The organism is Streptomyces sp. NPDC050263 (assembly GCF_040655955.1).
In the GTDB taxonomy this organism is placed as follows: Bacteria; Actinomycetota; Actinomycetes; order Streptomycetales; family Streptomycetaceae; genus Streptomyces.
Genome location: NZ_JBFAKW010000037.1, coordinates 1 through 57,671 on the forward strand (window position 1 = coordinate 1; position 57,671 = coordinate 57,671).

Here is a 57,671-nt window from a genome sequence, read left to right on the forward strand (position 1 = left end):
CGACGGCCCAAACCGCAGACGGACAGAGGCGATGTGACGCCCTCGGCCCTGAACCGGCAACTCGGAGAAGCCCGCTTAACACCAGTCACCTAGAGCGCGAAGTCGGTTGCCTGGAGGCATCGTTGCGCTCCAGGCAACCGTACACAGTAGCCACCCTCTGCAATCAATTGGATCCCTAGGGTAACTATCTGGCATCCGAGGGAGTTCCTCCCGGACCAGTCGCGGACCTAACGGCGCCGAAGGACATCACCCCACGAGCCGCCCGCTCATGAGCGCGGCGACACGCCGAATACCCGTAAGCAGGGCCCGAATCGCCAGCAACACCGGGAGAGGTCTTCGACCTCATGGCCCCCGCGGGGAAGACCACCGACCGGTGGCGCTGTCGCTGCAGGTGCAGCACGGACAGAACGAGTAGCTCCGCGGGCTCGGTGAACAGCCGGTCGATTTGGTCGCCGTTCTTGCCCAGGGCCCTGCCGTCCATGGCGCGAGGGTAGCCGGGTCCCTTGAACAGCCAGGCGGCCGAAACCTGGCGCCCACGGACGAACACTCGTGATGTGTACAGATCGCAGCGCTCGCCACCCCCGTCTTTCGGAACGCATGACTCGCCAATCAGCCCGGCGAAGGCGCGTTTCACCACATCCTCCGGCACGCGCAGGACCGCGTCACTCTCGGCCTCAGTGATGGGGGACGCGAAGCCGATCCCGCTGAACTGGCTGATATCGCCGGGGTACACCCGCGCTCCCGGCGGCGGGGTCGTCATCGACGAACGACCCAATTCCGATGAAGACCGGCGTGAGCTCAATGCGCGCTGCGCTGAGATTGGTGACCGTTCCGATCAGGTAGGCCCGCCTGTTCCCGGCGAGGCTGTCGGTCGCGGACGAGCCGGCGGTTCTTGCCGAGTTGAATGTGCCGGTGACACGCATCGGCTCGTCCGCGTCGAGCACCGCCGTAAAGCTGACCGGCTTGAAGCCTGGGGCGTCGTGGTCCCGGTCCCGCTGGAACGCAAGATCCAACTCAGCGCCGACGACCTGCCCTGTGCGCAGGTCCTGCTCCAGGACGCACCTCGCCAACTCGCCAACTCCCAGCGAGGAGAGCGCATCGGCGAGTTCCGTGGCGAGCACGTAGGGCAACGCTGCCTCGGGCTCGCTCCTGCGGGCAGCCCGCGCCCGCGCGGACTCCGTCCGCTGCTCGCCAAGGAGCGACTATGCGACCCAACTGGGCGCGCAGGTCCGGCGCGGTGCTGCGGTGGCCGGTTTCGAGCAGGACGACGAGGGGGTGACCGTCGAGCTGGCCGACGGGGAACAGCTGCGTTCGCGCTACCTCGTCGGCTGTGACGGCGCGCGCAGTACGGTGTGCAAACTGCTGGGCGTCGGCTTCCCCGGCGAGCCCTCGCGGACGGAGACGCTGATGGGCGAGATGGAAGTGGGCGTGCCGCACGGGGAGGTCACCGCGAAGGTGACCGAGATCCGCGAGACCCATCAGCGCTTCTGGCTCCGGCCCTTCGGTGCAGGGGTCTACAGCGTCGTAGTACCCGCCGCGGGAGTCGGCGATCGCGCGGAACCGCCCACCCTCGAGGATTTCAAACAGCAACTGCGCGCCATCGCCGGCACGGATTTCGGCGTGCACTCCCCGCGCTGGTTGTCCCGCTTCGGGGATGCCACCCGGGCTGGCCGAACGTTTCCGGGTCGGGTGGGTGCTGCTGGCCGGCGATGCGGCACACGTCCATCCCCCACCGGCGGACAGGGCCTCAACCTGGGCGTTCAGGACGCGTTCAACCTCGGCTGGAAGCTGGCCGCACAGAGCCCGGTCGTTGCTGACCACAGCAGCCAGGCCAAGGCCGGTTCGGGCTTCGGCAAGGCAACCTTCACCATCGAATGGGACAACGAGCAGGCGATCTGTCCACGCGGGGCCACGAGTGTGTCCTGGACGGAGCTGAGGATGAGGGGGAACACCTTTCTGCAGGCCCGGTTCGCCGAGGCGGACTGCCGGTCCTGCCCGGATCGCACACGGTGCACGTCCTTCGACCCGGCCCCGCTCGGTAGCAGTGCTGCCCCGGCCGCTGCATGAGATCCAGACGCGTAACCGGCTCGATCAGCAGAGCGAGGAATGGCAGGGCCGTTACGCGATCCGCGCCGGCACCGAGGCCACCCTCTCGCAGAACGTCCGGGCCCACGGGCTGCGACGTTCCCGCTACCACGGCCTGGCCCGCACCCACGTCCGACACGTCCTCACCGCGATGGCCTGCAACGTCACCCGAATCGCCGACTGGATCGACACCACACCCAGAACACGACGCCGGACCACGCACTTCCGCACTCTGTGCTCAGCCACCGCATGACCTGCCCGACATCGCCAACAGAGTCACGGCATTGCCTCTGAGGCAACCCTAGGTGATCGTGCGCTTCTGGGTTCTCGCAGAACGGTGAGGGCCGCGTCGAGTGCGGTAGGGGTGGTGGTGGCGTGGATGCTGAAACGTATGCGGTCGTCCCCGTGCACGGTCGCGGTCACCCCCGCCGCCTCGAGCCGTTCGTGGACGGCCGGGGTGTCGCCGCGCGGAATGCCCACCACGACAAGACCCGCGCGTTGATGCGGTGAGACGGGCGACAGCACCGGCACGCCCGCGGCGAGGAGCCGGTCGATGAAGGCGGTCGCCGTGTGCTCGATGCGACGCTGGACGGTGGCGACCCCGACCGATTCCAGTTGGGCGAGCGCCGTCGCGAGTGCCCCGGACGCGAACGGTGATCCGTTGGTCGTGGAGAATCGCTGTGCGCCGGGGAGCGGCTCGTGGGGCACGCCGTCGTAGTGCGAGGGCCTTTCGACACCGGTCCAGCCGCCAAGAGTTGGCCGCAGGCGCGCGAGGCCCCGGGGGGACAGTGCCACGAAGCCCGTGCCCCACCCCGCTCTGAGCCACTTCTGACCGCCGACGACGAGCGCGTCGGCCAGGGTCCAGTCGGCGTCGACGACACCGAATCCCTGGATGCCGTCCACCACGAGGAGGCGGTCACCGATCACGGAACGGATGCCGGCCAGGTCGGCGCGGACCCCGGTGCGGAAGTCCACCGCGCTGACCGCCACCGAGACGGTGTCCGGCGTGAGGGAGGCTGCCACACGTTCGGGCGTCACCGGCGCGAGCTCGTCCCCGGGCACGGCACGCAGAGTACGCACGGTGGTGAGCCCCGCCTCCTGTGCCCGCCACCACGCGTACAAGTTCGAGGGAAACTCCGCAGCGCTGACGAGCACCGCGCCCCGCGGCAGCCCGAAGGCGATCTGGAGAAGGCCGAACGACGTGCTGGGCGTCAGCGCCACCGCGCCGCGGTCGAAACCGGTGAGGCGCGAGACCGCGGCGAGAGCGTTCTCGTCCTCCGCGTGCAGTCCCGCTGAGGGAACACCGGCGCTCGCGTCGGCCGTGAGCCGGCCGATCGTCTCCACGACGGCGCGCGACGGTGGTCCGTAGCTGCCGAAGTCGAGGTATCCGGCCGGCTCGGCGAAGGAGGCGAGGTAGTCGTCGAGTTCTGCCGTCATGCTGTGTGCATTCACTCCGAGTCCGAGTTCAGGTCCGTAAAAGGGTTGCGGATTTTCACCGCAGGGGCGGCAACGTCACCCGCTGGACCGGTGTGATGTTTCCGGCGCGGTCGGTGGCGGTGAACTCAAGGGTCTGTGGCTCGTCGCGCAGCGCCCTGGTGAACGGCTCCTGGTAGATGCCCCAGAACGTCTCCGGGGTACGCCATTGAACGTGGTCCACACCGGACACATCGTCGACGGCGTGGAGGGTCACCTCGACGTTGCTCGGTCCGAGCGGACGGACTTCGGCACGCACCGACGGGGGCCGTGTGTCCACGGAGACCTCGCGAGTGGCGTGGACGACCCGGCCGCAAGCGTCGGTGGCCCTGCCCCGGAGCACATACCGGCCCTCGCCGTCCAGCGCGATCACGCCGGTCGCGGGCTGCCATGTGCCCTCGCCCACCGCGGCCTCCAGGGTGGCGGGCGAGGCCGAGGTCACCGCGAAGCCCGGCTCGCGGGTGTACCACCCGGACGGGGCACGGTCGCCGGTCACCTCCACCCGGACCACCGGCAGCGGGTCCCCCACGCCGACGTCCGCCGGGAGCGACCACTCGACGACGTCCTCGACCGGCTGCCCGTCCGCGGAGGTCACCCGGGACACGCGCGGTACGTCCGCCGAGTCCGGGCCGACCACACCGCGTCGGGGCACGGCAGGGCTGTCGAGGGTGCTCGCGGCGGCCGCCATGAGCACCGCGACCGCTTCGTCCCGGCTCAGCAGCCCGGACCGGGCCGACCGCACCACCTCCCGGTGGACCGCGGTGAAGAACGCGGCGACGTCGTCGTATCCGCCGTCCGCCCACAGCCCGGTGAGGAACGACCGGCCCTCGGCGTCATGGCGGTCGGGCACCCCGGGCGCGCTGCCCAGGAAGGCGATCTCCGGGTCGGCCAGGCGCAGGTACATGTGACAGCGGTGGTCGCCGCCGGACCAGGCCGGTTCGAAGGTCCGGCCGAACACCGAGACCAGGTCGCCGTCGGTGGTGTGCCCGGCGATGCTGCCGTCGAGACGCCGATGGGCGGCCGCCGCGACCGGCAGGGTGGTCGTGGCGTCGTCGCGCGCCAGCAGCACGGTGGGGCCCAGTTCCAGGCTGACCAGCGTGGGGTCGTCGGGGGTGGGCACCAGCCGCAGCGGCATCGGCAGGTCGAGCTCCACGATGTCGCCGGGGCGGAAATCGCGCCGCAGCGTCACGAATCCGGTGTCGGGCACAGGCACCTCCACGCCGTCGACCCGGGCGCCGGCGGCCCAGGGCGGGATGCGCAGGTGCAGCTCGCCCGAGAAGGCGAGGCCGAACTCGAGTGCCACCTTCCCGTCGCGGGGGTACCGGGTCCGCAGCATCACCTCCCCGCCGGCGTGGCGCAGCCGCGACGGTACATACTGCGTCACGTACAGCTGCCCCGGTGCGTGGAACCACACCGATTCCTGGTGCTTGACGTGGCTCTCCAGGCCGGTGCCGCCGCAGCAGGTGCCGACGTTGTCGTACTCGCGGACGGCGCCCGGGTCCACCGGGTACATGTACAGGACCTCGGGGCTGGTGTCCGAGGTGACGTCCGCGCGGGAGCCGACGATGTGGTTGAGCGAGGCGCGCTCGGCGTAATCGGCGTACCGGCCGTTGAGGGTGTGTCCGAACAGCGAACGGGCGATCTTCAGCAGGTTGTAGGTGGCGCAGGTCTCGGCGTTGCGCCGCTTGACGAACCCGGCCACGGTGTCCGCGGGGCCCCACAGTTCGCCCTCGCCGGTGCCGCCGTGCGCGAAGGTCCGGCCGGGCACGATCTGGTCCCAGAGGGCGACCACCGCGTCGAGGTAGCGGCGCTCGCCGGTGTCGTCGTACTGGTCGAGGTGCCCGACGAGCATCGGGAGATGCTGGTTGGCGTGCATGCCGTCGAGCACGTCACGGCCCTCGACCGCGGCGTCGAGCATGCTGTCGACCTCGAATGCCCCGGCGGTGCGCAGAAACAACGGCTGGCCGGTGATCCGGTGCAGTTTCACCATGGTCTCGTTCATGCCGCCGAATTCGCCGGCGATGTAGAGCGACCACATGCGCTGCAGTTGTGCCCGCTCCAGCCGCAGAACCCGGCCCGCCACCCAGTGACCCATGCCGGTGACGATCTCCAGCGCCTGCCGGCAGCCCGTCAGCTCGTACGCGTCGAGCAAGCCGGCCATGATCTTGTGGCAGGTGTAGTACGGCGCCCAGATCTCCCCGTACGGAGCCAGTTGCTCCAGCCGCGAGAACTGCCACTCGCCGTACGCCGCCAGAAATCCCGGATGGCTGTAGCGTCCGGTCGCCGCCAGCGCGTCGCGCACCTCGGCCAGGCCCGCGACCGTCTCGTGGGCCCTGCTCAGGAGGGCTTCCTCGCCAGTGGACGCGTATGCCAGCGACAGCATGGACAGGAAGTGGCCCGCGTAGTGTCCGCGCAGCAGACTCGCCGTGGGTGCGACGCCCGGTCCGGGGTAGTCGGCCTCGGACCACGCTCGTTCGTCGGGATGGCCGAAGTCCTCCCAGGTGCCGGGTGGCAGCGCTCCGCGGGTGTCGAGCCCCGCGTTGGCCCGGAAGACCGCGAGCACCCGGTCCACCGGGAACACCCTGGCGAGATGCAGCATCTGGTCCCGGGTGCGGGAGTGCACGCCGTCGAGCAGGTCCACGTCCCGCAGGGCGAAGGGACGTACGCGGGTCATCGGACCGCCCATTTCTCGAGTCCGGCGGCGTCGATCGGCAGCGCTTCCGACAGCACCTCGTGCCCGGTCCCGGTGACCAGGAGGTCGTCCTCCAGGCGGACGCCGATCCCGCGCAGTTCCGGAGGGAGGGTCTCGTCGTGGGCATGGAAGTACAGGCCGGGCTCGACCGTCAGCACCATGCCGGGCCGCAGCGGCGCGCCCTGGTACCGCTCGTACGACGACGAGCCGCAGTCGTGCACGTCCAGGCCCAGGTGGTGGCCGATACCGCAGACGATGTAGCGGCGGTGCTGCTGGCCCTCGGGTGCGAGGGCCTCGTCGACCGAGACCGGCAGCAGCCCCCAGTCGTGCAGTCCGCGGGCCAGAACCTCCATGGCGGCGAAGTGGAAGTCGGTGTACGTGGCGCCGGGGCGTACCTGGTCCATGCCCGCGCGGTACGATGCCTCGACCAGGTCGTGCACCCGGCGCTGGACCGGGGTGAAGGTGCCGCCCACCGGTATCGTCCGGGTCACGTCCGCGGTGTAGAGGGAGTTCGCTTCGACGCCCATGTCGAGCAGCAGGGTCTCGCCGGGCCGGACCGGGCCGTCGCAGCGGACCCAGTGCAGGATCGGCGCGTGCTCGCCGGAGCCGACGATGGTGCTGTAGCCGGGCCCGTTGCCGAAGGTGCGGGCGTGCCGGTCGAAGGTGCCTTGCAGCCAGCGCTCCCCCAAGCCGTCGGCGACGGCCCGCGGGACCTCGTCGGCGACGGCGGCGAATCCGGTGACCGTGTGGTCCACGGCCTCACGCAGCTGTGCGATCTCCCACTCGTCCTTGATCATGCGGAGGTCGGAGAGCACGGTGCGCAGTTCGTCCGGCCCGCCGCCGTGCCGCTCGCCGAGCTCGCCGATCGGCCGCACCGGCAGATCCAGCGCGGCCGACCACGCCGCGAGCCCCGCCGACGGGCCGACCCACAGTTCCCCGTACGCCGCGCTGGCGTGGAAGTCGCGTTCGCCGGGCCGGGCCGGAGCGGGCATGTACAGCACCGCGTCGTGGCCGCCCGGCCGCGGGGTCATCACCAGGACCGCGCCCTCGACCTGGCACGAGGTGGCCCAGACGAAATCGCTGTCCACCCGGAAGGGGTGGTCCGCGTCGCCGTTGCGGTGGCGGGCGCGGCCCGCCGCCAGGACCAGGGTCCGGTCCGGCAGGCAGGTGCTGAGCCGGGCCCGGTGCTCGGCCGCCGCCCGTGCCGCGGCCGGACTCACCGGCGCCGGGACGTCGCGTTCGGCCCAGCCGTGCCCGATGCGGGCCAGGAAGCCGGGGCTTTCGTCGGCCAGACGCGGCGGCTTCGTTCCCGCGTACGGCGGGGTGGTGATCTCGGTCAACGCTTTTCGCCTCCTCGGTCGCGGACCATCTCCCGCAGCCGGGGGAATACCCGGCCGTCGCCGATGCCGTCGTGTTCGTATTCGTTGGTCACCCAGGTCTGCGCGTTGCCGACCCGGGTCAGGGTGTCGCGCTGCAGATCGGCGTCGACGAACACGTCGTCGGCGTACACGGCGGCGGCCAGCGGGACGTCGTTGGCGGCGAGCCGGGCGAGGTCGTAGAGCGGGTTCCAGATCTTCTGCTCGGCGAGCTCGGCCATGGCGGGCGCGAACGGCCGCAGCGCCCGGATCTCCTCGAACATCCACGGAAACGTCATCTCCGAGGTGAACAGCAGCGGTCGGCGGTCCTCGGCGAACTCCGGCCGCCGGTCGCGTTCGCGCTGTGCCGCCCAGCGGAACGGACCGTTCGCGCCGTCGCCGTAGATCGACTCCTGGAGGGTCCAGAACAGCGGGTTCCCCGCGTTCGACGTCTTGACCAGCACCGTCTCCAGGAACTTGCCGTCGACCCTGCCGTCTTCGCGGATCGCTTCGGAAACCAGCCAGTGCAGGCGCTGGTGGCCTGCTCCGAAGCCGAGCTCCCCGCCCAGGGTCTGGAACCGGCGCACCGACAGCGGCGAGCCGTCGGGCAGCGTCACGTCACCGGCGGCGAGCCGGTCGGCGATCGCGGTCACCGCGGCGACGTCCTGGGGGTAACGCCGGTAGAAGTCGGCGGTCTTGCCTGCCACCCGGTCGAACGTGCGCCGGTAGACCTCCTGAGGATCGGGCGGTGTGCCGGGGATCCCGCCGCAGACGTAGCAGGCGGTCAGTGCCTCGGGTGCGTGCGACAGGTAGGTCAGGGTGATCCACCCGCCGAAGCTCTGCCCGAGGGTGGCCCACCGTTTGCCGTCGTAGGCCCGGGTCCTGACGTGTTCGAGATCGCGCACGATCGAGTCGGCCCGGAAGTGCAGCAGGTGGTCCGCGGCCGCACGGGCGTCGGGGAAAGCGGCGATGTCGGTTCCGTCGACCGGGGTGCTGCGCCCGGTGCCGCGCTGGTCGACCAGGACGACCCGGTAGTGCGGCAGGGCCTCGGTCAGCCAGCCTCCCACCGGGGCGGGCCGGGGGTTCGCGCCGCCGGGGCCGCCCTGCAGATAGGTCAGCAGCGGCAGTTCGTCGTGGCGGCGTTCGGGGTCGGTGAGCTCCCGGACGAACAGCTCGATGCTCTCGCCGCCGGGATCGGACCAGTCCAGTGGCACGGCGACGGTGAACTCGCGGACCCAGGCGCCGGGCAGGGGGTATTCCACGGGGTTCATGCGGTGGCTCCGGTCGAGTTGCGTCGGCGTGCGTCCCACTCGGGGCGGATCCGCGGTACGGCGGCCAGCAGTGTGCGGGTGTACTCGTGCTGCGGATCGTCGAAGACCGCGTCCCGCTCGCCGACCTCCACCACGCGGCCGGCCGTCATCACCGCGACGCTGGTGGCGATCTGCCGTACCACGGCGAGGTCATGGGCGATGAACAGGCAGCCGAAGCCCTCCTCGCGCTGCAGTTCGCGCAGCAGGTTGATGATCTGCGCCTGCACCGAGACGTCGAGCGCCGAGACGGCCTCGTCGCAGACCAGTACGCGCGGGCTCACGGCGAGCGCGCGGGCGATACCGATGCGCTGGGCCTGCCCGCCGGAGAACTGCGCGGGGTAGCGGTCGACGTGATCGGGGTCGAGCCCCACCCGTTCCATGAGCGCTCGGGCGACCGTCCGGGCGCCTCCGGGTATCGGCCGTTTCTGGTAGCGCAGGGGCGCGGTGACGATCCGCTCGACGGTGTGCCGGGGGTTGAGCGACGAGAACGGATCCTGGAACACGACCTGTACCTGGCGGCGTACCTCCAGCAGGTCGGGCCCCTGCAGTGCGGTGATGTCACGGCCGTCGAGGTGGACGGTGCCCGACGTGACGTCGATCAGCCGGGCGGCGAGCCGCGCGGTGGTCGACTTGCCCGACCCGGACTCCCCCACCAGCGCGAGGGTCCTGCCCGCGTGCAGGTCGAAGGAGACGGTGTCGACCGCGGTGAACCTGCGCGCGGGGCGCAGCAGGCCGGTTGTACCCGCGACGGGGAATTCCTTGACCAGGTCCCGGGCCCGCAGCAGTGGTTCGGAGCTCATGTGTCGCCTCCCAGGGTCTGCAGTTCACCGATCTCGTCGTCGATCCGCGGGACCGCTTCGATCAGCGCCCGCGTGTACGGGTGCCGCGGGTCGCAGAAGATCTGCTCGGCGGTGCCGGACTCGACGACCTTGCCGTGCCGCATGACGATCAGCGTGTCGGCGACCTCGCTGACCACGGCGAGGTCGTGGGTGATGAGGATGAGCGCGGCACCGGTGTCGCGGCGTACCTCGGCGAGCAGTTCGAGAATCTGGGCCTGGACGGTGACGTCGAGCGCGGTGGTCGGCTCGTCGGCGATGATCAGGTCGGGCTCGGTGCTGAGCGCCATCGCGATCATCACGCGCTGGCGCATGCCGCCGGAGAACTGGTGCGGGTACTCGTCGACCCGGCGGGCCGCGTCGCGGATGTGCACGCGTTCCATCGCCTCGATCGCCGCTTTGCGGGCTGCCCGGCGGCTGACGCCGGAGCGGTGCGACCGGTAGGCCTCGGCGATCTGCGTACCCACCGTGTAGTAGGGATTCAGCGAGGAGAGCGGGTCCTGGAAGACCATCGCGATCCGGTCGCCGCGAACGGCTCGCATGCGGCGCTCGTTCAGCGTGGTGAGCTCGCCGCCGTCGAACTCGATGCTGCCGGCCCGGGTGGCGCCCTTCGGGAGCAGCCCCATGATCGCGAGACTGGTCATCGACTTGCCCGAGCCGGACTCGCCGACGATGCCGAGGGCCCCGCCGGGCGGTACGGCGAAGTCGACGGCGTCGACCACCGGCACGCCGTGGAAGGCGACGGTCAGGCCGCGCACGCGCAGCAGGTCGCTCATGACGCCGCTCCCACTGCGACCCGCGGGTCGATCGCCGAGTACACCAGGTCGACGGCCATGTTGCCGACCACGACGAAGAACGCCGCGAGCAGAGTCACCGCCATGATCACCGGCTGGTCGTTCTTGGTGATGGAGTCCGCCGCGAGTTTGCCGACGCCGTTGAGCCCGAAGACCGTCTCGGTGATCAGCGCGCCGCCGAGCAGGCCGGCGAAGTCCATGCCGGCGATCGTGACGATCGGGGTCAGCGCGGGCCGCAGCGCGTGCCGCCGCCACACCAGGTCCGGTCGCAGGCCCTTGGCTCGCGCGGTCCGCACGAAGTTCTCGTCCAGGGTGTCGATGACGTTGGCCCGGGTCAGTCGGGTGTACGACGAGGCGTAGCCGATCGCAAGGACCGTCCAGGGCATGATGAAGTTGAGGAACCACTGCCCCGGGTCGTCGGCGAACTGCACGGCCTGCGGGAACGGCAGCCACCGCAGCCACACCACGAGCACGTACTGCAGCGCGAGGGCGAGCACGTAGTTCGGGATCGACATGCCGCCCAGGGTGAGTCCGGCGATGAACCGGTCGGCGAACCTCCCTTCGCGCACGGCGCTGAGCAGCCCGCCGAGCACGCCCATGACCAGCCAGAGCACGGCCGCGCCGACGGCGACCACCACGGTCACCGACAGCCGCTGCACGATCATGTCGGTGACGGGCTGCGAGGTCTGGAAGGAGTAGCCGAGGCAGGGTGCCGGGCAGTGCACCGTGGACGTGCCGCCGCCGTAGTCACGGCCTGCGAACAGCCCTTGCAGGAAGTGCAGGAACTGGGTGGGGAACGGGTCGGTCAGGCCGAGGTTGGCGCGGATCTGGTCGATGCGCTCCGGGGTGCAGTTCTTGCCGCAGATCTGCACGGCCGGGTCCGGCGACAGGGCGAAGAAGATGATGTAGGTGAAAAGGCAGACCAGGAACAGCACCAGCAGCATGCCCAGCACGCGGTGCACGACGTAGCGGGTCATGAGCGGCCCCCCGGCTCGACGGCGGCCCGGATGTGGTCGCCGAGGACCATGAAGGACAGCACCAGCAGCGCCAGGAAGACGCCCGGCACCAGGAAGTACGTGGGGACCACCGCGTACCAGCTCACCGAACTGGCGATCATCTGCCCCCAGGACGGGGTGGGCGGTACCAGGCCGACGCCGAGGAAGGACAGCCCGGCCTCGGTACCGATGTAGCCGGGTACCGCCAGGGTCACCATGACCAGGATGGTCGAGCGCAGGTTGGGCAGGATCTCGGTGAACACGATGGCGGTGCGGGAGGCCCCGGACGCCCGGGCGGCCTCGACGAACTCGCGCTCCTTGAGCGACATGGTCTGTCCTCGCACGATCCGGGCCAGGTAGGGCCAGCCGAACAGCGAGATCACCGCGACCAGCAGGTACTGCCGGGCGTCCGCGGACAGTGCGGACAGCACGGCGATCATGAAGATGAGCGCGGGGAACGCCATCAGGAACTCCATGACCCGCGAGATCAGCATGTCCGTCCGGCCGCCGAAGTATCCGGCCAGCAGGCCGAACACCATGCCGAGCACCGTGGTGAGCAGCGTCGCGGCGAGGGCGATGAGCAGCGAGGAGCGGGCGCCGTACACGATCCGGGCGAAGATGTCCCGGCCGCTGCCGGGCTCGACACCGAGCCAGTGCGACCCGGAGATGCCGCCCCAGGACCCGGCGGGTGTGCCGCCGAGGTCGGGGTCGATGGCGCTCTGGTCGAACTCGTAGGGGTCCCAGCCGCTGACCCGGACGATGAGCGGTGCGAACACCGCCATGAGCACGATCAGTGCGATGTAGCCGAGGCAGGCCACGGCCGCCGGGTCGCGGAGCAGGGCGCGGGCCACGCTCCGGCGGGGGGCGGGGGCGGTGCCGGTAGTGCCCGGTACGGACACCTCCGGCGCCTGTGGGCCGGTTGACGAGATCGTCATGTCAGCCCTTCGCCGGGTCCTTGAGACCCATGATCCCGTAGTCGACGTCGCCGCTGGGAGCGATCGCCCCCGCCACGTTGGCGCCCGGCAGATAGATGCGGTTCGCGACGTTCAGCGGAACGAAGGGAGCCAACGTCATGATCTTCTTGTCCAGCTCGCCCCAGGCCTTGTTCGCGGCGGTCAGGTCGGTCAGCGCGGTGATCCGGTCGATCTCGGCGTTGACAGCGTTGTCGTCGAGGTGGGAGAGGTTCTGGTTGCCCTTGGGGGTGATGCGCCGGCCGTCGAACAGCGGCGGCAGGAACGTCGACGCGCTCGAGGCCCAGTCCGGGCACCAGCCGGTGATCGCCGCGTCGTGCTGCTGCGACGGTGTGCCAATCGTCTCGTAGTAGGTGGACGCGTCGATCACGTTCAGCTTGACCTCGATGCCGACCCGCTTCAGCGCCTGCTGGATCGCCTCGGCCTGGCGCTGGTCGAGCTCCTTCGCGCGTACGTCGAGGGTCATCGTGAAGCCGTTCGGGTGGCCCGCCTCGGTGAGCAGTTGCTTGGCCTTGGCCACGTCACCGGCGTTGTCCGCGCTCGGATAGGGGTTGTGGTCGAGGTGCCCGGAGACCGTCGGCGGAAGAAGGCTGTTGGAGATCGTCGCGAGCTGCCGGCCGCCGCTGGCGTTGAGCACCGAGCCTTTGTCCACCGCGTAGTTGACGGCCTGGCGCACCTTCACGTCGTTGAGCGGCTTCTTCGTCGTGTTGAGACCCATGTACGTGAGACAGGTCGACGGCGCCTTGACCGTCCGTGCCTTGAGCTGCGGCGTCTGCAGGCGGGCGAGGGTGGCGGTCTGCACGCTGCCGGAGATCACGTTGATGTCGGCGCCCTGGCCGGCGATGAGACGTTCGTCGATGGTGGCGCCCTCGACGCCGATGGTGAAGCGCCATGCGTCGGGGTAGGCCTTGCGGACGGTGTCGCCCTTCGCGTCCCAGTGCGGGTTGCGCTTGAGCTGGATCAGGCTGCCCGGGGTCAGTTTCTCCAGGTCGTAGGGCCCGGAGGCGATGACGTCCTTGATGAACGAGTCGCCCGCACCGGTGCCGACCGGGAACGGGGTGCCGCTCGGCATGGACAACACCGCGTCGAACTCGGGGAACGGGGCCTTGAGGTGGAAGACGATCGTCCGGTCGTCGGGTGTCTCGATCGTCCGCAACTCGCCCGAGCGGTACGGCCCCTGATAGCCCTTCGGCGCATCGATCAGCTGCTTCAGGTACGGCGCGCCGATGCCGATCTCCGGGTCCCAGCCGCGGCTGATGCCGAACTTGACGTCCTTGGACGTGATCGGCGCACCGGTGTCGAACTTGATCCCGGCCTTGAGTTTGTAGGTCCAGGTCAGACCGTCGGCGGAGACCTTGCCGAGGCTCTCCGCGAGGTCGGGGACCATCGCGTTGGGGTCCTTGGCGTCGTTGGGTGCCTTGGTGACCAGCTGGCGGTACAGCAGCCGGTAAAACGCGTTGACGCCGCCGTCGAAGCCGCGGGACGGGTCGAGATAGGAGAAGTCGGTGGACTGCAGGACCTGCACGGTCCCGCCCTTGGCCGCGGTCCCGCCGCTCCCCCCACTGGCGCCGGTGGGCGAGGAGCCGCCACCGGTGCATGCCGAAAGGGCGAGTAAGCCGGCCGCCAGCCCAGCGAGTGCCGCTGAAGACGAGGTTCTCTTCAAGGGGTCCTACCTTCCGGTCGGGTGCGGGCAGCCCGGCCGTCCGGACGAGCGGGACGGGTGACGGGCCGGCGGACCAGCGACTGTGTACGGAAATGGTGAGCAGACGCGCTTCGAGCCCGGTGCGCCGGCGAACGCAGCAGCCACGACCGGTCCCACGGAGCGATCGGGATCTCTGCGACCCCGGCCACTTGAGGAGACAGTAGTATGTGACACCTCTCTGGAGAAGGGCTCGCGCCAGAATTTACTGCGCCGAAATCGGGGTTCACGGGCACGCGCCGACAGCCCGCCCGGCTCGGCCGGGCGGGCTCGTCACATCAAGCGCCTCAGTCCTCCGAGCGGCCGTTCCACCAGCCGAGGACGTGTCCGATGTGGGCGGTGAGCAGGGCTTCCGCGCCCCGGCCGTCACGCGCCTCCAGCAGGTCCACCAGGCTGTGGTGCTCGGCGGCCGAACGGGCCAGCTCCGTGGTGCCGATCATGCCGGCCAGGCCCACCATGCGGGTCTGCTGGCGCAGGTCCTTCACCATCGCGACCAGCCGGCGGTTGCCGTGCAGCTCCAGAAGTCGCAGGTGGAAGGCCATGTCGGCGGCGAGATAGGCCGCCAGATCGGCCGCTGCGGCCGCGTCGACGATCGTCTGAGCCCTGCGCCGCAGGTCGGCGGCGGCCTCCGGTTGCAGTGCCCGCGCGATCTCCCGCATCGGCGGGGCCTCCAGCAGCTGGCGCAGCCGCACGATCTCCCAGAGGTCCTGCTCGCTGACCTCGGTGATCCGGAAACCCTTGTTGCGCACCACGTCGACGAACCCGCGTCCCTGCAGGTTGAGCAGGGCTTCACGGACCGGCGTGGCGGAGATCCCGAAACGTGTGGCCAGCGTCGGCGCGGTGACCAGGGTGCCCGGGGCGAGTTCGCCCGAGACGATTGCCGCGGCCACCGCGTCCTCCACCGCGCCGCGCAGGCTCGCCCCCACCGACACCGGGCCGATGATTGATGAACTCATCCGCGCGTCCTCCCACAACTGACATGTCACACCTCGCGACCATCGTCGGCCGAGACAGTGCTGAGTATCCCATTCGCCGGTCGCCGCAGGTGCGGGGGTCACGTCGGCGGTGGTGTCCCCTGCCATGTCACCGGCCGCCGACGGCCCACCGCTTCTCCTCAGAACTCGAAACCCGACGGGTAGGGGTCGGTGGGGTCCAGCAGGTACTGGCCGATCCCGGTCACCCAGGCCCGGCCGGTGATGGTCGGCAGCACGGCGGGCAGGCCCCCGACCGTGGTCTCTCCCACCAGGCGGCCGGTGAAGCGGCTGCCGATGAAGGACTCGTTGACGAAATCGCGGTGCAGCGCCAGCTCACCGCGGGCGTGCAGCTCGGCCATCCGCGCCGACGTGCCGGTTCCGCAGGGCGACCGGTCGAACCATCCCGGATGTATGGCCATGGCGTGCCGCGAGTGCGCGGCGTTCGAACCGGGCGCGATGAACTCCACATGGTGGCAGTGGCCGACACCGTCGATCTCCGGGTGCTCGGGCGGCGCCGACGTGTTGATCGCGTCCATGATGGCCAGCCCCGCGGCCAGAATCTCGTCCTTGCGTGCACGGTCGAACGGCAGCCGTACGTCGTCGAGGTCCACCATGGCGTAGAAGTTCCCGCCGAACGCCAGGCTGTACCTGATCCCGCCGAGGCCGGGCACCTCGATGATCTCGTCGAGCCGGTCGCAGTACGCGGGCACGTTCTCCAGCGTGACACTTTCGGCATGCCCGTCCCTGACCGCGATGTTGGCCACCACCAGCCCGGCCGGGGTGTCAAGGCGGACGGTGGTCACCGGCTCGACGACCTCGACCATCCCGGTCTCGACCAGTACCGTGGCCACCCCGATAGTGCCGTGCCCGCACATCGGCAGGCACCCGGACACCTCGATGTACAGCACACCGAAATCCGCGTCGGGGCGGGTCGGCGGCTGCAGAATCGCGCCGCTCATCGCCGAGTGGCCGCGCGGCTCGTTCACCAGCAACCGCCGTATGTGGTCGAGGTGTTCGACGAAGTGCAGCCGCCGTTCGTTCATGGTGGCACCGGGGATCACCCCGACGCCACCGGTCACGACCCGGGTCGGCATGCCCTCGGTGTGCGAGTCGACGGCGGAGAACAGCCGCGACGACCGCATCTCAGACCCCCACCGCGCGGCGCGCCTCGAGCGCCGCGATGGCCCGCCGCATGTCGGCGCGCACCTGGGCGTCGTGCGCGGCGCTGAGCGGGCCGCGCGGCGGGCGGCACGGGCCGCCGTACCGGCCGACCATCTCCATGCCGAGCTTGATGGCCTGCACGAACTCGGTGCGCGAGTCCCACCGGAACACCGCGACGAGGTGCTTGTAGAGCTCCCGGGCCTGCTCGAACCGCCCGGCGAGCATGTGCTCGTAGATCGCCACCGACTCGGCGGGGAAGGTGTTGGGGAAACCGGCGAACCAGCCGACCGCCCCATCGGCCATCAACTCGAACAGCACGTCGTCGGCGCCGGCCACGACGTCGATGTCGCACCGCTCGGTGATCTCGAACAGCCGCCGCACGTCCCCGCTGAATTCCTTGATCGCGGTGACGTTGGGGAGTTCGGCGATCTCGGCCACCAGGTCGGGGACGAGGTCGACCCTGGTGTCGACCGGGTTGTTGTAGATCATGATCGGCAACCCGACCTCGTCGATCTTCGTGTAGTGCTCGAGGACCTGCTCGCTGCTGGCCCGGTACATCGTCGGCGGCAGCGCCAGCACGCCGTCGGCGCCGTCCTCCGCGGCCAGTTCGGCCCAGTGCCGGGCCTGGTGCCAGCCGGGCCCGTGCACTCCGGCGACCACGACGCCGCGCCCGCCGACCGCTTCGACGGCCACCTGGACGACCTTGCGCCGCTCCTCGTCGGTCAGCGCGGAGTACTCGCCGAGCGATCCGTTCGGACCGACGCCGTGGCAGCCCTCGTTGATGAGCCAGTCGCAGTGCTCCGCGTAACGGTCGTAGTCGACCTCCAGCCCGGCAGGGGCCGAGGGGTTCTCCTTGAAGGGCAACGCGGTGGCGACGATCACTCCGCGCAGATCGGTCGGTGCGGAACTCATGGGACGTCCTCTCGGTTACTGGTCCTGGTCGAAACGGAGAGTTCGCCCAGGCGTACGGGGATGGCGATCGGCCGGTGGGCGGTACGGCCCGCGTCGAGCAGGCCGGGCTCGTTCGCACCGGCGAGCATCTCCTCGACCGTGCGGCCGCAGGTACGGCCCTGACACAGACCCAGGCCGGCCCGGGTGGTCAGCTTGAGCGAGCGCAGCCCACGGGATCCGGTCAGCTCCGCGGCCCGGCGCAGGGCGCCCGCGGTGACGTCCTCGCAGCGGCACACCACGGTGTCGTCGTCCACCCAGGCGCGCCAGCCCGGGCGGATGCCGTGCGCGGCGGCGAGCCGCGCGGCGAACTGCCGGAAGACCGCCCGCCGGCGGACCGCGCCCGGTGCGGGCACGCCGCCGGCGGCGACGGTCCCGGCGATCTCGCCCTCGGCCAGGGCCAGGTCGACGCCGCCGATGCCGGTCAGCTCACCGGCGGTCAGAACCCCGGGCACCGACGTACGCTGCCGCTCGTCGACACTGACCGCACCGTCCGCATCCACCGCGCAGCCGGCCGCCGTGGCCAGCTCGGTGCGCGGGACGAAGCCATGGCTCACGCAGACGGCGTCGGCCTCGATCCGTCGTTCGGTACCGGGGACCGGCGTCCAGTCCCGGGTCAGGCGCGCCACGGTCACCGCCTCCACGCGCTCACCGCCATGCGCCGCGACGACGGCCGCCCCGGTCCGGTAGGGAATGCGGCGGGCGGCCAACTGGCGGGCGTACCCGGCCAGTTCGACGGCCTTGTGCCGAGCCGCGAGCAGCTGCCACGGCCGGGCCGCCCAGCCCCCGGCGAGCTGCGCCGGACCCGCCGCCTCGACGACACCCACGACCTCGGCGCCGATCCGCAGCAGGCTGGAGACGACGGGCAGCAGGAACGGCCCGGCACCGGCCACCAGGACGCGGCGACCGACAGCCACCCGCTCACCCTTGGCCAGTGCCTGCGCCGCCCCGGCGGTGAAGACGCCGGGCAGGTCCCAGCCCGGGAAGGGAAGAGTGCGCTCGTACGCCCCGGTCGCGAGCACCAGGGCCGCCGGATCGTAGGTACGCGGCTCGCGCCCCTGCCCGTCCGGCTCGCCGACGAACACATGCACCAGCGGCGGGGCGCCGTCACGCCGGTCGACGGACCAGACGTGCGCGCCGGTCACGACCTCGCAGCCCTCGTCGGCCAGCAGCTCGTCCCGCATCGCGACGAAGCGGTCCCAGCCGTGATGCCACCGCCGCTCGCCAGGACCGCCGCGTCCGCCCGGCAGATGCCGCCAGTACTGCCCGCCGACGTCGTCACCGGCTTCCAGCAGCACGACACGGGCGCCGTGGCGGCGGGCGGCCAGCGCCGCGGCCATCCCGGCCGGTCCGCCGCCCACGACGAGTACCTCAGTCACGATCGTCCTCCTGCAGCTCGACCTTGTCGCCGTCCACGGCCCGCCGCTGGCAGGCCCGCACGTCGCGCAGGCCGTTGACGGTCACCAGACAGTCGAAGCAGGCGCCGATCCCGCAGAAGACACCGCGGGGGCGGCCGGTGCGGGTACGCCGCCAGGCCACCCGCCCGTCGGCCAGCAGCAGCCCGGCGATGCTCTGCCCGGCCAGGCCGGCGATGCGGTCCCCGTCGACCTCGATATGAATCCCCGTCATCGGGCGGCCCCTTCGAGATGCGGCAGCAGGGTGGGACGGTCCAGTCGGAACTCGGCGGCCAGCGGATCGGCGGCACCGTCGGCATCGTCGAGGAGTTGGTCGCGCAGCAGCTCGGCGGTGGCCAGGCTCAGGCCGATCCCGGCGCCCTCGTGCCCGGTCGCGTGCCACAGACCGGGCAGCCGCGGGTCGGCACCGATCACCGGCAGGTGGTCGGGGACGAACGGCCGGAACCCTCCGTACGCGCGCATCACCTGCGTGTCGGCCAGGAAGGGGAACAGCAGCAGTGCCTTGGCGGCCAGCGCGGCGAGCACCCGTGCCTCGATACGATCGTCGAAGCCGCGGCGCTCCCGGGAGGAGCCGATCAGGACGGTCCCGCCGACGGTCGACTCGACCACGCTGGAGACCTGCAGGTCGGCCGAGCCCGAGCCGACCGCGCCCACGTAGTCGGCGTCGTACACCTTGTGCCGAATACGCACCGGCATCCGTGAGGTGACCAGCACCGTGCCGCGACGCGGACGCACCGGGAGAAGAACACCGAGCCGCTCGGCGACCAGACCGGACCAGGGTCCGGCGGCGAGCACCACGGCGTCGGCGGGCAGGGTTTCGGAAGCGACCTGTACGCCGACGAGCCGGCCCGACGACAGCACCGGCCCGGTCACCTCGACGCCCTGGCGCACACGCGCGCCGTGGCGGCGGGCCGCGGCGAGCAGCGCCTCGGTCACGGCCACCGGCTGCACCTGCAGATCCTCGGGGTAGAACACGGTGGCGGTGCTGTGCGGTGTCAGGTCGGGCTCGAGCTCATGAGCCCGGGCGTCGTCCACCGTCTCGGCCGACACCCCGGCACCCCGCTGGGCGTTCGCGAACGCCAGCAGAGCCTGTGCGCCGGCCTCGGTCGTGGCGACCACCAGGCCCCCCTTGCGTTCCAGTTCCAAGCCGGGGAATCCGGCGGGGAGTTCGTCGCGCAACTCGTCCTCGATCCGCGCCCAGGCCGCGAGCGAACGCTGCGCCAGCCGCAGCTCAGGGCCTGGCCCCTTGTCGGACACGAGCAGATTGCCCTCACCGGCCGCGGAGGTTCCCCCGGCTGTGGGGCCGCGATCGACGACGGTCACGTCGCAGCCGGCGCGGGCCAGGGCACGGGCGATCGCCGCGCCGACGATACCGGCGCCCACGACGACGATCCGAAGAGGAGTGGACACGTCAGTACTATGTCACATGTCCCATTGCGGCGGGAGTCCCTCGGTCTCGCTGCGCCGCACCTGTCGGCCCCGAGCCAGGACCTGGGAATCAGCCGGGAGGCGCTACGCAACTGGGTGCGGCCGAGCGGGCCCGCCGCTGCCAGAGCGGCACGACGAACACGGTCGAGGAAGCTCTTCGAGCATTTCAGGTGGGCGAATGCGCGGTCCACGACCCAGCGTTGCGTGCCCAGGCCGGAGCCGTGCTCCTCGCCGCGGCGGGCGATCATCGGCTTCAGTCGTAGCCGCGGTCGGCCGGCGCCACGTCCGGCCAGCACCACGTCCGGGCGGCGCCACGTCCGGGCGGCGCCTGGGCCGGCCCCGCTTCCGCGCCCGGATGACACGGCTTGGAGCCCCTCGACCAGGGCATGGGTATAGCCCTACCTGGCACAACGCTGGGCCGAACCGACGGAAAGGTGACCGTCCTCGACCTCCGCCGCGAGATCACGGCCCGCGGCTTCCGCGGCCACTACTCCACCGTCCACGGCTGGGACCGGCGCGACCTGCCCCGGCGGAAGGCTTCGCGCCCGCCCCGCCACCACCGTCGGTGCGGCAGGTGACCGGCCGGCTCACCCGGCACCCGGCCACCCGGCAACACGCGCCGAGGAGGAGAAACTGCACCGTAATGCCCTGCTCGACCGAGGCCCCGAGCTGGCGTCCCCAGCCGAGCTGACCAGCTCGTGCGCGCAGCTGCTCACCACACTCAGCGGTACCCGTCTGCCCCAGTGGATCAGCGACGCCGTGACCGCGGCAGATGTTCGGCCGCGCCGGTTTCACGTGGTTACGCACACGGGTGTCGCTCGCGTGAACCGACCGGATGAGTCTGCGCTACTTCAGAAGCCGGAAACCGGGATGTGCACTCCACGCTCTGAGGAACTCCGCCGAGCCGTACACGGCGGGCCACGCATCGGACGTCGTTGCGACGATGCCCGGTAGGCCGGCGACGATCGGCACCTGGTCTTCCCGGAGTTCGGCACTGGCGACGCCGCCGATCACGTCCATGATGGCGGCGGTCAACAAGGCTGTGACGGCGTGGTCGACCGGCCTGTTGCAGAACGAAATGACGTCGACAGCGTGGGTCGGGGTGAAGCCAAGGAGAGATTCCTGGTCGGCTTCGTCGGCGTGCTCGGCCTCGAAGGTGGCCTCGTCACCGATACCGGGCCCCATGAGAGAGACCAGGATGGGCCGGCGCCCGTCGACACCCGCGGTGTCCGTGATGCCGAGGCTGTCCGCACGAATGTGCAGGTCGTACTTGCCGACTCGCTTCTCCTCAAAACCCGCCGATGAGCGAACCAGAAATTCGCGAAGTCGCTGGATCACCGAGTGCGGGACCGCCTCCGCCAACTCGATCACCAATACCGGTCCACTCATTGCGTCCGAGCCTAGTAGATTGTCGCTGCTGTACGGACAGTCATGGTCTCCACACATACTCCGGTCCGGCAACTAATCTTATGCTCCTGATAGTTGAGGTAGTCCAGGCCGCTGTTACGGGGGGAAGCTCATGGAACAGTTTGAGGAACTGCTGGCAGCGGTACAGCATCGCGTGGAGCGTGCTGCCTCAGGAGACTCGTCCGCAGTTCTCGAACCACCCACACCGGCGATGGCGAACCTCTTTCATAGGTACATCGCCAGCGACAAGGTCTATCTGGAACTTCATCACGGCCTTGGCTGGCTGCACTACCACCGCGCGCAAGCTCTACGCATGCAGGGTCTGCCAGCCGACCAGGACCTCAACGGTGCGCTCGCGTTCTTCGCGGAGCCCTTCAAGGCCGGCATGGAACCGCTGCCGGAGTCCATGCTTGCATTCCTGGCCAACAACGCGCTCGGTGAGGCGGTTGAGCTGCTCCAAGTGGCGTTAGATACCAACGCCGAACCGGCGCTTGTCACTTCTGCGGTCCGCGTGTGGGAGCGCATCATCCGCCATACCCCTCACGACGACGACTACTACCCCCCTTCTTTGGACAGCCTGGGCTTGTTGCGGCAGCAGCGGTTCAGGCAAACCGGGGAATTGGAAGACGTGGACGAAGCCGTGGAGGCACACCGTGCCGCTGCGCGCGCCACACCTCGACACGCCGGCCCCGAATATGCCTCCCGCGTGGGCAACCTCGGCACTGCGCTAGCGGCACGTTTCGAGCGCACCGGGCATCTGGAGGATGCGGACCAGGCGGTGGAGGCGAGCCGCGCGGCTGTCGAGGCCATACCTCACGTTCACCCCCAATACGCCTCCCGCGCGAGCAGCCTCGGCTCTGCCCTCGAGGCACGTTTCATGCGAACCGGGGAGCCGGACGATGCGGACCAGGCGGTGGAGGCACATCGAGCAGCTGTGCGCGCCACACCTCGACACGACGACCCCGAATACGCCTCCCGTTTGTCCCTCCTGGGCTTGGCCCTGCAGAGGCACTCGGAGCGCACGGGGGACTCGCAGAGGTTGGACGAGGCGGTGGAAGTGGGCCGCGCTGCGCTTCAAGCGGCGTCCCACGGTCACCCCTATTACGCCTCGATCGTAGGCAACCTCGCAAACGCCCTCGGGGCACGTTGCATCCGTACCGGGGAGTTGGAGGACATGGACGAGGCGGTCGAGGTCATCCGCGCTGCCGCCGAGGCCTCCGCCCACGACCATACGATTTACGTCTTGACCCAGGCCAACCTCGCCAATTTCCTCCAGTTGCGCTTCGGGCGCACCGGGGATCTCGAGGATGCGGACCAGGCGGTGGAGGCGAGCCACGCCGCCATCGAGGCCATGTCCGAGGACCACCCCTCGTATGCCTCCTGCCTGTCCGTCCTCAGCATCGTCCTCCAAAGTCGGTTCGAGCGGACGGAGGACTCCAGGGACGTGGATGAGGCGGTGGAGGTGGCCCGCGCCGCTCTTCGGGCCACTCCCCTCAGTCACCACTTCACCCGCGCGTGGCACATGGCCGGCCTCGGCGACGCGTTGGGGATGCGGTTCCGGCACGCACAGGACCCAGCCGACCGGGACGAGGCGCTGTCTGTGCTCGGGCAGGCTGTCGACGTGGCGACGGCTTCGCCTTGGCTGCGCGTTCGTGCGGCGCGCGAGGCAGCCCACTTGGCCGCGTCCTCGGATATCCGCCGGGCCGCCACGCTCTTCGAACAGGCGGTGCTGCTCCTGCCGGAGGTGGCACCACGTTCATTGCCGCGTGCCGACCAGCAGCACGCCCTCGCCAACCACGGTCTTGGACTGGCTCAGAGCGCAATCGCCCTGGCACTGGCCGACAACAGCAGCACCGCACAGCAAGCTGCCACGCGCGCGCTGAGGCTGGCGGAGGCTGGACGGGGCGTGCTCTTGTCTCAAGCACTGAACACGCGCGATGACTTGACCGACCTGAGGGAACAACACCCTGCACTTGCCGCGCGTTTTTCCACACTTCGCGAACGCCTTGACCAAGACCCCACGGTCCTGGGCACAGGACCCCAGGGCGGCTCGTCCGGAGTGGCGGGTCGTGATCGCCACCACTTGGTAGCAGAACTTGAACAGCTGATGGGGCGCATCCGGTCCTGCGATGGTTTCGCCGATTTCGGCCTTCCCCCGAGCCGCGAGAAGCTACTGGCCGAAGCAGCCCACGGCCCTGTAGTGACTTTTAACGTCAGCCGCTACGGCAGCGACGCCCTCCTACTGACCCGCCACGGCATCACCTCATGTCCATTGCCCAAGCTCGCCTGGGACATGGTTTACGACCGCGTCGGCGCCTTCCACCGGTGCCTCGCCGAGGCAACAGCTCCCGACGGCGACCGCCTCGGCGCCCAACAGACACTGCGCCACGTCCTGGAATGGCTCTGGGAAGTCGCCGCCGAACCGGTCCTGTCCGCACTGGAGAACCTGGGCGAGGTGCCTCCTCTGGCTCAAAGCGGCCAATCGCTCCCCCGGGTGTGGTGGGCACCAGGTGGGCTCCTGGGACTGCTACCCCTGCACGCCGCGGGCTTCCATACCGACCGCGGCCCACGCCGCCGCACCGTCATGGACCGGGTGATCTCGTCCTACACCCCCACCATCCGAGCACTGAACCATGCTCGTAAGCGCCAGCCAGGCCCCGTCGACCCGTCCCAAGCCCTGATCGTCGCCATGCCGACCACCCCTGGTCACAGCCCGCTGCCGCATGTCCCCGAAGAAGTACGCCGCATCCGCGCATTCCTTCACAGCCCCACCCATCTCACCGAACCAGCTCCCGCCGCTGACGGCACTCCCATCCCCCCTGACCGCCACACCCCCACGACGGCCTCCGTCCTGGCCCGTCTCCCCCGCTGCACCATCGCCCACTTCGCCTGCCACGGCACCAGCGACCGGGCAAACCCCTCCCAGAGCCAGTTGCTCCTGCACGACCACGCCACCAGCCCGCTCACCATCTCCGCCCTCACCCAGGTCAACCTCACACGTGCGCAGTTGGCGTTTCTCTCCGCCTGCAGTACTGCGGACCCAGGCAGCGACGACCTCTTGGACGAGGCAATCCACCTCACAAGCGCCTTCCAACTCGCCGGATTCCCCCACGTCGTCGGAACCCTGTGGCCGATCGACGACCGCCTGGCCGCCGAGATCGCCGAATCCTTCTACATCCGCCTGGCAGCTGGCCCGTCGGGAGCGCTTGACCCTGACCAATCCGCTACCGCCTTGCACCAAACCATCCGGGCGGTACGAGACCGCTATCCGGCAATCCCCTCGCTGTGGGCGGCTTACCTCCATGCCGGCGCGTAAACCAGGCAGCAGAGGCGCACTCGGCTCCAGCCCCCCAGAAGCTGCATTCGGCGCCGTCCAGACGCTGGGATCGCGTTCACCGCGGCCCGCCCGAAGCCGCCGAGACCGCGTCCGAGCACACCTGCGAATCCTGCGGCGCCCCCGGTCGTATCCGCTTGCGCGGCGACAAACTGCGCACCTGGATGCAGGCCAGTTGCGACACCTGACGTACGCGCTCGCCCCACCGAGCCGACGGGCAGCCGAGCAACGGCCCCGTTGTCGTCACCAGTGGGACGCCGGCCGCCGGTCCGACGAACCCGCCGGCACGCTCTTCTTCGGCCACCGAGCCAACGAGTGCACCTGGGTCGCCGAGCCCGCCGTCGAGGCAGCGGGGTCGACACCGGAGCCGATCAAGATCACCGCCCGGGAAGCGGGCGTGCTGCAGAGCTTCCCCGCCGACTATCCGTGGCAAGGCAACAAGGGCCGGATGTTCTCGCAGATCGGCAACGCCGTCCCCCCGCGCCTGGCCGCACACCTGCTCGCCCCGCACCTCAACAAGCCCTTCGACCCTGCTGACTTCACTCTCGCCGCCTGATGCCCCACACCCACACCCCCGATCCCCATGACGACGACGGCCTCGACCGCGTCCCGGCGCAGAAGCCCGTGCACTACGCCGAGCAGGCCCTGCTCGGCGCCCTCCTCCTCGAGCCTGCGCGTCTGGCCGACGCCGAGCCGCTGATCGCCCACCACTTCGACAGCCACACCCACGCCACGTTGTTCACCGCGATCCGCACGCTCCCGCCGCCCGACCACGCCGACCACGCCGACCACGCCAAGAACACCGCCCGGCTCAACGCGGCGCTGGACCACGCCCATCCTCACGCTCGCGGCCTGAGCGCCTCCTCCCTCCACGCCCTCATCCAGTTCTGCCCGCAGCCCAAGCACGCTGCGGCCTACGCCAGGATGATCCGCGCCGACAACGCCCGCCGGATCCTGCGCGGGCACGCCGAGCGCCTCGCCTCCACCGCAACGACCCGGGCCTGCCCAACCCAACAGCCACCAGGCTCGGCCTGGCCGACGGCATCGGCCGCGTCCTGGACTCCCTCGCCGAACAGTTCGCTCCGCACCCCGGCTCCTTCCCCCGCACGGCACTCCCCCGGATGTCTCCCTGGCATCCGCGGTGTCCGTGGGCGCGGGTGCGGGCGTGGTCGTCATCGGGGTCGACGTCTCCTCTGGAGCGTGGGGGGATGGTTTCCGGCGAAGGATCCGACCGGGCTGTTTTCGACGCCAGTCGCCAACTCCATTTGTTTCGCGTACTCCTGACGGCTCCTCAATTCCTTTGCTTGAAACCTTTACCTGCTTGCTGGCACGTCGGTGACGGATCATTGCCGAGTCGGTTGGACGCCGGGCGCGACCGGCAGGCTGAGGACCATGGTGAGCCCGCCGCCCGGGGTGTCCTCGGCCTCGAGGGTGCCGCCCATGGCCTCGGCGAAGCCCCGCGCCACCGCCAGACCCAGTCCGACACCGGCGCCGCGGGGCGCGTCTGCGTAGCGCTGGAACGGTTCGAAGATGAGCCCCTTGGCCTCGTCCGGGACGCCCGGGCCCCGGTCGGCCACGCGCACCTCGACCCGGTCGGCGAGGGAACTGGCGGACACCAGGACGCGCTCGCCCGACGGGCCGTACTTCACGGCGTTCTCCACCAGGTTGGCCACGGACCGCTCCAGGAGCCCCGCGTCGACGGCGACCATCGGCAGCGTCTCGGGGATGTCCAGCTCCACGCCGTCCTCCGGCACGCCGCCGAGCGCCATCGGCACCACCTCGTCCAGGTCCACCTCCCGGATGATCGGGGTGACGGTGCCGGTCTGGAGGCGGGACATGTCCAGCAGGTTGCCCACCAGGTGGTCGAGGCGGTCGGCGCCCTCCTCGATGCCCTCGAGCAGCTCCGCCCGGTCCTCCTGCGACCAGGCCACGTCGTCGGAGCGCAGCGAGGTGACCGCCGCCTTGATGCCGGCCAGGGGTGTCCGCAGGTCGTGGCTGACGGCGGCCAGCAGCGCGGTGCGGATGCGGTTGCCCTCGGCGAGTGCACGGGACTGGTCGGCCTGGGACTGGAGCCGCTGCCGGTCCAGTACGACGACGGCCTGGGCGGCGAAGGCTGCCAGCACCCGGCGGTCGGCGGCCGGCAGCACCCGCCCCGTCAGCGCGAGCGCCGTGTGGTCGCCCACGGGCATGTCGACGTCCGCGTCCTCCGGCCGCTCCACGGGCCGTCCCGTGCCCGCGCGCCCCGCGCAGGTCCAGGGCGTCACGTCGCTCTCCCGCTCCAGCAGGGCCACCGATTCCATGCCGAAGGTCTCGCGGACCCGTTCCAGCAGGGCTTCGAGACTGGTCTCGCCGCGCAGCACGTTGCCGGCGAGGAAGGAGAGGATCTCCGACTCGGCGCGCAGCCGGGCGGCCTGGTGGGTGCGCCGGGCCGCCAGGTCCACCACCGAGGCCACCGACACGGCCACACCCACGAAGATGGCGATGGCCACGATGTTCTTGGGGTCGGCGATCGTCAGGGTGTGGACGGGCGGGGTGAAGTACCAGTTCAGCAGCAGGGAACCCACCACCGCCGAGGCCAGCGCCGGGTACAGACCCCCCAAGAGAGCCGCGGCCACCGTCAGCGTGAGGAACAGCAGCATGTCGTTGGCCAGGCCGACCTCGGGCGTGACGCTGGTGAGCAGCAGCGTCAGGAGGGCCGGGCCGGCCACACCGACCAGCCAGCCCCAGACGACCCGGGACCGCCCGAGCCGCGCCCCCCGGGCCACCGGCAGCCCGCGCCCCTTGCCCGCCTCGTCGTGGGTGATCAGGTGGACGTCCAGGTCGGGACCGGACTCCCGGGCGACCGTGGCGCCGACACCCGGCCCGAAGACGTACTGCCATCCCTTGCGACGGGACACGCCGAGGACGATCTGGGTGGCGTTCACCCCGCGGGCGAAGTCCAGGATCGCGACCGAGACGTCCTCGCCGACGACGTGGTGGAAGGTGCCGCCCAAGTCCTCGACGAGGGTCCGCTGGACGGCCAGTTCCTTGGGCGAGGCGGAGGTCAGGCCGTCGCTGCGGGAGATGTAGACGGCCAGCACCTCGCCGCCCGCGCCCTTCTCCGCGAGCCGGGCCGCCCGGCGGATCAGCGTGCGCCCCTCCGGACCGCCGGTCAGACCGACCACGATCCGCTCACGTGAACCCCAGATCGCCGACACCTGGTGCTCGCTGCGGTACTCGGTGAGATAGGCGTCGACCCGGTCGGCCACCCACAGCAGGGCCAACTCGCGCAGAGCGGTGAGGTTGCCGGGCCGGAAGTAGTTCGACAGGGCCGCATCCACCTTGTCCGGCTTGTAGACGTTGCCGTGCGCCATCCGGCGCCGCAGCGCCTGCGGCGACATGTCGACCAGCTCGATCTGGTCCGCCCGCCGCACCACCTCGTCCGGCACGGTCTCCTGCTGCCGTACGCCCGTGATCGACTCGACGATGTCGCCGAGGGACTCCAGGTGCTGGATGTTCACCGTCGAGACCACGTCGATCCCCGCGGCCAGCAGCTCCTCCACGTCCTGCCAGCGCTTGGTGTTGCGCGAGCCGGGGACGTTGGTGTGGGCGAGCTCGTCGACCAGGGCGACCTGTGGCCGGCGCGCGAGTACCGCGTCCACGTCCATCTCGGTGAACGTGCCGCCGCGGTATTCCAGCTCCTTGCGCGGAATCTGCTCCAGACCGTGCAGCATCACCTCGGTGCGCGGCCGATGGTGGTGCTCGACGAAGGCGACCACGCAGTCGGTGCCGCGTTCGACACGACGGTGCGCCTCGGAGAGCATCGCGTACGTCTTGCCGACGCCTGGTGCCGCACCGAGGTATATCCGAAGCTTGCCGCGTGCCATGGTCTCGTCTCTTCGTCTCGGCCGTCGGTGGCCGGGGTGTGGGTGCGGGGCGGGCGGGATGGCGTTCAGCTCTCGAAGCGGTAGCCCATCCCGGGCTCGGTGATGAGGTACCGGGGGTGAGCGGGGTCCGCTTCCAGCTTGCGGCGCAATTGGGCCATGTAGACGCGCAGGTAGTTGGTCTTGTTGCTCTGCGAGACCCCCCAGACCTCCTGGAGCAGCTGCTTCTGCGTGATCAGCCGGCCGGGGTTGGTCACCAGGATCTCCAGCAGATGCCATTCGGTCGGGGTGAGACGGACGTCGCGTCCGCCCCGGGTGGCCTTCTTGGCGAGCAGGTCGATGGTGAATCCGTCGGTGGTGACCACCGTCGCCTCCGGGGCGAGCGGCACATCCTCGGTGCGGCGCACGGCGGCGCGCAGGCGGGCCAGGAGCTCGTCCATGCTGAACGGCTTGGTGATGTAGTCGTCGGCCCCCGCGTCGAGCGCGGCGACCTTCTCGTCGGAGGCCCGGCGGGCGGACAGCACCAGGATCGGTACGCGGGTCCAGCCGCGCAGCGCCTTGATGACGTCCGTGCCGTCCATGTCGGGCAGGCCCAGGTCCAGCAGGACCACGTCGGGCTGACGGGCTGCGGCCAGCCGGAGTGCGGTGGTGCCGTCGGGCGCCGGGTCCACTCCGTACCGGCGGGCCTGCAGGTTGATCACGAGGGCCCGGACGAGCTGAGGGTCGTCCTCCACCACCAGTACCCGGGTCATCGGGGTACGCCCTTCCTGCTTGTGCGGAAGGCCGGATCAAGTGGAACCGGCCTCATTGCAGCGGGAGTCGACGAATGAGGGTGTCCCCCCGGCCGTCGACTCCCGCAGGGTGCGCGTAACGCCATCAGCTCTTCGCCACGAGTTCCTTGAGCGCGATGTTGAGTTCGAGGACGTTCGCCCGGGGCTCCCCGATGAAGCCGAGAGTGCGGCCGTCGGTGTGCTCGTCGACCAGCTTCTGGACCTGGGCGACGGACAGGCCGTTCTTCTCGGCGACCCGGTGGACCTGGATGTCCGCGTAGTCCGGGGAGATGTCCGGGTCCAGACCCGAGCCGGACGACGTCACCGCGTCGGCGGGCACGTCGGAGGGCCTGACCGTGTAGCCGTCGACCGAGTTGTCCTTGATGACGGCGGCCTTGGCGGCGGTCACCCAGTCGATCAGGTCCTTGTTGTCACCGGACCGGTTTGTCGCGCCGGACAGGATCAGCTTGTACTGGGTGTTGACGCTGTTGGTGCCCAGCCCGTTCTGCGGGCGGCCCTGGAACCACTTCAGGTCGGGCTCCGGGGTCTCCTGGCCCTTCTTCAGCGGCAGGCTGTACGACTGCCCGATCAGGGACGAGCCGACGACATGGCCGTCCGCCTTGATCTCCGAGCCGTTCGCCTGGTCGTTGAAGAGCGCCTGTGCCACACCGGTGACGGCCAAGGGGTAGATCACTCCCGTCACCACCGTCAGCACCAGCAGCGCGCGCAACCCCGCCCACAGCAACCGGGCGGTGTTCGATACCGAGTTGTTCATGGGGATCAGCACGCTTTCAAATAGTTACAGCCCGGGGATGAGGGAGATGAGCAGGTCGATGAGCTTGATGCCGATGAAGGGGGCGATCAGGCCGCCGATGCCGTAGATCGTGAGGTTGCGCCGCAGCATCTTGTCCGCGCTGACCGGCCGGTACTGCACGCCCTTCAGGGAGAGCGGCACCAGCGCGATGATGATCAGCGCGTTGAAGATGACCGCGGAGAGGATCGCGGAGTCCGGCGAGGACAGTCCCATGACGTTGAGCTTGTCCAGGCCCGGGTAGACCGCCGCGAACAGCGCCGGAATGATCGCGAAGTACTTCGCGACGTCGTTGGCGATGGAGAACGTCGTCAACGCGCCCCGGGTGATGAGGAGTTGCTTGCCGATCTCGACGATCTCGATGAGCTTGGTCGGGTTGGAGTCGAGGTCGACCATGTTGCCGGCCTCCTTCGCGGCCGACGTGCCCGTGTTCATCGCGACGCCGACGTCCGCCTGCGCGAGGGCCGGTGCGTCGTTGGTGCCGTCACCGGTCATCGCCACGAGCTTGCCGCCCGCCTGCTCCCGCTTGATCAGCGCCATCTTGTCCTCGGGAGTGGCCTCCGCGAGGAAGTCGTCGACGCCTGCCTCGTCCGCGATGGCCTTGGCCGTCAGCGGGTTGTCACCCGTGATCATGACGGTCTTGATGCCCATGCGGCGCAGCTCGTCGAACCGCTCCCGCATGCCCTCCTTGACGACGTCCTTGAGGTGGATGACGCCCAACACGCGGGCGCCCTCGGTGTCCTCGACCGCGACGAGCAGCGGGGTGCCGCCCGCCTCGGAGATCCGGTCGGTGAGCGTGCCGGCGTCCTCGGACACCTCGCCGCCCTGCTCCCGGACCCAGGCGACGACCGATCCGGCCGCGCCCTTGCGGATCTTGCGCCCGTCGACGTCCACGCCCGACATACGCGTCTGCGCGGTGAACGCGATCCACTCGGCACCGGCCAACTCACCCTGGTGGTGCTCGCGCAGGCCGTACTTCTCCTTCGCCAGTACGACGATGGAGCGGCCCTCGGGCGTCTCGTCGGCCAGCGACGACAGCTGAGCGGCGTCGGCCAGCTCGGGCTCGGTGGTGCCGGTCACCGGCACGAACTCGGACGCCTGACGGTTGCCGAGGGTGATGGTGCCGGTCTTGTCCAGCAGCAGCGTCGAGACGTCACCGGCGGCCTCGACCGCGCGCCCCGACATGGCGAGCACGTTGCGCTGCACCAGGCGGTCCATGCCGGCGATGCCGATCGCCGACAGCAGCGCGCCGATCGTGGTCGGGATGAGGCAGACCAGCAGCGCCACCAGCACGACCATCGTCAGATGCGTGCCCGCGTAGTCCGCGAACGGCGGCAGCGTCGCCACCGCCAGCAGGAACACGATCGTCAGCGAGGCGAGGAGGATGTTGAGCGCGATCTCGTTCGGCGTCTTCTGCCGGGCCGCGCCCTCGACCAGGGCGATCATGCGGTCGATGAAGGTCTCGCCCGGCTTCGTCGTGATCTTGACGACGATGCGGTCGGAGAGGACCTTCGTACCGCCGGTGACAGCCGAGCGGTCGCCGCCCGACTCCCGGATGACCGGTGCCGACTCGCCGGTGATGGCGGACTCGTCGACGCTCGCAACGCCCTCGACGACATCACCGTCGCCGGGGATGATGTCGCCCGCCTCGCAGACGACCAGGTCGCCGATCTTCAACTCCGTACCGGGCACTTGCTCTTCGGAGTCCCCGACGAGACGGCGGGCCACGGTGTCGGTCTTGGCCTTGCGCAGGGTGTCCGCCTGCGCCTTGCCGCGGCCCTCGGCCACCGCTTCGGCCAGGTTGGCGAAGACCACGGTCAGCCACAGCCAGGCGCTGATGGTCCAGCCGAACCAGTCGCCCGGGTCCTTGAACGAGAAGACGGTGGTCAGCAGGGAGCCGATCCAGACCACGAACATCACGGGCGACTTGATCATCACCCGCGGGTGGAGCTTGCGGAAGGCGTCCGGCAGCGACTTCAGCAGCTGCTTCGGGTCGAACAGACCCGCGCCGACACGTCCTTCGTCCTTGTGGCCGGTCGGCACATCGCTGTGCGGCGCCCGGGTCGGGGTGGCAGTGGACATCGAGTCCTCTTGCTTCTCTGTACGGGTGGTCATGACGCCAGCCCCTCGGCCAGCGGGCCCAGCGCCAGCGCCGGGAAGTAGGTCAGACCGGTGATGATCAGGATCGCGCCCACCAGCAGGCCCGTGAACAGGGGCTTCTCGGTGCGCAGGGTGCCCGCGGTCGCCGGCACCGGCTTCTGCTCGGCGAGCGAACCGGCCAGCGCCAGCACGAACACCATCGGCAGGAACCGGCCGAGGACCATCGCGAGACCCAGCGTGGTGTTGAACCACTGCGTGTCCGCGTTCAGACCGGCGAAGGCCGAGCCGTTGTTGTTGGCGGCCGACGAATACGCGTAGAGGATCTCGGAGAAGCCGTGCGCGCCGGAGTTGGTCATCGAGTTGCCCGGGGTGGGCAGGGCCATCGCCGCGGCGGTGAAGATGAGCACCAGCGCCGGGGTGATGAGGATGTAGCAGGCCGCGAACTTGATCTCGCGGGTGCCGATCTTCTTGCCCAGGTACTCGGGCGTACGGCCCACCATGAGTCCGGCGATGAACACCGCGATGATCGCCATGATCAGCATGCCGTAGAGACCGGAACCGGTACCACCGGGCGCGATCTCGCCGAGCTGCATGCCCAGGATGGTGATGCCGCCGCCGAGACCGGTGAACGAGGAGTGGAAGGAGTCCACCGCACCCGTCGAGGTCAGCGTGGTCGACACCGCGAAGATCGACGAGGCGCCGACGCCGATGCGCTGCTCCTTGCCCTCCATCGCACCGCCGGCGATGTCGAACGCCGGGCCGTGGTGAGCGAACTCGGTCCACATCATCAGGGCGATGAAGCCGACCCAGATCGTGGCCATGGTCGCCAGGATCGCGTAACCCTGCTTGAGGCTGCCGACCATGCGGCCGAAGGTGCGGGTCAGGGCGAACGGGATGACCAGGAGAAGGAAGATCTCGAAGAGGTTCGTGAACGGGGTCGGGTTCTCCAACGGGTGGGCGGAGTTGGCGTTGAAGTAGCCGCCGCCGTTGGTCCCGATCTCCTTGATCGCCTCCTGCGAGGCGACCGCGCCGCCGTTCCACTGCTGCCGGCCGCCCATGAACTGGCCGACCTCGTGGATTCCGGAGAAGTTCTGGATGGCGCCGCACGCCACCAGGACGATCGCCGCGATCACCGAGAACGGCACGAGGATGCGGATGACACCGCGCACCATGTCGGACCAGAAGTTGCCGAGCTCACCGGTGCGGGAGCGGGCGAAGCCCCGTACCAGCGCCACGGCGACGGCGATGCCGACGGCCGCGGAGACGAAGTTCTGCACGGCCAGACCACCGGTCTGCACCACATGGCCCATGGCCTGTTCGCCGTAGTACGACTGCCAGTTGGTGTTGGTGACGAAGGAGGCGGCGGTGTTGAACGCCTGGTCCGGGTCGATCGCGGAGAAGCCGAGCGAACCGGGCGGGTGACCCTGGAGCCGCTGGAGCAGGTAGAGGAACAGGACACCGACCGCCGAGAAGGCCAGGACGCCGCGCAGGTACGCGGGCCAGCGCATCTCGGTGTTCGGGTCGGCGCCGATGCCCTTGTAGATCCACTTCTCGACACGCCAGTGCTTGTCGGAGGAGTAGACCTTGGCCATGTAGTCGCCGAGCGGGACGTAGGCGAGTCCCAGAGCCACTATCAGAGCGAGCAGCTGGAGGACGCCGGCGAGGACGGGACTCATGCTTCTCAGAACCTCTCCGGGAAGATCAGGGCGAGGACGAGATAGCCCAGCAGGGCGACGGCCACGACGAGGCCGACGATGTTCTCGGCGGTCACAGCTTCGTCACCCCCTTGGCGACGAGAGCCACCAGCGCGAACACCGCGGTCGTGGTGACGACGAAGGCCAGGTCGGCCATCGCGAGCTCCTAGAAGAGGTTCGAATTGAGCGGACGGTTAGAGGAAACCGCCTCCGTGGCCGGAATCGGTCGCCGTTGACACCTCCCTTACGGCAACAGGTCCGGCTTTGACGGAACTCTTACGGCCACCCCTCCATCTGCGGTTACGAATCCACCCGCCCGCTTGAACACGCCGACGGCCCACCCCGGGCAGGGGTGGGCCGTCGTGAGACGTCAGATGCCGAAAGAACCGTGGCGACGCCGAGATCAGGAGACCCTGAGCCGCAGTCGGCAGATCACCGCGTCCGTGTCCCGGCGTACGGCGTGCGCGACCACCGCGCCCCGCTGGTTCTGCAGCAGCCGTTGCCACAGCCGCTCCGGCTCGACCTCGGCGATCAGCACGGTCACGCGGACATCGGGCTCGGCGGCGGCCGTCCTGCCCACGTACTCGGCGACCGGGCGCCCCAGCGTGCGACGCTCGCAGGTGAGCTGGATCAGTGGCACCCCGGGGTCCCACTCCGCCCAGGCGCGCGCCAGCGCATGGGCGTGGGCGCGGTCCTCGGGGTCGGGGTGGCAGACGGTGACCGCGCGGACCTCGTCGCCGAGGGAGGCGGCGGCGTTCAGCGCCTCACTGGTGAGCCGGGACAGGTTGGACACCGGGACGATCACCACGGAGCGGTCGCGGTGCGGCGGCTCCGGGATGCGACCGAGGCCCAGGCGCTCGCCGATGCGGGTGTAGGCGCGGTGCACGGCCGTGAAGGCGGCGACCAGCAGCGGCAGGGCGATCACGATCAGCCAGGCGCCCTCCTCGAACTTGGACGCCGTGACCACGACCGCCGACACGCCCGTCAGGACCGCGCCGGATCCGTTGAGCAGCGCCTTGCCCCGCCGGCCCGGCCCCTTTTCGAGGCGCCAGTGCCGGACCATGCCCACCTGGGCGATGGTGAAGCCGACGAAGACGCCGATCGCGAAGAGCGGAACGAGGGTGTTGGTGTCACCGCCGGAGAACACCAACAGGCCCGCCGACACGATGGCAAGAGCGAGCACGCCGTGCCGGTGCACCTGCCGGTCGGCCTTCAGGGCGAAGACGTGCGGCAGGTAGTTGTCCCGGGCCAGCAGCTTCAGCAGCACCGGGAGCCCGCCGAAGGAGGTGTTGGCCGACAGGGCCAGCAGGATCATCGTCGCGAACTGGATGACGTAGAAGGCCCAGTTGTGGCCGAGGGAGGCGTCCGCGAGCTGGGCGAGGACGGTGACTCCCTCGACCGGCTGGAGATGGAAGCGCGAGATCAGCACCGACAGGCCGATGAGCATGACGCCCAGGACCGCGCCCAGTGCGACCTCCGCGCGCTGGGCCCGCTTGGCACGCGGGACACGAAAGGACGGGACGGCGTTGGCGATGGCCTCCACACCGGTCAGCGCGCTGCACCCGGAGGCGAAGGCTTTCAGCAGAAGCAGGGCGCCGACCGTGGTGGCGTTGTCCGCGAGTACGGAGGCGTGGCCGTCCGCGGCGGCGGTGCTCACGGGCGCGGACCGGAACAGGCCGACCGCTATCAGCACGAGGATCGAGCCGACGAAGACGACGGTCGGCACGATGAACGCCTTCGCCGACTCCACGATCCCGCGCAGGTTCACCGCCGTGACCAGCACCAGCACCGCGAGGCACCACCACAGCCGGTCGCCGTACAGGGCCGGGAAAGCCGAGGTCAGGGCGGCCACACCGGCCGTGACCGCCACCGCCACGTTGAGCACGTAGTCCAGCACCAGCGAGGCCGCCGCCACCAAGCTCGTGCGCACCCCCAGATGCGTCTTCGCCACGGCGTAGGACCCGCCGCCGTCCGGGAACGCGGCGATCACCTGCCGGTACGAGGCGACCAGCACCGCCAGCAGACCCGCGATGGCCAGCGTCACCGGCAGGGTGAACCCGAGGCCGTGCGCGCCCGCGGCGGCCAGGACGAGGACGATCGCCTCGGGGCCGTACGCCACCGACGCCATCGCGTCCAGGGACAGGGCGGCAAGCCCGGTGACGGCGGTCAGCCGGTGGCGTTCGCCGGTATCCGGCGGTTCCTCGTCGGCCGGGGTCGAGCCCGCGGGCTCGATGGTCAGGACAGACATGGAATCCGTGCTCCTTCACGCAAGGGCCCGCGCACGCGGGGAGGCGGTACGCGGGTGGATCCAGGTTCTGCCCCTCCCCTGCCGTTTTCGACCCCTCCTTGCGCCTTCTTCGCGCGCGAGGCCCAGACCTTGACGCGGCCTTGACGGCCCTTGTGATCCGCGCTACTTCGTGCGGAGCGAAACCTGCCCGGGACGTCGTCGACGACCCTCGCCGTGACCAGGCGTCAAAAAGAAGGGGGTCGATGATGGGTGAGCTCGACGGCCTGCTGATCGTGGATCCGGTGATTGGGGCGACACGGCTGAACTGGTTGTCCACCGGCGCGACCGGGGTGGGTGAGGTACGGCTGTCGGACAAGAGCGAGTTGATCATCCCGCCGTTGTCGGCCGAGGACGTGCCCGCCGAGGCCGCCTCGCTGCGCGAGGAGCTGTCCGAGCCGCTGCCGCTGGCCCCGATCGCCTCGCCGCTGGTGGAGCTGGACCGCTGTACCGGGTTCCTGGACTGCATCACCCACGCCCGGCGGCAAACAGGCCCGATCACCGGAGCTCAAGCGCAACCTGCTGGCGGTGCTGATCGCCAACGCCACGAATCTCGGGCTGGTACCGATCGGCCCCGGGTCCGTCCGCGCCGATCGGAGGCGCTGTCGCCCTCCGCTACTCGGTGATACTGTGTAGTGGTACTCGGTACTACGCAGTACCGCTAGGCCGAGGAGGACTCGCGATGGACGACCTGACGGAGATGCTGAAGGGCACGCTCGAAGGGTGCGTGCTCGAAATCATCGGCAGCGAGGAAACCTACGGGTACGCCATCACTCGTCAGCTGAACGAGCTCGGCTTCGCCGACGTCGTCGAGGGAACCGTGTACACCATCTTGCTGCGACTGGAGAGGAACAAACTCGTCCAGGTGACGAAGCGACCATCCGGGGTCGGTCCGCCGCGCAAGTTCTACTCGCTCAACGACGCCGGACGTGAGGAACTCGCGAAGTTCTGGACGAAATGGCAGTACGTCTCATCACGCATCGACAGGCTCAAGGAGGGCGGGAGATGAACTTCTGGGAGACCATCACGGGCAGCGATCTCACCAGGGATTGGAAGGCGTTCGAAGCGCGGGCCGAGGCCCTGCCGGACGACTACCGGGCGGCGTGGGAACAGATCAACGCCCACCTCTTTCCCCATGGGGACTTCACCGGCCGCAACCTGATGCCGATCCTCGACGCGGCCCTGGGGCTGCTCGAAGAGACAGCGGCGGACGGGCAGAGCGTCCGCGAGGTCCTCGGCGACGACGTCCGAGGCTTTTGCGCGGCGCTGGCCGGTGGAGAAGGGGCTCGAACCTACCGCGACCGGTGGCGGGAGCAGTTGAACAGGAATGTCGCAAGGAAACTGAGCCGGCTGGGAGGCTGACGTGGGCATCCAGGACATCATCGAGGACAAGAAGCAGTGGCGGGCGCACGCGGCTCGGGTCAAGGCGCTCCCGCCGGATTACCAGATCGTCTACAAGGAGATGCAGAAGTACCTGTTCAAGGTCGGACCGATCGACCTGTCTGACGGGCCCCTGCTCCCCGGGATCGTTGACTTCTTCGAGGAGGGCGTCGCCGCGGGCAAGGGGGTCTTGGAGCTCATCGGCACGGACGTCGCCGCGTTCTGCGACGACCTGGTCAAGGACTCTCCCACCTATGCGGACGTCTATCAGGAGTCCATCAGCGGGGAACCCGGCACGGCCGAGAAGTAACACCCGTCGCCTCATGCGAGTGGGCGTAGCCCGCCCGCGCGGTTCGTTCACCCAGGCGCAGCGCGAACAGGCGTGAGCCGACCGGCCGCCGGAAGCCGCCGCAAACCCTGTCCGCCAAGATGGTCGAGCAGGCCGGCGCTGCCTGGCTCAGCCCTGCCGACGCCCCGGCGGGCAGGTCTCCGGCGGCCGACCGCTCGACACCGTCCCCGAGACGACGCGACTGACGTGCAGTACGGACAGTCACTCGATCCGGGTTCCGAAAGCTTCCGCTCCCCTGCGTCTCCAGCCTCCGAAAGGAAGCCGCCACGCTCGCTGCCGATCTGGGCGTGAACACCGAGACGCTGCGGAACTGGATCAGGGCCGCCGACGGACGCCGGTCGGGCGCGCACTCCGCACGTCGGCTGCGCCGCGGCCTGGTGATGACGCGGATCAAGCGGAGCTGGCCGCCGCGCGGAGGAGAATCCGCGAGCTGGAGGAGGAACGCGACATCCTCCGCAAGGCAGCCCGGTATTTCGCAGGGGAGACGTGCTGGTGAAACCGCTGCCCGTTCGTTGAGGACCACCAGCGCCGGTTCGGCGTCAAGCGGCTCTGCGACATCCTGGGTCTGCCGAGAGACCGAGGGGATTCTCACCCCTCGGTGTCCGACTGCCCGATCGCTTCGTAGCACCGAGGTCGGCCACCTGACGGTCATCGCCTCGACACCGACTGCCGACCGACCCCGGTCGGCTCATCTCGTCCCGTGCCCGCCGCCCGACAGGGTCCGCAGCGCCGAGGTCACGGCGTCGGCCATCGCCCGGCGCGCCGCGGTGAGGGCCGGCCGGGGGTCGACGGCTGCGGGCGCCGCGGCGAGTGTGTCGCGGACCGCGCCGGTGAAGGCGGCGTTCAGTGCCGTGCCGATGTTGACCTTGAGCATGCCGGCCGCCACCGCCTGCCGGAGCTCCGCGTCGGGCACGCCCGTCGAGCCGTGCAGGACCAGCGGCACGGGGACCGCCTCGGCGAGGCGGGCGATGAGGTCGTGGTCCAGCCGGGCGGTGCGTGTGGTCATCGCGTGCGAGCTGCCGACCGCGACGGCCAGTGCGTCGACCCCGGTGGCGGAGACGAAGTCGCGCGCCTGATCGGGGTCCGTACGCGCCGAGGGTGCGTGTACTCCGTCCTTGCCGCCGATCTCGCCGAGTTCCGCCTCCACCCACAGCCCCTGGGTGTGCGCCCACTCTGCGGCGGCGCGCGTGGCGGCGACGTTCTCGGCGTGCGGCAGCGCGGACGCGTCGAACATGACGGATCCGAAGCCGCAGTCCGCGGCGCGGCGCAGCAGTGCTTCGTCGGTGACATGGTCGAGGTGCAGCGCCACGGGGACGGCGGCCGCCTCGGCGAGCGCGGTGGTGGCACGCGCGATCGGGGCGAGCCGACTGCCGTGGAACCGCACGGCGTTCTCGCTGATCTGGCAGATGACCGGGCAGCCCGCGGCTTCCGCCCCGGTGACCACGGCCTCGGCGTGCTCCAGGGTGATCACGTTGAACGCGCCGACGGCCCGTCCGTCGCGGCATGCGGAGCTCACCATGTCGGCGGTGGGTGTCAGCGGCACGGATGGCCTCCGATCGCGGCGTGCGGGGACCGCGACCGCGGCACGGGCTTGCGGGGAGTGCAGGGTTTCGCTCGTTTCGCGACCATAAAACACCCAATCAAACGTTGTGGTTTCATGGAGGTGCGCACATTGTGGCGCACACCATCGACAGAGAGTTGTGAGACATGGCGGCACCGCAGGCCCGGTGGAGCGCGCTGCTGGAGATGCTGACACGCGACGGGCGGATCGAAGTCGAGGCGGCTGCCGAGGAGTTGGGGGTCTCCGCCGCGACGATCAGGCGCGACCTCGACGAGCTGGCCCGCCAGCAGATGGTCACCCGCACGCACGGCGGAGCCGCGCTCAACGCGATCGCCTACGACCTGCCACTGCGCTACAAGGCCGCGCGCAACGCTCCGGAGAAGGAGCGGATCGCGCACGCGGCCGCCGGACTGGTGAAGGCCGGCGCCGTGGTGGGGCTGAACGGCGGCACCACGACCACCGAGGTGGCGCGGGCCCTGGCCACCCGCGCCGACCTGGGTTCCGGTGGCACGGAGACGGCGGTCACGGTGGTGACCAACGCGCTGAACATCGCCAACGAGCTGGTCGTACGGCGCCACGTCAAACTCGTGGTGACCGGCGGGGTGGCCCGGCCGGCGTCCTATGAGCTGATCGGACCGCTGGCCACCGAACTGCTCGCGGAGATCGCACTCGACCAGGTCTTCATAGGGGTGGACGCCATCGACGTGGCCCACGGGGCGACCGCCCACCACGAGGGCGAGGCCAGCATCAACCGGGCGCTGGCCCGCCGCGCGCAGCAGGTCGTGGCGGTCGCCGACTCCACCAAGCTGGACCGGCGGGCCTTCGCCCGCATCTGCCCGGTGGAGGACATCGACGTCCTGGTGACCGACAAGGCCGCCTCGGACGAGCTGACCAAGTCGTTCGCGGCGGCCGGTGTGGAGGTCATCCGCGCCTGACATCGCCCGCCTCTCCCGTACCGTACCCGGCCGCGTCGCGCATCCCGGCGTCATCCCCGGACGCCGCCCGCGGTCAGGCCGGAGACGAGGTGGCGCTCGACGAAGACGAAGAGCACCACCACGGGCACGATCGCGACGAGCGAAGTGGCGAACAGGTACTGCCACTGCTCGTGGTACGAGGTGACGAAACCGGGAATCGCCCTGGTCAGGGTCATCCGGTTGCTGGACGAGGTGATGGTGAGTGCCACCACGTACTCGTTCCACGCGCCGATGAAGGTGTAGACGAGCGCAGTCACCACACCGGGCATCGCGAGCGGCAGGACGACACGGGTGAGGGCGCCGAACCGCCCGGTGCCGTCGAGCCAGGCCGCCTCCTCCAGTTCCCGGGGGATGCTCGCGAAGTACGCGTTGAGGATCCACACGCAGAACGGCAGGTTGAATGCCGCGTTCACCAGAATGAGGCCCTCGGCGGTGTCGGTCAGGTCGAGGCTGACCATCTCCCGGTAGATGCCGACCAGCAGCGCGGTCGGCGCGAACATCTGAGTGACGAGTACGAGCAGCAGGAAGGCGCCACGCCCTCGGAAGCGGTGCCGGGCGGTGTAGTACGCGGCGGGCAGCCCGACGGCCAGGGCCAGCAGCGTCGCCGCTCCGGCGACGTACAGCGAGAACAGCAGCGCGTCCGCGACGCGCGGGTCGGTGAGCGACCAGATGTGCGTGAAGTTCGACCACTGCAATCGGGAGGGCAGATAGGACGGCGGGGACTTCATCAGTTCGGGCGTCGGTTTGAGCGCCGTCAGCAGCATTTCCGCGTAGGGCGCGAGAAACGCCAGCGCCACCAGCCATCCGACAGCGGTGAGCAGGACGGTACGCAGTTTCATCGGTCCGGGCCGCTTCCTGCGCGGCGCGGATCTGCGAGGGACGACGGCGGTCCGGCTCACGCGGTGTCCTCCTGTCGGACGATGCGCAGATAGACCAGCACCACAGCCATGACCAGCCCGAAGTTGACGACGGCCATCGCTGCCGACTCCCCCACCGACTGGTTGTCGAAGGCGAGTTTGTACAGGTAGGTGGTGGTCGTGTCGGTGGCGAAGCCGGGGCCGCCGCGCGTCATGGCCCAGATGATGGGGAACGAGTTGAACACGTTGATGACGTTGATGATCGCGGCGACCACCAGCGAGGGCCGCAGCAGCGGCAGAGTGATGCCCAGGTAGCCGCGGACCGGGCCGGCGCCGTCGACCCGCGCCGCCTCGTACACCTCGGCGGGGATGCTCTGCAGACCGGCCAGCAGGACGAACGAGGTGAACGGCAGCGAGACGAACACCGCCACGCCCATCATCGCGGCGAGGGCCTGCCCCGGATCGGCCAGCCAGTTGACGGGCGCGTCCAGCACGCCGAGGTCCATGAGCAGCCGGTTGACCACGCCGTAGAAGTTGTTGAGCATCCAGCGCCAGATGAGCGCCGTCATCAGCACGGACGAGGCCCAGGGCACGATCAGCGCCCACCGCACCCACCGGCGCCCGGGGAAACGGGAGTTCAGCAGCCCGGCCAGGCCGAGCGAGAGCACGAGCGTGACGGTGACGACTCCCACGACCCACACGAGGGTGCGCAGCAGCACGCCGGGCAGATCGCCCTCGGCGAACAGGTCGGTGTAGTTGCGGATTCCGGCGAAGCCCTGGGACTGTCCGGTGGAGCTCACGCGCGTCAGGGACGTACGGATCATCTCGACGACCGGCCAGACGACCATGGTCAGGATGAGGAGGATCGCGGGACCGAGCCACAGCAGGGGCTCCAGCGCGCGCCATGTCCTGCGACGGCGGCGCGGCGAGGGTGGCTCCGGCGCCACCGGGGCCGGGTGTTCGGCCCCGGTGGCGCTCACGGTGACATCGTGTAGGGCCACCGTGGTCAGTCGCCCTTCTGCGCGGTCTTCTGGATCTCGCCCAGGACCTTCGCCGGGTCGCCGCCTGCCACCGCCGTGCCGATGCGCTGTTTCACGGCGCCGTCGACCGCGGCCCATGCGGGGTCGTCGGTGGGGGCGAACTCCGCGGCGGAGAGTGCGTCGACGAACGGCTTGTAGTAGGCGGCGTTCCGGCTGTCGGAGCTGAGCACCTCACCGGCCGACCTGGTGACCGACAGGAACCCCTCGGTGGAGACGAACTCGGCGGCGTTCTCCTTCTGGTAGAAGAAGTCGAGGAACTTCTTCACCGCTGTCTTGTTCGACCCGTCACCCTTCTTGAACGCGACGAGGTAGTCCTGCACGCCGAGCGTCTTGTGCGTACTGCCGTCCTTGCCGGGCAGGGCCGCGACTCCGTAGTTCAGTTTCGCGTCGACCGGGTCGATGAAGCCCTTCCGCATGAAGACCGCCCCGTTCAGCATGCCGATCCTGCCCTGGGCGAACTGGTTGAAGACGTCCTTGCGGTTGGTGGTCTCCGGGTTGGGCTGGGTGACCTTGTCCTTCGTCAGTTTCCGCAGATAGGTGAGCGTGTCGATGTTGGCCTGCTGGTCGATCGCCCAGTCGCCCGAGGCGTCGGTCCAGCCGCCGCCGTTGTTCATGGCCCAGATCTGGAACTCGGCCTGGGCCTCCTCGGCCCCCAGGGGTAACCCGAGGCCGATGTAACCGGCCCGCTTGATCTTCTTGGCGTCGGCCTCGACCTCGGCCCAGGTGGTCGGCGGCCGGGCGATGCCCGCCTTGGCGAAGATGTCCTTGTTGTAGAAGAACAGGCGTGCGCTGGAGATGAAGGGCAGGCCGTACTGGGCTCCCTCGTACTGCGCCTTCTGCCTGAGCAGCGGGAGGAAGTCGGCCAGCACCTCGGGGGAGACGACGTCCTGTGCCTTGTGGACCAGGCCGTCGCGGGCGAAGTCGGAGAACTTGTTGTAGTTGAGGATGTCGGGTTCCTGCTTGGTCTGGACGTACGTCTTGACCTTGGAGTCCATCTGCTCCCAGTCGACGACTTCGAGATTCACCCGGTAGCCGGGGTTCACGGATTCGAAGTCCTTGATCAGTGCCGTCCAGTAGGCCTGGGTGTCGTCGTCGTACTTCGCCGCGACGAACCTGATCGTCCTGCCGTCGGATCCGCCGCTGTCCGAGGAGCTGCCCTTGCCGCATCCGGTGAGGGCCAGTGCCAGGGACAGTGCCCCGGCGAGGCCTGCGATGTGCCGTTTCACGGAGTACCCCTCCGCACGCATCGCGTGCTTCGTCCAGCGCGTGCTCGCCTGATTGCGCGCCCGCTTGCTTGTTTATGCTCGATTCATAGTGCTATCAATCATCGAACGACATGATGCTCAATGAAACGCGCACGGCGTCAAGGGCCGCCGCATCACGTATCGGTCACGCCGTGCGCCCGAGAGGGGAGACTCCCGATGAGTCGGACCGAGATCGAGATCGCCACCCAACCCGACTGCTGGCGGCAGGCGTTGACGCTGGCCCGGCAGCCCGACGGCCCCGCCTCCGCCTCGCTGCCCCGGCCCGGCGAGCGGGTGGCCGTCGTCGGTTGCGGCACGTCCTGGTTCATCGCCCAGGCGTACGCGGCGCTGCGGGAGTCGGGCGGCCACGGCGAGACCGACGCCTTCCCCGCCTCCGAGATGCCGGCCGGCCGCGCCTACGACCGGGTGATCGCGCTGACCCGGTCCGGCACCACGACCGAGGTGCTGGAGCTGCTCCGCCGACTGCGCGGGCGCACCCCCACCACCGCGGTGACCGCAGTGCCGCAGTCGCCGGTGACGGGGCCGGCGGACGTCGTCGTCGTGCTCGACTTCGCCGACGAGACCTCGGTCGTCCAGACCCGGTTCGCCAGCACCGAACTGGTGCTTCTTCGGGCCCACTTGGGCGAGGACCTCGGACATCTGCCGCAGCAGGGGCATTCGGCGCTGGACGCACCCCTGCCGGCCGGGGTGCTGGAGGCCGAGCAGTTCACCTTCCTGGGGCAGGGCTGGGCCTACGGGATCGCCCAGGAGGCGGCGCTGAAGATGCGTGAGGCGGCGGGCGCCTGGACCGAGGCCTATCCGGTGATGGAGTACCGGCACGGCCCGATCAGCGTCACCGGACCCGGCCGTGTGGTGTGGTGGTTCGGGGTCCCGGCAGACCTGCCCTCCGGTCTCGCCGACGAGATCGCCCGTACCGGCGGGCAGTTGGTGGCACTCGGCCGGGACCCACTGGCGGACCTCGTCGTGGTGCACCGGCTGGCCGCCGCCCTCGCCTCGGCACGCGGGCTGGACCCGGACAATCCGCGCCATCTGGCCCGTTCCGTGATCCTGACCTGAGGAAATTTACCCGTCCGTTACAAACGGTTTCCGTGCCCGTCGAGGCTTCTCGGCGGGACCCGGGACCGACCGCCACCAGGTACAAGAGCTGCTCCACGAGAGCCCCCCTGCCACTCGGGAGGTTGCGTGTCCCGCCTGTTGACAGGTGGCAACTACCGCAAGAACATGAGCGAAATCGCTTGAATCTTGCATCTGCACGCAGAATCAAGCAGACCCCACACCACCGGCACCACGCACCGCAGCTCCTGAGTCACCGTCACCGTCCTGTCCGACAGGAGGACACGAGTGCACGCCCGACTGAGCAGTCCCGGCGGCCTGTTACTCGCCGGCGCACTGACCGCCGCCATGCTGATGGCGCCCGTCACCGGCTCTGCCGCGGCAACGGCCGCCGCCCGCCCCACGACCACCGCCACCGCCGGCGGGCCGAAGGTGGCCCACACCGCGCACGCCGTCACGGTCTCCGTACCGGCCTCCGCCGGCGCTCCCGGCTACGCCCTCGACGTGTCCACCGACGCACTCGCCCTGACCACGCGCCGCGCCGGGAAGACCGTGCTCGCCACCGCCACCGCCACCGCCACCGCCACCGCCGACACCGGCGCCCTGCGCTTCACCTCGGCCGATGGGACGTGGCAGCACGCGACCGGCGTCACCGGCTGGACGTGGAGGAACGGCGTCCTGACCGTCACCGCCGACAGCACGCTCGACGGCGCCACGGTGGAGGCCCGGATCACCCCCGGCGCCGACCGCTACCAGCTCGACTGGGACGTCCACGGAAGCGCACCGAAGCAACTGGGCCTCGTCTACGACCTGTCATCGGCCGGCCACTGGTACGGCCACGGCGAGGCGGAGACTCCGCAGGGCGGCCCCGGCGTCAACCAGCCCTGGCCGCTCGACGCAGGCGAGGTCGACCACACGACCTTCGGCCCTGCGTCGTACAACATGATCGACCCGTTCTGGTACACCTCCCGGTCGACCGGTCTGCGCGTCGACACCGGGAACGTCATGGACGTGGCGCTGGGCAAGGGCAAGGACGGCCTCGGCACCTTCACCGTCGAGTCGCCCGGCACCTACAAGGCCACCGTGTTCGTCGAGTCGACTCCGCTCGCGGTCTACCGCGACTACATAGGCATCGTCGGCAAGCCGGCCAAGAGCGACGCCACGTACGAGCAGTACGCCAAGCCCCTGTGGAATTCCTGGGCGCAGTTCTACACCAAGGTCGACCAGGAGAAGCTGCTCGACTACGCCACCGACCTCCACGACAACGGTCTGGACGGGCACACCATCCAGCTCGACGACAAGTGGGAGTCGAACTACGGCAATCTGACCTGGGATCCCAAGACCTTCCCCGATCCCAAGGGCCTGTCCGACAAGATCCACGACATGGGGTTCGACTTCGGCATCTGGGTCACCCTGTGGATCAACCTCGACTCCGACAACTACCAGTACGCGGCCGACCACGGCTATCTGCTCATGGACGCCGGGGACACGGCCAAGCCGTGTGAAGTGACCTGGTGGAACGGCCAGGCGGGGATCATCGACCTGGCTAACCCCGAGGCCAAGGCCTGGTACGAGGGCAACCTCAAGAAGCTGATGGACACGTACGACATCGACGGGCTGAAGTTCGACACCCGCTTCTTCGACGAGAAGTGCGCACCGCGCGAGGGCCACCAGGCCACGGACTACCAGCAGCTCGGCACGCAGCTCGCCGACGAGTTCGACCTCCAGGGCGCCGGAATCCGGGTGCACTGGAACCGGACGGCCCACGAGGCCGGCTTCGTCACCCGCCAGGTCGACAAGGGCACCGGCTGGGACTCCCTGCGCGCCTCCGCCACCCAGAACCTGGCCATCTCCACCATCGGCTACCCGTTCGTCGAGTCCGACATGATCGGCGGCTCCGGCGGCCAGCCCGCACCGTCGAAGGACGTCCTGGTGCGGTGGGCCCAGTCCGCCTCGCTGATGCCGCTGATGTACGCCTCGACCTCCCCGGTCGACACCTTCGACACCACCACCGGCCAGAAGGTGGACTACGACCAGGAGACGGTCGACCTCTACCGGCAGGCGATCGAGACGCACGAGAAGCTCGCCCCCTACATCTGGGACCAGGTGCAGAGCACTCTGAAGACCGGCGATCCGATCATGCGGCCGCTGTTCTTCGACTTCCCGAAGGACGAGGCGAGTTACACGGTCACCGACGAGTGGATGCTCGGCCCGGCCGTGCTGGCCGCGCCCAAGCTGAGCACCGGCGCCACCCGCTCCGTCCATCTGCCGCCGGGCACCTGGTACGACGTGAACCAGGGCACGGTGATCCGCGGCCCCAGGACCCTCAAGGGCTACGCGGCGCCGCTCGGCGTCACCCCGGCCTTCGTCGACCTCAAGGCCGAGGGTGCCGCCAAGGCCGTCAAAGCCCTCAAGCGCGACGACGCTCCGGCCGCCTCCGTCCTGATCACCCCCGACACCCCGTCCACCGACTCCGGCACACCGTTCGAGGTGACGACCGAGGTGACCAACTGGGGCACCCGGACCCTCGGGAACGCCGAGGCGGCACTGGACCTGCCCGACGGCTGGAGTGCCAGGGCGACCGGCCCGACCACCGCGAAGTCCCTCAGGAACGGCGCTACCCTCACCACCACCTGGACGGTGACCCCGGCAGGCGATGCCCGCTGGGGCAGCCACGACCTCACCGGCACCGCCACCTACAACGGATCGACGAGGGTGTCCGACACCGTGCAGGCACGGGTGAGGGCCGCCCCGGGCAGTGTGCGGGAGCCCTACCTGACGGCCGACACCACTTCCGGAGGCGCCCAGTACGCCCAGGGCGGCGACCAGTTCGCCATCTGGGCGGGCGGCCAGGACCTGTCCGGCTGGAAGGACGAGAAGGGCGTCATCTACCGCGACGACGCGGCCGGGGAAAAAGCCACCGTGCAGGCCCGGTTGGTCTCCCAGAACAGCGCCTCACCGGTCGGCAAGGCCGGCGTCGCCCTCGCCAACGACCTCACAGCGCCCGAAAAGGGCGGATACGCGGTGCTGGTCATGACCCAGAGTTACGGCCTGGAGTTCATGACCGACAGCGACGGCGACGGGAAGCTCGACACCTGGGCGGGCGGTGGCTCCACCTACCACCCGGCGTATCTGAAGCTGACCCGGGACGGCGACACCTACACCGCGTACGCGAGCAAGGACGGCGAGACCTGGTCGCAGATCGGCACCGCCCTGGTGGCATCGGCCACCGGCACCGGTGACGCCGGGATGGTCGCCAGCGCCGCCAACGCCAACCACCCCGGCGAGAACGTCGAAGCCGTCTTCAGCGGATTCTCCGTCACCTCCTGACACCACGGGTGCCAGTCGCACTCCTGGCACCTCCCGGCCTCCCCGCAGGCCTTCCCCCCAGAGGCCTGCCGGGGGCCGCCCCCGCACGTCCGTGAGAGAGGGAACCCAGCCCCATGGCACGTACGTCCTCAGCTGTCGCCGGCTTCGTCGCAGGCGTGGTCGTGGCCGCGAGCACTACCGCGATCGCCGTCACCGGTACGACGGCCACCGGCACCGACCTCAATTCCAAAGCCACCACCACCTGGCTGACCGTCAAGGTCGCCGACGCCATGGGCACCAGGGACACCATCACCTGGGTTCCCACCGGCTCCTTCGCCGGCTCCGCGGAGGAACGGGTCCCGCGCTACCCGATGACCGCCGTCGAGGGCAAGGACACCAAGGAACTGAAGCTCTCCGCCGTGCGCAACGAGCAGGTATCGGCGCAACTGGCGATCGCCTCCGGCCACAACCTCGACGACGTCACGGCCGTGGTCGGTGACCTCACCGGGCCCGGCGGCGCGAAGCTGTCCGGTGCCGACGCCCAGGTCCGGTTCGTCAAGTACGTGCCTGTGCAGCGCTCCAAGAGCGAGGTCGACTGGTCCGCCACCATCGACCAGGTCAGTTCCGGAAAGGAGGTGTCCGGCGACCGCAACCCCGACGTGGTCGGCGACGCACTGGAGGAGCGGGACTCCGTGGACGTGCCCGCGTACGCGGCGCAGCCGCTGTGGTTCACCTTCCGCATCCCCGAGAAAGCCAGACCCGGCACCTACACCGGCACGGTGAAGGTCGACGCCGACGGCCGCGCCCAGGCCAGTTATCCGCTGACCGTCGAGGTCGCCGACGCGAGCGTGCCCGACCCGGAGGACTACGACTTCTTCCTCGACGTGTGGGCCCAGCCGGAGACGATCGCCAAGAACCACGGCGTCAGGCTCTGGTCCGACCAGCACTGGAAGCTGATCGAGAAGTACGACCGCGACCTGGCCTCGCGCGGCCAGAAGGTCATCAACACCACCATCGTCGACAACCCCTGGCACCACCAGTGGTCGCTCGGCACCCGGGAGTCGCAGACGGCCACGCCGTACACCAGCATGGTGGGCTGGAGCTGGAACGGAAAGACGTTCTCCTTCGACTTCGGCCGCTGGGACAAGTATGTCCAGACCGCCCGACGCGCCGGTCTGGGGCCCGGCATCGGCGCCTTCTCCATGCTGGCGTTCCAGGACCAGGAGCACCTCACCTACACCGACACCAGCACCGGCAGAACCGTCTACGAGAACGTCGACCTGGGCGGCGACCGCTGGCGGAAGGCGTGGGGAGCGTTTCTTCCGGCCTTCGAGAAGCACCTGAAGGCGAAGAGCTGGCTGGAGGACACCTGGCTGTCCTTCGACGAGCGGCCCATCGACACCATGAGGGTCGTCAAGGACTTCGTCCACGAGGTCGCGCCGGTCTTCGACGGCCGTATCTCGGTGGCCGGTTCGATCAGCACCGAGGGCGTGGCGTCCAACCTGTCCGTCGACTGGGGCGGCATCGACGCGATGACGAAGGAGAAGGCGGCGGAGCGGCGCAAGGCCGGCAAGATCACGACCTTCTACGTGTACGGCTCGCCGGCGCACCCCAACACGCTGTCGTACTCGCCCGCCGTCGAGTCGCGAATGCTGCCGTGGATCTCCGCCCAGAGGAACCTGGACGGTTTCCTGCGCTGGTCGTACAACAGCTGGACCAGCGACCCCTTCAAGCAGCCGGTGCACATCTTCACGCAGGGCGACGAGTACCTCGTCTATCCGGGCAAGGACGGCCCGATGTCCAGCATCCGCTGGGAGCAGCTGAAGGAGGGCATCGAGGACTACGAACTCATCGCCCAGTTGCGGGACAAGGACGGCGGCGCCGACAGCGACGCGCTGACCGAGGCGCTCACCACCGCGACCCGGAACCTCGACGGCCGGACGAAGGACGTGGGCGACATCGAGACCGCGCGGGCGGCCGTCGTGAAGGGGCTGACGTCATGAGGGTGAAGGGGAAGTCCCTGCTGCTCGCCACGGCTCTGGCTGTCATGCCCCTGACCAGTGCACGTGTCGCAACCCCCGCCCAGGCCGAAGCGCAGGCCCCGGCCCCGCACACCGTCACCTACGACCAGTACTCCGTGCAGGTCGACGGCAAGCCCCTGTACCTCTGGGGCGCCGAGTTCCACTACTTCCGGCTGCCCAGCCCCGACGCGTGGCGCGACGTACTCCAGAAGATCAAGGCGGGAGGATTCAACGCGGTCTCGCTCTACTTCGACTGGGGCTACCACTCGGCCAAGCCCGGTTCCTACGACTTCACCGGCATCCGCGACGTGGAGCGACTGCTCGACGAGGCCGAGCGCGCGGGCCTGTACGTCATCGCCCGCCCGGGCCCGTACATCAACGCGGAGGTCTCCGGCGGCGGCATGCCCGCCTGGCGCAAGACACAGGCCGGCGTGAACCGCACCTCCGAGCCGGAGTACATGAAGGCGGCCCGGGAGTGGATGAGCCGCATCAACCCGATCATCGCGCGCCACCAACTCACCCGTGGCACAGGCAATGTGATCCTCTATCAGATCGAGAACGAGTACCAGGGCGGTCGACAGGACGCCGACTACATGCAGACCCTCATCGACTGGGCGCGTGCGGACGGCATCGACGTCCCGACCTTCGTCAACGACGGCGGCGCCAACCGGAACTGGGTCAGCGGAAAGGGCGCCCCGGACATCTACGGCTTCGACGCCTACCCGCAGGGCTTCGACTGCAAGGACCCCGACACCTGGAAGAACCTGCCCGACTATTCGTACGTCAACGCGTGGAAGCCCGAGTCCCCGCTGATCATCCCGGAGGCGCAGGGCGGCGCCTTCGACCCGTGGGGCGGCACCGGATACCAGGACTGCGCGAAACTCACCGGCACCGACTTCACCCGGGTGTTCAGCAAGATGAACATCGCCGCCGGGGTGAGCGGCCAGTCCTTCTACATGACGTACGGCGGCACCAACTGGGGCTGGCTCGCCGACCCCAACGCGGTCTACACGTCGTACGACTACGGGGCCCCGATCAACGAGTCCCGCCAACTGACGGACAAGTACCAGGAGTTCAAGCGCCTCGGGTACCTGGTCAACTCGGTGACCTCGCTGGCGCGCACGGACAAGGCGGAGGCGCCCGTCCCGTCGGACGACGCCCTGCGTGTCGACCGGCGCGTCAGCCCCGACGACGGCACCCAGTTCTTCACCGTCCGGCACGCCGACACTCGCGTGAAGGACAAGAACGAGACGACCCTTTCCCTGAAGGGCGCGGACGGCGACTATCCGCGTGTGCCCCAGCAGGGAACGATCACCGTCGACGGCCGGGACGCCAAACTCCTCGTAGCCGGTTACGACTTGAGCGAGAGTCAGCGGCTCGTCTACTCCACCTCGGAGATCATGACGCACGCCCGGATCGGCGACCGGGACGTGGCGCTGCTGTACGGGCGTGCGGGCGAGCCCGGTGAGACCGTGCTGCGGTACTCCGCGCGGCCCGAGGTGACCGTCCTCGACGGCGAGGTCACCACCGCCTGGGACGCCGAACGCGGCGATCTGCGCCTGGACTACACGCACAACGGCCTGGCCCGCGTGCTGGTCAACGGCCTGGAGCTGCTGATCGCCGACACCGCCGAGACCGCCCACTGGTGGCGGCAGGACACCGCAGCGGGCCCGGTTCTCGTGCGGGGCCCGTCCCTCGTCCGTACCGCCGAACAGGCCGGTGGCACCCTGAAGTTGACCGGCGATTCCACCAAGGCCGCGAAGCTCGAGGTCATCGCGGAGGCCAAGAAGGTGACGTGGAACGGCCGCAAGGTCTCCGTCACCCAGGCGCCGCGCCCGGTCCAGCTGCCCGCGCTGACGACCTGGAAGTACAAAGAGGAGGCGCCGGAGGCCGCCCCGGACTTCGACGACACCACCTGGACCACCGCAGACCACCTCACCGCCGACAACCCTGAACTGGCAGGGTCGTTGCCGGTCCTCGCGATGGACGAGTACGGCTACCACCACGGCGACGTCTGGTACCGCGGCCGGTTCAGGACCACCGGTGCCGCGACCGCGCTCGCACTCGACGCCAGGACCGGTGCCACCGGCCAGTACGCGGTCTGGCTGGGCGGCCGCTACCTCGGCAGCTCCGGCAGCGGCGCGCACACCTTCGGCATCCCGGCGGACACGCTGAAGGCCGGCGGGGACAACGTCCTCTCCGTCCTTGTGGAGAACGCGGGCCACAACGAGGAATGGGGCCACGACTACTCCAAGGAGCCGCGCGGTCTGCTCGGCGCCGAGGTGATCGGCGGGGCCTCGACCCTCACCTGGAAGATGCAGGGCAACCGGGGCGGCGAGGATCCGGTCGACACCGCCCGCGGCCCTTACAACAACGGCGGGCTGTACGGGGAGCGGGCCGGCTGGTCGCTCCCGGGATACCCCGACGCCGGCTGGAAGAACACCGCTCTCTCTCAGCAGACGGGCAGAACCGGGCCCGGCGTGCGCTGGTACCGCACCTCCGCCCGGCTCGACCTGCCGCAGGGCCAGGACAACGCGCTCGCACTCGATCTGGCCAACGACGGCAGCACCGGCTACCGCGCCCAGATCTTCGTCAACGGCTGGCTGGTCGGCCGCTACCTGCCGGACATCGGACCCCAGACGCGGTTCGTCATCCCCAAGGGCATCCTGCGCGAGCAGGGCGCCAACACCATCGCCCTGGCCGTGTGGTCCACCGAGGCCGGTGCGGGCCCGGGTTCGGCGAAGTTCGTCGACCTCGGCGCCTCGGCGGGCGGGATCAAGGCCGGTACGGTGGCCGCGCCCTCGTACGACGCCAAGACGTACGCCATGCCGACCGCGGGCGCCCGTGTCACCGTCGACGCCGAGCCGTTCCTGAGCACCGGCACCGCCGCCAAGGTCCCCGTCACCCTCAGCGTGCCGAAGGACGCACCGACCGCCCGGAACGTCGAGCTCGCGCTGAGGGTCCCGGACGGCTGGGGCGCCACCACCGACGACGCCACCCGTTTCGACCGGGTCCGGCCCGGTGACACGGTGACCGCCGCCTACACCGTCACCCCGCCCCGCGACCCCGTCCACTACACCGTCCTGTCCGCGACCGCCGACCTCACCCAGCCCGGCCGTCCCGGCACGGTCACCGGTGTACGGGCCGTGCAGGTGCCACCGCCGGGGCTGTCCGCCGACTCCTATGTGAGCGACCTGACCCTGGTCACGGCGGTCAACGGCTGGGGCCCGGTGGAAAGGGACGCCTCCAACGGGGAGTCCGTGGCCGGCGACGGACGCCCCCTGAGCATCGGCGGCACCACCTACGCCAAGGGACTCGGCGTACACGCGAACAGCCGGATCCGGGTCTATCTCGGCGGCGGCTGCACCCGCTTCACCGCCACGGCCGGGGTGGACGACGAGGTCGGTGACAGCGGCAGCGTCTCCTTCCAGGTGATCGCCGACGGCCACTCCCTCACCACGACCCCGGTGGTGCACGGCTCCGACGGCGGCACCGGAATCGACGTGGACGTGACCGACGCCCGCTGGCTGGACCTGCTGGTCGACGGGGACGGCGATGTCTCGACGGACCACGCCGACTGGGCCGACGCCAAACTGGCCTGCACGGGAGGCACCTCGTGAACCTCGCCCGCATCGGACGAGTGCGAACCGTACTGGCCGGAGCGTTGGCCGCCGCGCTGCTCGCGATCCTGACCGTGGCGGTGCCCGCCCCCGCCACCGCCACCGTCCCGGCCGCCGCAGCCGCCAACCCCACACCCCACACGGTCAGTTACGACAAGTACTCCGTCAAGGTCGACGGCGAGCGGCTCTTCGTCTGGTCCGGTGAGTTCCACTACTGGCGGCTCCCCAGCCCCGACCTGTGGCGCGACGTGCTGCAGAAGATCAAGGCGAGCGGCATGAACGCCGTCTCGATCTACTTCGACTGGGGCTTCCACTCCCCGGCGAAGGACCGTTACGACTTCACCGGTGTCCGTGACGTCGACAAGCTCCTCGACATGGCCGAGGAGGCCGGGCTTTGCGTCATCGCCCGGCCGGGCCCGTACATCAACGCCGAGACGGACGGCGGAGGCTTCCCCGGCCGGCTGATGACGCAGAAGGGACAGGCCCGCTCCACCGACCCCGAATACCTCGACGCCGCCCGCGAGTGGCTCAGGGAGATCGACGGGATCCTCGCCCGCCGCCAGGTCACCGACGGCACCGGACCGGTGCTGCTCTACCAGGTCGAGAACGAGTTGTACGACCCCGAAGGCCGCGACTACATCGTCGAACTGTCCAAGCAGGTGCGGGCCGACGGCATCACCGTGCCCCTGGTGGGCAACGAGCCGATGACGCAGTACGCGGGCGGCGAGGGCCTGGACTTCGTCGGCGAGCTGGACCAGTACAACTCCTTCTGCAAGGGCGAGTGGTGGCTGCCACTCACTCTCCACGACACCGAGTACGAAAAGGGCCTCGGCACCGACGCCGCCGGCAGCGTGCAGGTGTGGCTCGGCGGCACCTGCACCACCTTCCACGCCGCGCTCGGCCTCGACCAGGAGACCTATGGCCGGTCCGACGGCCCGGCCACCGTCGCCTACACCGTCCTCGCCGAGGAAACCCCCGTCCACGAGAGCGGCACCGTCGACCGGGACACCGCGACGAAGAAGATCGACGTCGACGTGACAGGCGCGCGCCGGCTCGAACTCGTCGTCGCGGACGCCGGGGACGGCAACGCCCTCGATCACGCCGACCGGGCCGACGCCAAGCTGACCTGTGGGGACGGTTCCTGATGTCCCTGCCAAGAAGATGCGCCTCCCTCGCGGCCGTCCTGGCGGCCCTCCTCCCGGCGACTCCAGCCTCGGCCGGGGTTCCGCAGCAGGACTGGACGGGGACCTGGGCGACCGCGCAGCACGCCTCGTACGACCCGGGCGCCTCGGAGGTGACCGTGCGGATCCCGGTGCACGTCAGCGCGGGCGGGACGAGCGTCCGGATCCGGTTGACCAACGAGTTCACCGACCAGCCGGTGACGATCGGACACGCGACCGTGGGGCGGCGCGCGAGCGGCTCGTCAGTGTCCGGCCGCCCGCGCGATCTCACGTTCGGCGGGAAGAGGGACGTGACGATCCCGGCCGGGGGGCAGGCAGCGAGCGACGGGGTACGGATTCCCGTCGCGGCCCGTGGCGATCTGGTGGTCAGCCTGTACTTCCCCGGCAGGCTCACCCACGTCAGCCAGCACTGGATGGGCCTCCAGACCGTCTACTGGACGCCCGACGGCAGCGGCGACCACGCCGGGGACGCCGGCGGCGACGCGTTCACCACGACCGACTCCACCTTCCCGTTCCTCACCGGTGTCGACGTGCGGGGTGGACCCGCGCAGAGCTCCGTCGTCGCGCTCGGCGACTCCATCACCGACGGCGCCTCCTCCACCTCGGACGCCAACCGGCGCTGGCCCGACTACCTGGCGGCCCGGCTGTCGGCCTGTACCTCCCCCGCCGGAGTACTGAACGCGGGCATCAGCGGTAACCGCATCACGGCCGGGACCGACGGCAACCCCTCGGCACCGGAGCGGCTGGAGCGCGATGTGCTGTCCCAGCCGGGAGCCCGGACGGTGATCCTCTTCGAGGGCGTCAACGACCTCAGCTGGGGCGGCGCCACCGGCGACCAGGTGATCGGCGGTATGAAGGAGATCGCGCGGCGGGCCCACGCCCGTGGGCTGCGGGTGATCGGCGCGACCGTGGTCCCGTACCGGGGCTGGGGCGACTACTGGACCGAGGCCAAGGAGGCCGACCGGCAGCAGGTCAACGCGTTCGTGCGCGACGGCGGCGTCTTCGACGGCTACGCCGACTTCGACAAGGCGGTACGGGATCCGGACGATCCCACCCGGTACGCCGCCGCGTTCGACTCCGGTGACCATCTGCATCCCAACGACACCGGGATGAAGGCGTTCGCCGACGCGGTCGACCTCGCCGGTCTCGGGGCGGCCCGCGGTTGTCCCTCGGCCCGCGTCCGGCTCACCCCGTACCGCCCGGGTCTCCAGGCCGGCCGTGCCACGGAGATCACCGCGACGGTCACCAACACCGGCGCAAAGGCGGTCACCCGGGTCACCACCGGGCTGCGCCTGCCGGCCGGCTGGACCGCCGAGGCGGAGGGAATGTCGGGCACCGACTCCCTCGCCCCTGGCGGGAGTCACGCCGTCACCTGGCGCGTCACCCCGTCTGCCGACGCGGCATGGGGGCCGTACGACATCGGTGTGGGCACCTCCTTCCGGCAGGGCGGCCGGACGCGCCACGACACCGACAGGGTGACCGCCGACGTCACCCCCGTCCCGTCCCCCGTCCAGCCCCCGTACCGGACGTTCGCCACTGCCGAGGACGCCCAATACGCCCAGAGCGGAGGCCAGTTCGCGATCTGGGCAGGTGGTCGGGACCTGGCCGGCTGGACGGACGAGAAGGCCGCCGTCCATGTGCCGGACGCCGTACCCGCCTCGGGCGGCCTCGCCGCCCGCCTCGTCGGCCAGACCGGCAGCGGCCCCTCCGCCAAGGCCGGGATCGCCGTCGCCAACGACCTGACCGCCCCGGAGAACGGTGGATACGCGGTGCTGACCATGTCCAAGTCGTACGGCGTGGAGTTCATGACCGACAGCGACGGCGACGGGCACCTCGACACCTGGGCGGGCGGCGGCGCCTCGTACCACCCGGCCTGGCTCAGGCTCACCCGCGACGGCACCGCCTACACCGCGTACGCCAGTACCGACGGCATCGTCTGGCAGCGGATCGGAACCGCGACCGTGCCGTCCGCCGCCGACGACGCCGGCCTCGACGCCGGGATGGTCGCGAGCGCGGTCAACCTCGACCACCCCGGCCAGACCACCACAGCCGTATTCGACTCCTTCGCGACCACCGACTGAGCGACCACCGACTGAGTGACCACCGACTGAGAGGCCTCCCGTGAACGTCAGCCGTAGACGCTTCCTGACCACGGCCACTGCTCTCGGCTCAGCAGTGCTGCTGGCCCCACCCGGCGCCGCCCAGGCGATCACCGGCGGCATCCCCGACTACGAGCCCACCAGGGCGTCCCTCGACGCCCACCCCGTACCGCGCTGGTACAAGGACGCCAAGTTCGGCATCTTCGTCCACTGGGGCGTCTACTCGGTCCCGGCCGGCTCCGCCCGACAGATGGCCGCCGAGTGGTATCTCTGGTACCAGAGCTTCAACACCGATCCCACCTGGAAGTACCACCGCGACACCTACGGCCAGGACTTCCTCTACGACGACTTCATCCCACAGTTCACGGCCGAGAACTACGACCCGGACGCCTGGGTGCGGCTGTTCGAGCAGGCGGGTGCCGAGTACTTCACGCTGACCAGCAAGCACCACGACGGATTCGCCCTGTGGCCGAGCAAGGTGACGGACCGTCACTCCGGGAACCACGGCCCGAAGCGTGACCTGGTCGGCGAGCTGATGACGGCCGCGCGCAGGCGCGGCACGG

The 57,671-nt window shown here is 69.8% G+C and carries 45 protein-coding genes and 4 pseudogenes (1 of these 49 running past the window's edge); 20 read left to right on the plus strand and 29 right to left on the minus strand.

Translation table 11 applies throughout. From position 1 onward, the window contains the following. Positions 1-674: 674 nt before the first annotated feature. Positions 675-1,121 (minus strand): hypothetical protein, encoded by a 447-nt coding sequence (locus AB0J04_RS18710; RefSeq protein ID WP_363169576.1) that lies wholly within the window; start codon positions 1,119-1,121, stop codon positions 675-677. Positions 1,122-1,245: 124 nt separating this feature from the next. Here AB0J04_RS18710 and AB0J04_RS18715 point away from each other — a divergent pair. The 3 genes and pseudogenes from AB0J04_RS18715 to AB0J04_RS18725 form a co-directional block, all read left to right on the plus strand. Continuing rightward, positions 1,246-1,737 (plus strand): annotated as a pseudogene (locus AB0J04_RS18715) (FAD-dependent monooxygenase); the annotation flags it as partial. After that, a complete protein-coding gene (locus AB0J04_RS18720; RefSeq protein ID WP_363169626.1) occupies positions 1,655-1,936 on the plus strand; it encodes an FAD-dependent monooxygenase in 282 nt (93 codons plus the stop codon). The pseudogene AB0J04_RS18715 and the gene AB0J04_RS18720, both read left to right, overlap by 83 nt. A gap of 108 nt (positions 1,937-2,044) precedes the next feature. Continuing rightward, entirely contained in the window at positions 2,045-2,338 is a 294-nt protein-coding gene (locus AB0J04_RS18725) for a transposase (RefSeq protein ID WP_363169577.1), read from the plus strand. A gap of 23 nt (positions 2,339-2,361) precedes the next feature. Here AB0J04_RS18725 and AB0J04_RS18730 read toward each other — a convergent pair whose 3' ends face one another. The 16 genes and pseudogenes from AB0J04_RS18730 to AB0J04_RS18805 all read right to left on the minus strand — a co-directional run. After that, complete coding sequence (locus tag AB0J04_RS18730) at positions 2,362-3,522, minus strand: aminotransferase class V-fold PLP-dependent enzyme (protein WP_363169578.1); 1,161 nt, start codon at positions 3,520-3,522, stop codon at positions 2,362-2,364. 55 nt (positions 3,523-3,577) lie between these two features. After that, positions 3,578-6,232 carry a beta-L-arabinofuranosidase domain-containing protein gene (locus tag AB0J04_RS18735; RefSeq protein ID WP_363169579.1) on the minus strand — a complete coding sequence of 885 codons (2,655 nt, stop codon included), beginning with the start codon at positions 6,230-6,232 and terminating at the stop codon, positions 3,578-3,580. Then, positions 6,229-7,590, minus strand: coding sequence for an aminopeptidase P family protein (locus AB0J04_RS18740; protein WP_363169580.1), 1,362 nt, complete (start codon positions 7,588-7,590; stop codon positions 6,229-6,231). Before AB0J04_RS18740 ends, AB0J04_RS18735 begins: the two co-directional genes overlap by 4 nt. Continuing rightward, positions 7,587-8,876 carry an alpha/beta fold hydrolase gene (locus AB0J04_RS18745; RefSeq protein WP_363169581.1) on the minus strand — a complete coding sequence of 430 codons (1,290 nt, stop codon included), beginning with the start codon at positions 8,874-8,876 and terminating at the stop codon, positions 7,587-7,589. Before AB0J04_RS18745 ends, AB0J04_RS18740 begins: the two co-directional genes overlap by 4 nt. Next, on the minus strand, positions 8,873-9,715 hold the full coding sequence (locus AB0J04_RS18750; RefSeq protein ID WP_363169582.1) for an ATP-binding cassette domain-containing protein: 843 nt from the start codon (positions 9,713-9,715) through the stop codon (positions 8,873-8,875). Before AB0J04_RS18750 ends, AB0J04_RS18745 begins: the two co-directional genes overlap by 4 nt. Beyond that, the gene (locus AB0J04_RS18755; protein ID WP_363169583.1) at positions 9,712-10,527 is read right to left on the minus strand and encodes an ABC transporter ATP-binding protein; all 816 of its coding nucleotides are present in this window, start codon (positions 10,525-10,527) and stop codon (positions 9,712-9,714) included. Before AB0J04_RS18755 ends, AB0J04_RS18750 begins: the two co-directional genes overlap by 4 nt. After that, complete coding sequence (locus tag AB0J04_RS18760; protein WP_363169584.1) at positions 10,524-11,522, minus strand: ABC transporter permease; 999 nt, start codon at positions 11,520-11,522, stop codon at positions 10,524-10,526. The genes AB0J04_RS18755 and AB0J04_RS18760 overlap by 4 nt, the downstream gene beginning before the upstream one ends. Next, entirely contained in the window at positions 11,519-12,475 is a 957-nt protein-coding gene (locus tag AB0J04_RS18765) for an ABC transporter permease (RefSeq protein ID WP_363169585.1), read from the minus strand. Before AB0J04_RS18765 ends, AB0J04_RS18760 begins: the two co-directional genes overlap by 4 nt. A gap of 1 nt (position 12,476) precedes the next feature. Continuing rightward, the gene (locus AB0J04_RS18770; protein ID WP_363169586.1) at positions 12,477-14,036 is read right to left on the minus strand and encodes an ABC transporter substrate-binding protein; all 1,560 of its coding nucleotides are present in this window, start codon (positions 14,034-14,036) and stop codon (positions 12,477-12,479) included. 461 nt (positions 14,037-14,497) lie between these two features. Next, positions 14,498-15,166, minus strand: coding sequence for a GntR family transcriptional regulator (locus tag AB0J04_RS18775; RefSeq protein WP_363169587.1), 669 nt, complete (start codon positions 15,164-15,166; stop codon positions 14,498-14,500). A 158-nt stretch (positions 15,167-15,324) separates the two neighbouring features. Further along, positions 15,325-16,326: a proline racemase family protein gene (locus AB0J04_RS18780; protein ID WP_363169588.1), complete on the minus strand. Its 1,002-nt coding sequence runs from the start codon at positions 16,324-16,326 to the stop codon at positions 15,325-15,327. Position 16,327: 1 nt separating this feature from the next. Then, complete coding sequence (locus AB0J04_RS18785) at positions 16,328-17,257, minus strand: dihydrodipicolinate synthase family protein (RefSeq protein WP_363169589.1); 930 nt, start codon at positions 17,255-17,257, stop codon at positions 16,328-16,330. Further along, positions 17,254-18,672: an FAD-dependent oxidoreductase gene (locus AB0J04_RS18790; RefSeq protein ID WP_363169590.1), complete on the minus strand. Its 1,419-nt coding sequence runs from the start codon at positions 18,670-18,672 to the stop codon at positions 17,254-17,256. Before AB0J04_RS18790 ends, AB0J04_RS18785 begins: the two co-directional genes overlap by 4 nt. Further along, positions 18,665-18,922 (minus strand): 2Fe-2S iron-sulfur cluster-binding protein, encoded by a 258-nt coding sequence (locus AB0J04_RS18795; RefSeq protein ID WP_363169591.1) that lies wholly within the window; start codon positions 18,920-18,922, stop codon positions 18,665-18,667. The genes AB0J04_RS18790 and AB0J04_RS18795 overlap by 8 nt, the downstream gene beginning before the upstream one ends. Continuing rightward, positions 18,919-20,118, minus strand: a complete 1,200-nt coding sequence (locus tag AB0J04_RS18800; RefSeq protein ID WP_363169592.1) for an FAD-dependent oxidoreductase — start codon at positions 20,116-20,118, stop codon at positions 18,919-18,921. Before AB0J04_RS18800 ends, AB0J04_RS18795 begins: the two co-directional genes overlap by 4 nt. 200 nt (positions 20,119-20,318) lie before the next feature. Further along, positions 20,319-20,408 (minus strand): annotated as a pseudogene (locus AB0J04_RS18805) (IS5/IS1182 family transposase); the annotation flags it as partial. 162 nt (positions 20,409-20,570) lie between these two features. On the opposite strand from AB0J04_RS18805, the gene AB0J04_RS18810 reads away from it, so the two are divergent. Then, a complete protein-coding gene (locus AB0J04_RS18810; RefSeq protein ID WP_363169593.1) occupies positions 20,571-20,714 on the plus strand; it encodes a hypothetical protein in 144 nt (47 codons plus the stop codon). A 268-nt stretch (positions 20,715-20,982) separates the two neighbouring features. On the opposite strand, the gene AB0J04_RS18815 is transcribed toward AB0J04_RS18810, so the two are convergent. Then, positions 20,983-21,525, minus strand: coding sequence for a DUF6368 family protein (locus AB0J04_RS18815; protein WP_363169594.1), 543 nt, complete (start codon positions 21,523-21,525; stop codon positions 20,983-20,985). A gap of 130 nt (positions 21,526-21,655) precedes the next feature. On the opposite strand from AB0J04_RS18815, the gene AB0J04_RS18820 reads away from it, so the two are divergent. The 3 genes and pseudogenes from AB0J04_RS18820 (at position 21,656) to AB0J04_RS18830 (ending at position 26,161) form a co-directional block, all read left to right on the plus strand. Further along, complete coding sequence (locus AB0J04_RS18820; protein WP_363169595.1) at positions 21,656-24,859, plus strand: CHAT domain-containing protein; 3,204 nt, start codon at positions 21,656-21,658, stop codon at positions 24,857-24,859. A gap of 292 nt (positions 24,860-25,151) precedes the next feature. Beyond that, a pseudogene (locus AB0J04_RS18825) lies at positions 25,152-25,433 on the plus strand (DNA cytosine methyltransferase); the annotation flags it as partial. Next, positions 25,433-26,161, plus strand: a complete 729-nt coding sequence (locus tag AB0J04_RS18830; protein ID WP_363169597.1) for a DnaB-like helicase N-terminal domain-containing protein — start codon at positions 25,433-25,435, stop codon at positions 26,159-26,161. The pseudogene AB0J04_RS18825 and the gene AB0J04_RS18830, both read left to right, overlap by 1 nt. Before the next feature lie 59 nt (positions 26,162-26,220). On the opposite strand, the gene AB0J04_RS18835 is transcribed toward AB0J04_RS18830, so the two are convergent. The 7 genes from AB0J04_RS18835 to AB0J04_RS18865 all read right to left on the minus strand — a co-directional run bounded on the left by AB0J04_RS18835 (position 26,221) and on the right by AB0J04_RS18865 (position 36,363). Continuing rightward, positions 26,221-28,743: a sensor histidine kinase KdpD gene (locus tag AB0J04_RS18835; RefSeq protein ID WP_363169598.1), complete on the minus strand. Its 2,523-nt coding sequence runs from the start codon at positions 28,741-28,743 to the stop codon at positions 26,221-26,223. A gap of 65 nt (positions 28,744-28,808) precedes the next feature. Continuing rightward, on the minus strand, positions 28,809-29,492 hold the full coding sequence (locus AB0J04_RS18840; protein WP_363169599.1) for a response regulator transcription factor: 684 nt from the start codon (positions 29,490-29,492) through the stop codon (positions 28,809-28,811). 124 nt (positions 29,493-29,616) lie between these two features. Next, a complete protein-coding gene (locus tag AB0J04_RS18845; RefSeq protein ID WP_363169600.1) occupies positions 29,617-30,285 on the minus strand; it encodes a potassium-transporting ATPase subunit C in 669 nt (222 codons plus the stop codon). A gap of 24 nt (positions 30,286-30,309) precedes the next feature. Further along, positions 30,310-32,436, minus strand: coding sequence for a potassium-transporting ATPase subunit KdpB (kdpB, locus tag AB0J04_RS18850; protein ID WP_363169601.1), 2,127 nt, complete (start codon positions 32,434-32,436; stop codon positions 30,310-30,312). Continuing rightward, a complete protein-coding gene (gene kdpA / locus AB0J04_RS18855; RefSeq protein ID WP_363169602.1) occupies positions 32,433-34,097 on the minus strand; it encodes a potassium-transporting ATPase subunit KdpA in 1,665 nt (554 codons plus the stop codon). The genes kdpB and kdpA overlap by 4 nt, the downstream gene beginning before the upstream one ends. Positions 34,098-34,102: 5 nt before the next feature. Then, the gene (gene kdpF, locus AB0J04_RS18860) at positions 34,103-34,192 is read right to left on the minus strand and encodes a K(+)-transporting ATPase subunit F (RefSeq protein WP_016434100.1); all 90 of its coding nucleotides are present in this window, start codon (positions 34,190-34,192) and stop codon (positions 34,103-34,105) included. A gap of 326 nt (positions 34,193-34,518) precedes the next feature. After that, a complete protein-coding gene (locus AB0J04_RS18865) occupies positions 34,519-36,363 on the minus strand; it encodes an APC family permease (protein ID WP_363169603.1) in 1,845 nt (614 codons plus the stop codon). A gap of 242 nt (positions 36,364-36,605) precedes the next feature. On the opposite strand from AB0J04_RS18865, the gene AB0J04_RS18870 reads away from it, so the two are divergent. The 4 genes from AB0J04_RS18870 to AB0J04_RS18885 are packed head-to-tail and all read left to right on the plus strand — an operon-like array spanning position 36,606 to position 38,089. Beyond that, a complete protein-coding gene (locus tag AB0J04_RS18870; RefSeq protein WP_363169604.1) occupies positions 36,606-37,025 on the plus strand; it encodes a hypothetical protein in 420 nt (139 codons plus the stop codon). Between the two features lie 56 nt (positions 37,026-37,081). Beyond that, the gene (locus AB0J04_RS18875; RefSeq protein WP_363169605.1) at positions 37,082-37,408 is read left to right on the plus strand and encodes a PadR family transcriptional regulator; all 327 of its coding nucleotides are present in this window, start codon (positions 37,082-37,084) and stop codon (positions 37,406-37,408) included. Further along, the gene (locus AB0J04_RS18880) at positions 37,405-37,761 is read left to right on the plus strand and encodes a DUF1048 domain-containing protein (protein ID WP_363169607.1); all 357 of its coding nucleotides are present in this window, start codon (positions 37,405-37,407) and stop codon (positions 37,759-37,761) included. The genes AB0J04_RS18875 and AB0J04_RS18880 overlap by 4 nt, the downstream gene beginning before the upstream one ends. A gap of 1 nt (position 37,762) precedes the next feature. Beyond that, on the plus strand, positions 37,763-38,089 hold the full coding sequence (locus AB0J04_RS18885; RefSeq protein ID WP_363169608.1) for a DUF1048 domain-containing protein: 327 nt from the start codon (positions 37,763-37,765) through the stop codon (positions 38,087-38,089). A gap of 727 nt (positions 38,090-38,816) precedes the next feature. Here AB0J04_RS18885 and AB0J04_RS18890 read toward each other — a convergent pair. Continuing rightward, on the minus strand, positions 38,817-39,671 hold the full coding sequence (locus AB0J04_RS18890; RefSeq protein WP_363169609.1) for a class II fructose-bisphosphate aldolase: 855 nt from the start codon (positions 39,669-39,671) through the stop codon (positions 38,817-38,819). A 164-nt stretch (positions 39,672-39,835) separates the two neighbouring features. On the opposite strand from AB0J04_RS18890, the gene AB0J04_RS18895 reads away from it, so the two are divergent. After that, positions 39,836-40,624, plus strand: a complete 789-nt coding sequence (locus AB0J04_RS18895) for a DeoR/GlpR family DNA-binding transcription regulator (RefSeq protein ID WP_363169610.1) — start codon at positions 39,836-39,838, stop codon at positions 40,622-40,624. A gap of 50 nt (positions 40,625-40,674) precedes the next feature. Here AB0J04_RS18895 and AB0J04_RS18900 read toward each other — a convergent pair whose 3' ends face one another. The 3 genes from AB0J04_RS18900 to AB0J04_RS18910 are packed head-to-tail and all read right to left on the minus strand — an operon-like array spanning position 40,675 to position 43,786. Next, positions 40,675-41,502 carry a carbohydrate ABC transporter permease gene (locus AB0J04_RS18900; protein ID WP_363169611.1) on the minus strand — a complete coding sequence of 276 codons (828 nt, stop codon included), beginning with the start codon at positions 41,500-41,502 and terminating at the stop codon, positions 40,675-40,677. A 56-nt stretch (positions 41,503-41,558) separates the two neighbouring features. Next, positions 41,559-42,500, minus strand: a complete 942-nt coding sequence (locus tag AB0J04_RS18905) for a sugar ABC transporter permease (protein ID WP_358808318.1) — start codon at positions 42,498-42,500, stop codon at positions 41,559-41,561. Positions 42,501-42,526: 26 nt separating this feature from the next. Then, on the minus strand, positions 42,527-43,786 hold the full coding sequence (locus AB0J04_RS18910) for an extracellular solute-binding protein (RefSeq protein ID WP_363169612.1): 1,260 nt from the start codon (positions 43,784-43,786) through the stop codon (positions 42,527-42,529). Positions 43,787-43,981: 195 nt separating this feature from the next. On the opposite strand from AB0J04_RS18910, the gene AB0J04_RS18915 reads away from it, so the two are divergent. The 8 genes and pseudogenes from AB0J04_RS18915 to AB0J04_RS18950 form a co-directional block, all read left to right on the plus strand. Then, positions 43,982-44,881 (plus strand): SIS domain-containing protein, encoded by a 900-nt coding sequence (locus AB0J04_RS18915; protein WP_363169613.1) that lies wholly within the window; start codon positions 43,982-43,984, stop codon positions 44,879-44,881. A 345-nt stretch (positions 44,882-45,226) separates the two neighbouring features. Next, complete coding sequence (locus AB0J04_RS18920) at positions 45,227-48,208, plus strand: TIM-barrel domain-containing protein (RefSeq protein WP_363169627.1); 2,982 nt, start codon at positions 45,227-45,229, stop codon at positions 48,206-48,208. A 113-nt stretch (positions 48,209-48,321) separates the two neighbouring features. After that, entirely contained in the window at positions 48,322-50,190 is a 1,869-nt protein-coding gene (locus AB0J04_RS18925) for a glycoside hydrolase domain-containing protein (RefSeq protein WP_363169614.1), read from the plus strand. After that, on the plus strand, positions 50,187-53,828 hold the full coding sequence (locus AB0J04_RS18930) for a beta-galactosidase (RefSeq protein ID WP_363169615.1): 3,642 nt from the start codon (positions 50,187-50,189) through the stop codon (positions 53,826-53,828). Before AB0J04_RS18925 ends, AB0J04_RS18930 begins: the two co-directional genes overlap by 4 nt. Positions 53,829-53,908: 80 nt before the next feature. Beyond that, positions 53,909-54,526, plus strand: a pseudogene (locus AB0J04_RS18935) (beta-galactosidase); the annotation flags it as partial. A 6-nt stretch (positions 54,527-54,532) separates the two neighbouring features. Beyond that, positions 54,533-54,973, plus strand: coding sequence for an NPCBM/NEW2 domain-containing protein (locus tag AB0J04_RS18940; protein ID WP_363169628.1), 441 nt, complete (start codon positions 54,533-54,535; stop codon positions 54,971-54,973). After that, entirely contained in the window at positions 54,973-57,090 is a 2,118-nt protein-coding gene (locus AB0J04_RS18945; RefSeq protein WP_363169616.1) for a GDSL-type esterase/lipase family protein, read from the plus strand. The genes AB0J04_RS18940 and AB0J04_RS18945 overlap by 1 nt, the downstream gene beginning before the upstream one ends. Positions 57,091-57,130: 40 nt before the next feature. Then, positions 57,131-57,671, plus strand: partial view of an alpha-L-fucosidase gene (locus tag AB0J04_RS18950; protein WP_363169617.1) — the beginning only. Its footprint extends 890 nt past the window's final position; only the first 541 of its 1,431 coding nucleotides appear in the window; it begins with the start codon at positions 57,131-57,133; its stop codon lies off the right edge, out of view.

Bases quoted from the DNA above. Each gene is read 5' to 3' on its own strand.
- AB0J04_RS18835 (WP_363169598.1), bottom strand. From the start codon at position 28,743: ATGGCACGCGGCAAGCTTCGGATATACCTCGGTGCGGCACCAGGCGTC.
- AB0J04_RS18875 (WP_363169605.1), top strand. From the start codon at position 37,082: ATGGACGACCTGACGGAGATGCTGAAGGGCACGCTCGAAGGGTGCGTG.
- kdpA (WP_363169602.1), bottom strand. From the start codon at position 34,097: ATGAGTCCCGTCCTCGCCGGCGTCCTCCAGCTGCTCGCTCTGATAGTG.
- AB0J04_RS18735 (WP_363169579.1), bottom strand. From the start codon at position 6,232: ATGACCCGCGTACGTCCCTTCGCCCTGCGGGACGTGGACCTGCTCGAC.
- AB0J04_RS18775 (WP_363169587.1), bottom strand. From the start codon at position 15,166: ATGAGTTCATCAATCATCGGCCCGGTGTCGGTGGGGGCGAGCCTGCGC.
- AB0J04_RS18940 (WP_363169628.1), top strand. From the start codon at position 54,533: ATGACGCAGTACGCGGGCGGCGAGGGCCTGGACTTCGTCGGCGAGCTG.
- AB0J04_RS18845 (WP_363169600.1), bottom strand. From the start codon at position 30,285: ATGAACAACTCGGTATCGAACACCGCCCGGTTGCTGTGGGCGGGGTTG.
- AB0J04_RS18720 (WP_363169626.1), top strand. From the start codon at position 1,655: ATGCCACCCGGGCTGGCCGAACGTTTCCGGGTCGGGTGGGTGCTGCTG.
- AB0J04_RS18915 (WP_363169613.1), top strand. From the start codon at position 43,982: ATGAGTCGGACCGAGATCGAGATCGCCACCCAACCCGACTGCTGGCGG.
- AB0J04_RS18830 (WP_363169597.1), top strand. From the start codon at position 25,433: ATGCCCCACACCCACACCCCCGATCCCCATGACGACGACGGCCTCGAC.
- AB0J04_RS18820 (WP_363169595.1), top strand. From the start codon at position 21,656: ATGGAACAGTTTGAGGAACTGCTGGCAGCGGTACAGCATCGCGTGGAG.
- AB0J04_RS18865 (WP_363169603.1), bottom strand. From the start codon at position 36,363: ATGTCTGTCCTGACCATCGAGCCCGCGGGCTCGACCCCGGCCGACGAG.
- AB0J04_RS18900 (WP_363169611.1), bottom strand. From the start codon at position 41,502: ATGAAACTGCGTACCGTCCTGCTCACCGCTGTCGGATGGCTGGTGGCG.
- AB0J04_RS18785 (WP_363169589.1), bottom strand. From the start codon at position 17,257: ATGAGTTCCGCACCGACCGATCTGCGCGGAGTGATCGTCGCCACCGCG.
- AB0J04_RS18780 (WP_363169588.1), bottom strand. From the start codon at position 16,326: ATGCGGTCGTCGCGGCTGTTCTCCGCCGTCGACTCGCACACCGAGGGC.
- AB0J04_RS18815 (WP_363169594.1), bottom strand. From the start codon at position 21,525: ATGAGTGGACCGGTATTGGTGATCGAGTTGGCGGAGGCGGTCCCGCAC.
- AB0J04_RS18880 (WP_363169607.1), top strand. From the start codon at position 37,405: ATGAACTTCTGGGAGACCATCACGGGCAGCGATCTCACCAGGGATTGG.
- AB0J04_RS18765 (WP_363169585.1), bottom strand. From the start codon at position 12,475: ATGACGATCTCGTCAACCGGCCCACAGGCGCCGGAGGTGTCCGTACCG.
- AB0J04_RS18840 (WP_363169599.1), bottom strand. From the start codon at position 29,492: ATGACCCGGGTACTGGTGGTGGAGGACGACCCTCAGCTCGTCCGGGCC.
- AB0J04_RS18930 (WP_363169615.1), top strand. From the start codon at position 50,187: ATGAGGGTGAAGGGGAAGTCCCTGCTGCTCGCCACGGCTCTGGCTGTC.
- AB0J04_RS18920 (WP_363169627.1), top strand. From the start codon at position 45,227: ATGCTGATGGCGCCCGTCACCGGCTCTGCCGCGGCAACGGCCGCCGCC.
- kdpB (WP_363169601.1), bottom strand. From the start codon at position 32,436: ATGACCACCCGTACAGAGAAGCAAGAGGACTCGATGTCCACTGCCACC.
- AB0J04_RS18730 (WP_363169578.1), bottom strand. From the start codon at position 3,522: ATGACGGCAGAACTCGACGACTACCTCGCCTCCTTCGCCGAGCCGGCC.
- AB0J04_RS18945 (WP_363169616.1), top strand. From the start codon at position 54,973: ATGTCCCTGCCAAGAAGATGCGCCTCCCTCGCGGCCGTCCTGGCGGCC.
- AB0J04_RS18795 (WP_363169591.1), bottom strand. From the start codon at position 18,922: ATGACGGGGATTCATATCGAGGTCGACGGGGACCGCATCGCCGGCCTG.
- AB0J04_RS18760 (WP_363169584.1), bottom strand. From the start codon at position 11,522: ATGACCCGCTACGTCGTGCACCGCGTGCTGGGCATGCTGCTGGTGCTG.
- AB0J04_RS18745 (WP_363169581.1), bottom strand. From the start codon at position 8,876: ATGAACCCCGTGGAATACCCCCTGCCCGGCGCCTGGGTCCGCGAGTTC.
- AB0J04_RS18895 (WP_363169610.1), top strand. From the start codon at position 39,836: ATGGCGGCACCGCAGGCCCGGTGGAGCGCGCTGCTGGAGATGCTGACA.
- AB0J04_RS18750 (WP_363169582.1), bottom strand. From the start codon at position 9,715: ATGAGCTCCGAACCACTGCTGCGGGCCCGGGACCTGGTCAAGGAATTC.
- AB0J04_RS18755 (WP_363169583.1), bottom strand. From the start codon at position 10,527: ATGAGCGACCTGCTGCGCGTGCGCGGCCTGACCGTCGCCTTCCACGGC.
- AB0J04_RS18925 (WP_363169614.1), top strand. From the start codon at position 48,322: ATGGCACGTACGTCCTCAGCTGTCGCCGGCTTCGTCGCAGGCGTGGTC.
- AB0J04_RS18870 (WP_363169604.1), top strand. From the start codon at position 36,606: ATGATGGGTGAGCTCGACGGCCTGCTGATCGTGGATCCGGTGATTGGG.